This is a genomic window from Klebsiella sp. P1CD1 (assembly GCF_003790505.1).
GTDB classification, from domain to species: domain Bacteria; phylum Pseudomonadota; class Gammaproteobacteria; order Enterobacterales; family Enterobacteriaceae; genus Klebsiella; species Klebsiella variicola.
In genome coordinates this window covers 2,111,095-2,167,319 of record NZ_CP033631.1, presented here as the reverse complement: position 1 = coordinate 2,167,319, position 56,225 = coordinate 2,111,095, and the positions used below count along the sequence as shown (strand labels likewise).

Here is a 56,225-nt window from a genome sequence, read left to right as displayed (position 1 = left end):
TCGGCACGGCCGACGCCAATGATGCGGGTGTCGGCGTGGATCTGGCCCGCTTTTTCAAGCTGATACAGGGAAGGCAACAATTTACGTCGCGCCAGGTCGCCCTTCGCGCCGAAAATGACCAGGTCGCATGCCTGGGCCGTTTGCGTTACCGCCATGTCATTCTCCTCAGTTGATAGTCTGGTGCTTCTGCCAGGCTATATTTGTAATTTTCTTACACTGCACTGTACTGTGTTTACGTATTTCCCGAAAGCCTTCCCCTTCGTTTGCGGCGGTAAAACCGCACAGGGTGAAAACATTCGGCGATGATTTGGGCATCTGGCTGATATTGTTCGTTGTTTGTACCTGTTTCAGGTCAGTAAAATACGACTCTGATCATGTAATGAAAAAAAACAACATTATTTCACGTCATTCCTCACCGCTTGCGCTTGCGGAGGGGTATATTCTTGCTAAAACGCCCGATGATTTCACCCATTAATGAAATCGTTTCCATTGATGAGCGCCCTGTTACTAATGAACATGCTGGAAAAAATCCAGTCCCGACTGGAACACCTTAGCAAATCTGAACGCAAAGTGGCGGAAGTGATCCTCGCCACCCCCGCGCAGGCCATTCATTCGAGCATCGCCGCCCTCGCCCTTGAGGCCGGGGTGAGCGAACCGACCGTCAATCGCTTCTGCCGCAGTCTCGAAACCCGCGGGTTTCCTGATTTTAAACTGCACCTTGCCCAGAGCCTCGCGCACGGCACGCTCTATGTTAACCGGAATGTTGATGAAGACGACAGCGTTGAGTCATACACGGGAAAAATATTCGAATCGGCCATGGCGAGTTTAGATCAGGTCCACCATTCTCTCGACATGTCGGCGGTGAATCGCGCGGTGGATCTGCTGACTCAGGCCAAAAAAATCGCCTTTTTCGGCCTCGGTTCCTCGGCGGCGGTCGCCCATGATGCGATGAACAAATTTTTCCGCTTTAACGTGCCGGTCATCTATTCCGACGACATTGTCCTGCAACGCATGAGCTGTATGAATTGCGATGACGATGATGTGGTGGTGATTATCTCGCATACCGGAAGAACCAAGAGCCTGGTGGAGCTGGCGCAGCTGGCCCGTGAAAACGATGCCATGGTGATCGCCCTCACCTCCGCCGGTACCCCCCTGGCCCGGGAAGCCACGCTCGCCATCACCCTCGATGTGCCGGAAGATACCGACATCTATATGCCGATGGTCTCCCGTCTCGCCCAGCTGACCGTCATCGACGTATTGGCGACGGGGTTTACGCTGCGTCGGGGAGCAAAATTCAGAGATAACTTGAAGAGGGTCAAGGAAGCGCTGAAGGAATCGCGTTTTGATAAAGAACCGTTCGTACCCAGTGATAATCAATAAAAGTTGATAACAAGCAGTACCCCATTACACCTTCGATAACGATCCGGCTGTGCGACGTTGCAGGCTGGCGCTACCGAATCCATGTTCACGCAACACCAAAGTTGTATCAGTCAACGGAGTATTACATGTCCAGAAGGCTTCGCAGAACCAAAATCGTTACTACCTTAGGCCCGGCAACTGACCGCGATAACAACCTGGAAAAAGTTATCGCCGCGGGCGCAAACGTAGTGCGTATGAACTTCTCTCACGGCACCCCGGAAGATCATCAGCTCCGTGCCGACAAAGTGCGTGAGATTGCGGCAAAACTGGGCCGTCACGTGGCCATCCTCGGCGACCTCCAGGGACCAAAAATTCGCGTATCGACCTTCAAAGAAGGCAAAATTTTCCTCAACGTCGGCGATAAATTCCTGCTCGACGCTAACCTTGGTAAAGGTGAAGGCGACAAAGAGAAAGTCGGGATCGACTACAAAGGCCTGCCGGCGGATGTCGTGCCGGGCGATATCCTGCTGCTCGACGATGGTCGCGTGCAGCTGAAAGTCCTCGAAGTTCAGGGAATGAAAGTGTTTACTGAAGTGACCGTCGGCGGCCCGTTGTCCAACAACAAAGGGATCAACAAGCTGGGCGGCGGCCTGTCTGCCGAAGCGCTGACCGACAAAGACAAGGCCGATATCGTCACCGCCGCCAAAATCGGCGTCGACTACCTGGCGGTCTCTTTCCCGCGCTGCGGCGAAGACCTGAACTACGCCCGTCGCCTGGCGCGCGATGCCGGCTGCGATGCGAAAATCGTCGCCAAAGTTGAGCGTGCGGAAGCGGTCTGCGATCAGGATGCGATGGACGACGTGATCCTCGCCTCCGATGTGGTCATGGTTGCGCGCGGCGACCTCGGCGTCGAAATCGGCGATCCAGAGCTGGTGGGTATCCAGAAAGCGCTGATTCGTCGTGCCCGTCAGCTGAACCGTTCCGTCATTACCGCCACCCAGATGATGGAGTCGATGATCACCAACCCGATGCCGACTCGTGCTGAAGTCATGGACGTGGCCAACGCCGTGCTGGATGGTACCGATGCGGTGATGCTCTCTGCGGAAACCGCTGCCGGTCAGTACCCGTCGGAAACCGTGGCCGCGATGGCGCGCGTGTGTCTGGGCGCCGAAAAAATCCCCAGCCTCAACGTCTCCAAACACCGTCTGGACGTCCAGTTTGACAACGTAGAAGAAGCGATTGCTATGTCGGCGATGTATGCCGCCAACCACCTGAAAGGCATCACGGCCATCATCACCATGACCGAATCGGGCCGCACCGCGCTGATGACCTCGCGCATCAGCTCCGGTCTGCCGATTTTCGCCCTTTCCCGCCACGAGCGCACCCTGAACCTGACCGCACTCTACCGAGGGGTGACCCCGGTGTTCTTCGACAGCCAGAATGACGGGGTAGCCGCTGCGCACGATGCCGTCAATCTGCTGCGGGACAAAGGCTACCTGGTCTCTGGTGACCTTGTGGTCGTTACCCAGGGTGACGTGATGAGCACCATCGGCAGCACCAACACCACCCGTATCCTCACCGTCGAGTAAGCCTCGGTGTCGACCTGCCAGCGATGCGGCTGGCAGGTTTTTTTTGCCCATTATCTGGCAGATTACACCACCCAGCTCAACAACAGCGTCGCGGCGATCACCGTCGACGCCCCGCCGATCCGCGTCGCAATCTGGGCAAACGGCATCAACCCCATCCTGTTTGACGCCGAGAGGATGGCCACATCTCCGGTTCCTCCAAGGCCGCTATGGCAGCTGGTCACGATAGCGGCTTCCACCGGATACATATTCAGGCGAGTAGCGATAAAGAAACCGCTCAGCGCCATGGCAATAACGATGGAGCCGCAAACCACGACGTAGCCAATGGAGAAGACCGAGACCACGCTCTCCAGCGGCACATACAGCATGCCCAGGCCGATCATCAGCGGCCACACCAGCGCGGCGGAGACAAACTTGTAGCAGCTATGCGCCCCCAGCTCCATCGCCGCCGGGATAACGTTGGTATATTTGCAGAAGACGGCCGCCAGAATCATCAGCACCGGCCCGGGAATATGCACTACCTTCTCCAGCAGACCACCGACGATGAAAAATGCACAAATCATCAGCAACCCGGCGCCCATCAGCTGAAAATCGGTGGGTTGGGTACTCTGATGTTGCGCAAAGACGCTATTATCGTCATGGCTGCGGATCAGCATCCCATTGCCGGAGAGCGCCGGACGACGTGCGCCCATGCGCGCCAGAAAACCAGCGCATATAATGGCGAAAATATTCCCAACCACCGCGGCCGGCGCCAGCTGGGCAACATAGACATCAGGTGTTTGCCCGAGAATGGCCGAATAAGCCAGCGACAAAGGCAGGATCCCTTCGCCGATGCCGCCGCCGATAATCGGCACGATGATAAAAAAGAAGGTGTGGTAAATACTGTAGCCAAATAAGCTGCCCACCAGCAGGCCGGTTAATATTGCCGCCCCGGTCCCGGCCACCAGCGGGACAAACATACGCACCATCCCCTGGATCAGAATAGTGCGGTTCATTCCCAGAATACTCCCGACAACCAGACAGGCGATGACGAAATAGAGGAGATTGGCCTCTTTCATCAGCAAGTGCACAGTATCGAGCGTATGAGCTTCAAACACGCCAAAGTAGACCAATACTGAGGGCATCATCAGACACAATATGGCCGGCCCGCCAATGTCTTTTAGTACTGGCACCATGCGGCCAATCTTAGCCAGCGCGAATCCCAGGGTCATAATGACCGCCAGTCCGCCAATCATATTTTTCGGCAGCAGGCCCGCGCTCGCAGAGAGCGCGACGATCGCAGCGATACCAATAAAGAGCGTTAACGGTACGGCACCAACGTCGATATTGGATAAAAGTCGTGTCGATTGGCCGTTCGGTTGCGTTTTATCTATCGGGTGGTTGAGTGAATTATTTTCCATATTTTTACCTGAATGATAAGGAGGTAGCGTAGGGTAGTAACGCAATATTAAAATTTGCGTAGCAACATAAATGAAATAGCACTAAACACCGGCTCACCAAAATACACTCAAAACGGTAGCACAGGCGTTTAAAACAAAAAATGACAAACGGATTTCTTCTGTTGGCTTTGTGACTAAACTATAAAATTGATTTTAAGTAATTTAATTTATCGTCATAAAGCTAAAGTTTTCATCAATGGTGAAATTTAAATGCCTTAGATACAACCCCATGATTTAACCCTGTTTTCTTTATTTGTAAGTAAAGTATCCGAGACGAAATTATTTAAAGGCAGGCGACTGTGATGACTATCACCTTTTAAATATTACGGGATCGCTAGATTGGCGACACAACAACCCGATAAAATATGTCAGGACATCTTATGCCTTCACTACTCTTACAATCTCTTTTCCCATTGGTATTTATCATGCTGCTGGGATGGCTTAGCGGTAAACTAGGCTATACCCGGCGCGAGGATGCCTCCGTTCTGGCCACGGTGGTGATCCGCTTTGCGCTTCCGTTCCATCTTTTTATCGGCGCGTTAAATACCCATCCCGATAAAATTAAAAACTTCACCTTTATGGCGGTGTTAGTCATTGGCCTGATGGGGTCCTATTTTCTCACGCTGCTGATCTCACGCTATGTTTTCCGTCATGATATTAAAACCAGCGCGATTCAGTCGCTGGTTTGCGCCTTCCCCGATATGGCCTACTTTGGCGCGCCCGTGCTGGCGGTACTGATAGGTCCGGAGGGTTTTCTCGGCGTGCTTATCGGAAACCTGGTGACCAGCGTATTGATGATCCCCCTGACTATTATCCTGATTCGCATGGGAGACAAGCACCGGAGCGCGGATGAACCCCAGCTTCACGCCGGGCAGCTGATCCTGCAAAACCTACTGAAGGCCGTGAGAAACCCCATCGTCTGGATCCCAATTTCCGGCGTATTGCTCAGCCTGGCGGGAGTCCAGCTGCCACCTATGCTCAGTATGCCTATTGAAATGGTGGGTAAAATCGCCGGCGGTCTGTCACTGTTCGCCCTGGGACTGCTGTTTTACGGCGAACGCCCGACGGTCAATATTCAAACCTGTACCAATATCAGTATCAAAAATCTGATCCAACCGGCAATGATGGCCCTGGCCGGACTGGCCTTTGGGCTCAGTCATACCTTAATGCAACAGGTTATTATCATCGGCGCGACGCCTTCCGCCATCGCGGCAGGGATGTTTGCGCTGCGCAGCGATACCTATATTGAGCCGGCCTCATCCTCTATTTTGCTGGGTACCGCCATCGGCGTCGTCACCGAAGGCATCATGATTTATCTCATTTCGTAATCACGGAAATAAAACACCAAGACATCAGGCAATGTTTTAATTTGATATTCAGGAGTCATCCAATGTTAGCCACAGAAACCTTATACACTCCCTATAACGGTGCCGTCCTGCTGGAAAATCCGTTATTAAATAAAGGCCTTGCTTTTACCGAAAGTGAACGCACGGCATTTAATCTTCAGGGACTGTTACCCCATAATGTTGAAACCATTGAAGAACAAACCGAGCGCGCATGGGGCCAGTTTTGCCAGTTCAAAAAGAGTATTTCGCGCCATATCTATCTCAGGAATATTCAGGATACTAACGAGACATTATTCTATAACCTGCTGCGTAGTCATATGAAAGAAACGCTGCCGGTGATCTATACCCCGACGGTGGGTGAAGCGTGTGAACATTTCTCAGAAATATATCGCCGGGGACGCGGTTTGTTTATTTCCTGGCCCAACCGTCACCAGATTGACGAAATGCTGCAGGGATTTTCCCGCAATGATATCAAAGTCATTGTCGTGACCGATGGCGAGCGCATTCTGGGGCTGGGCGACCAGGGGATTGGTGGCATGGGGATCCCCATTGGCAAACTCTCGTTATATACCGCCTGCGGGGGCATTCACCCGGCATCCACGCTGCCTATCATGCTAGATGTCGGCACCAACAACCCGCAGCATCTGGAGGATCCGCTGTATATGGGCTGGCGCCATCCGCGCATCAGCGACGAGCAGTACCTGGAGTTTATGGACATGTTTGTCCATGCCATTCAGCAACGTTGGCCGAATGTATTACTTCAGTTTGAAGACTTTGCCCAAAAGAATGCCACGCGACTGCTCAACCGCTATCGTCACCAGCTGTGCTGTTTTAACGATGATATCCAGGGCACCGCCGCCGTGACCTCAGGGACGCTGATCGCCGCCGCGGCCGCGGCCGGGACGCCGATCCGCGACCTGCGGGTAGTTTTCCTTGGCGGCGGTTCGGCCGGATGCGGCATTGCGGAAAAAATCATTGCGCTGATGGTGGATGATGGGCTTTCGCAGGAGGAAGCACGCCGCCGTATCTTTACGGTTGACCGCTTTGGCCTGCTGACGGATGAGATGCCCAATCTGCTCGATTTTCAGCGCGACCTCGTCACGCCGCGAGCCAGTATTGCCCACTGGGATACCGAGTCCGCCCAACTGTCGCTGATGGATGTCGTACGCAACGTCCACCCTACCGTACTGATTGGCGTGTCTGGCCAGCCGGGGTTATTTAGCGAAGAGATAGTGAAGGAGATGCATCGGCACTGCCCGCGTCCGATTATTATGCCGCTCTCTAACCCCACCTCCCGGGCCGAAGCCCAGCCGAAGGATTTGCTGGAGTGGACCCGGGGAAGCGCGCTGATCGCCACCGGCAGCCCGTTCGAACCCGTCTTCTACGACGGCAAAACCTACGATATCGCTCAGTGCAACAACGCCTATATTTTTCCCGGTCTGGGGCTGGGGATCCTCGCCAGTAAAGCGCAGCGCGTCACGGAAGCGATGCTGATCACCTGCAGTAAAACCCTGGCAGCCCACTCGCCTTTGGCGAGCCGTGAAACCGGTGCTTTACTGCCGCCGGTTGAAGAGATCGAAATGATTTCCCGGGCAATTGCCGCAGAGGTCGCTCGCGCCGCGCAGCGGGACGGCGTTGCGCCGCAGATTGACGAGGCACAGCTGGCGGCGAATATCGATAAAACCTTCTGGCGAGCGCGCTACACCGCCTATAAACGATCGTCATTCTGATCGTCATTGCTCCGCTCATCTTACGGGAGGCCGGCTGGCTTCCCGCCACACCGGGGAACCACGCATGTTCAATGTGCTGATCGTCGATGATGATCCCATGGTAGCCGACCTGAACCGGCTGTTTATCAGCCGGGTAGCTGATTTTCACTGCTGCGGGGTGGCGGCGACGATCGGCGACGCCAAAGCGATGCTAAGCCATCTGGCGCAGGTCGATCTACTGCTGCTGGATGTCTATATGCAACAGGAGAATGGCCTGGACCTGCTGCCGGCGCTTCGCGCAGATGGGCGGAATATTGACGTCATCATGATGACGTCTGCCGCCGATACGCTCACGCTACAAACGGCGCTGCACTATGGCGTGGTGGATTACCTGATTAAACCGTTTCAGTTTCCGCGCTTTGAGGAGGCCCTGCAGGCATGGCGCAAAAAGCGTGAGGTGACGCAGGCGAAATCCTGTTATGCCCAAGCGGATATCGACACCCTGCTGCGCCGCGGGATCCCGCAACAGGAAAGCGCCCGCCGCCTGCCGAAAGGGCTGACGCCGCAAACCCTTCGCCTGGTGTGCCAGTGGATTGACGACCATCAGGCGCGCGATTTTTCGACCAACGAGCTGGCGGCGGCGCTGCAGATATCCAGGGTGTCATGCCGTAAATACCTGATTTGGCTGGAGCAGATAAACGTGCTCTTCACGACCAATCACTACGGTATCACTGGCCGCCCGGAGTATCGCTACCGGCTTGTCGTCGAGAACCTGATGTTACTGACGCAATATAGCCAGTGAGCCAGGAACGCCCACTGGCTCTCTTTTAGACTACTTCTTTGGGAACAGCTCTTTGCGTTTGTAGGGCTCGATTTCACCCGGCTTGCGCGTTTTCAGCAGCTTCAGGATCCAGGTGTACTGCTCGGTGTGCGGCTTAACAAACACTTCCACTTCTTCGTTCATCCGCCGGGCGATCGTCGTATCGTCTGCGTCCAGCAGGTCGTCCATCGGCGGGCGGACCAGCACCGTCAGGCGATGCGTTTGGCCATCATAGACCGGAAACAGCGGTACGACGCGGGCGCGGCATACCTTCATTAAACGGCCAATCGCGGGCAGCGTCGCCTTGTAGGTGGCAAAGAAATCCACAAATTCACTGTGCTCAGCGCCGTGATCCTGATCGGGCAGATAGTAACCCCAGTAGCCCTGGCGCACCGACTGAATAAACGGTTTGATCCCGTCGTTGCGCGCGTGCATACGCCCGCCAAAACGACGGCGCACGGTATTCCACACGTAATCAAAGACCGGGTTACCCTGGTTGTGGAACATCGCCGCCATCTTCTGCCCACCGGAGGCCATCAGCATCGCCGGGATATCCACGCCCCAGGCATGCGGAACGAGGAAAATCACTTTCTCGTTATTACGCTGCATCTCGTCGATGATCTCTTTCCCCTGCCAGTCGACGCGGGCAAGGATTTTCTGCGGATCGCGCAGGCCCAGCTCGGCCATCATCACCATCGCCTGCGGCGCCGAGGCATACATGGCGTCGATGATCGCTTCCCGTTCGTGCTCGCTTTTTTCCGGAAAACAGTAGAGCAAATTAATCTGCGCCCGGCGCCGCGAGCTTTTCGCCAAACGCCCTACGAAGCGGCCGAGTTTTCCGAGGATCGGATCGCGAAAGGAAGGCGGCGTCAGCGCGATGCCTGCGAAGGCAAAGACGCCCAGCCACGCGCCCCAGTAGCGCGGCAGTAAAAAGGATTTCTCAAACTTAGGGATAAACTCAATATTATTTTTTTTCGTTTCCATGCCCAATCCGCAGGTCGACTGCTTAATCAAGATAATGGGATAGTGTAGCGAGACGTTAGGTAACCTACAAAAGAAAAAGCCGGCGCCCTGGGGCACCGGCTTTCCACTGACCGGTGGTTAGTCAAACCGCAGCTGCGGGACGACCTCTTTGACCTGCGCCAGGTAATCGGTACGGTCGGAACCGCTCAGCCCTTCGGTACGCGGCAGCTTAGCCGTCAGCGGGTTGACCGCCTGCTGGTTGATCCACACTTCATAGTGCAGGTGCGGCCCGGTAGAACGGCCGGTATTCCCCGACAGCGCGATACGATCGCCGCGCTTCACTTTCTGCCCCGGTTTCACCAGCAGCTTACGCAGGTGCATATAGCGGGTGGTATAGGTGCGACCGTGGCGGATAGCAACATAATACCCGGCAGCGCCGCTGCGCTTGGCCACTACCACTTCGCCATCACCCACTGCCAGCACCGGCGTCCCCTGCGGCATCGCGAAATCGACGCCACGATGCGGCGCGACGCGCCCGGTGACCGGATTCAGACGACGCGGGTTAAAGTTAGAGGAAACGCGGAACTGACGCGCCGTCGGGAAGCGCATAAAGCCTTTCGCCAGCCCCGTCCCGTTACGATCGTAGAATTTGCCGTCTTCGGCACGGATAGCATAGTAATCCTTACCGTCGGAGCGCAAACGCACGCCCAGCAGCTGACTTTGCTCGCGCTTGCCGTCGAGCATTTCGCGCGACATCAATACCGAGAACTCGTCGCCTTTTTTCAGCTTACGGAAATCCATCTGCCACTGCATGGCCTTGATCACCGCGCTGATTTCGGTACTGGTCAGGCCGGCATCGCGCGCGCTGGAGACAAAGCTGGCGCCGACGGTGCCCTTCAGCACATTGTTGACCCAGTCGCCTTTCTGCAGCTCGCTGCTCATTTTAAAACCGTTGTCCACACGGGTATAAGTGCGGGTTTCGCGGCGGGACATCTCCCAGGTCAGGCTCTGCAGATCGCCGTCCGCGGTCAGGGTCCAGGAGAGCTGCTGGCCAATCTTCAGATTACGCAGCTCTTTATCGGCGGAGGAAAGCTGGGCGATATCGCCCATATCGATACCGTACTGGTTCAGGATGCTGCTGAGCGTATCGCCAGTCGACACCACATATTCATGACCGCCGGCATCGGTATCGGCCTTCTCGTCGAGTTCATCCTGAGGAATGGCTTCTTCTTCCTGCGGGGCCTGGTCGATCGGCTCGGAGGCTTCCGGCAGCAGGGAACGGATCTCGCTTTTTTCCAGTTCAATGGTTCTGACGATGGGGGCGGATTCCGGGTGGTAAATGTAGGGTCGCCAGACGGCGACCGCTAAGGTAAGAACGCTAAGCGACCCCAACATGACGCGATGAGGTCGTGGCAGATTGTTGAATGCCTGAGTGACAGCGCGGGCTATCTGTTGCACGTATTCACTTCCTCGTTAATCTCCTTTCAGGCAGCTCGAATACTGATTCGCCAGCTGGGTCAGGAATTGCGGGTAACTCGCTTTACCCAACGTAATTCCAGTACCCAGCGGATCCAGGGTTCCCATGCGCACAGACGTGCCCCGGGCAACAGCTTCGATAACCGCTGGCCTGAACTGTGGCTCAGCAAAAACGCACGTGGCCTTCTGCTCAACCAGTTGTGTTCTGATTTCGTGTAAACGCTGCGCACCAGGCTGTATTTCAGGGTTGACGGTAAAGTGCCCCAGCGAGGTCAAACCGTAGTGTTTTTCAAAGTAACCGTAGGCGTCATGAAAAACGAAATAGCCCTTCCCTTTCAGCGGTGCCAGCTCATTGCTAACCTGCTTGTCAGTCGCCGCCAGCGCGGCCTCGAACTGCTGCAGGTTGCTGTCGAGTTTGGCTCGACTCTGCGGCATAAGTTCTAATAATTTATCGTGGATTGCAACCGCCGAAAGCCGCGCTATCTCTGGGGATAACCACAGATGCATATTGTAAATACCGTGATGGTGATCGCCGTCACTTTTTTCTGCTGCGCCGTGGTCATGACCATCATGATCGTCATCGTCATCCGCCCCGGTCATCAGCAGCGGCTTCACCCCTTCCAGCTCCGCGATGGTCACCTTTTTATTCGCCGCAATGCTTTGCGTCGACCTATCCATAAAGGCTTCCATTTCCGGCCCAATCCATACCACTAAGTCTGCGTTCTGTAAGCGTTTTACATCAGAAGGCCGCAGTGAATAGTCATGCTCTGAGGCGCCGTCGGGCAATAGCACCTGAGTATCTGTCACCCCATCGGCGATGGCGGCTGCGATAAAGCCCAGCGGTTTCATGGAAGTCACTACGGCGGCGCTGGCCAGCGGAACCTGCGCGAACAAAAAAACAGCGCCAAGTCCAGCGCAAAGAAGCGTATTTTTATGTAACATAATGCGTCTAGTCATCGAAACGAGTGAATGTGATGTGATATTATAACATTCACTAGCTTGTGCAACCCTAAATTACTATGACAAACCTTGTTACGCTGGAAAATGTGTCGGTGGCCTTTGGCCAACGCCGCGTGCTGTCTGACATTTCGCTGGCACTCACGCCAGGCAAAATATTAACCCTGCTGGGCCCGAACGGCGCCGGTAAATCGACCCTTGTGCGAGTGGTTCTGGGGCTGGTAGCACCAACAGAGGGTGTCATCAAGCGGGAAGACCGCCTGCGGATTGGCTACGTGCCGCAGAAGCTGCATCTTGACGCCACGCTGCCGCTGACCGTCAGCCGCTTCCTGCGTTTGCGCCCAGGTACCCGCAAAGACGACATCCTGCCGGCACTGAAACGTGTGCAGGCCGGGCATCTGATCGACGCGCCGATGCAAAAACTCTCCGGCGGCGAAACCCAGCGCGTACTGCTGGCCCGCGCCCTGCTCAACCGCCCACAGCTGCTGGTGCTGGATGAACCGACCCAGGGTGTTGACGTCAATGGCCAGGTGGCGCTTTACGATCTTATCGACCAGCTGCGCCATGAACTGGACTGCGCAGTGCTGATGGTATCGCACGACCTGCATCTGGTGATGGCCAAAACCGACGAAGTCCTGTGCCTGAACCAGCATATCTGCTGCTCCGGCGCGCCGGAGGTGGTCTCCATGCATCCGGAGTTTATCTCCATGTTCGGCCCGCGCGGCGCGGAACAGCTGGGGATTTACCGCCACCACCATAATCACCGCCACGACCTTCAGGGGCGAATTGTACTGCGTCGGGGAAACAGCCGCTAATGATTGAACTTCTGTTACCTGGCTGGCTGGCCGGGATGATGCTGGCCTGCGCCGCCGGTCCGCTGGGCTCCTTTGTGGTCTGGCGCCGCATGTCCTATTTCGGCGACACGCTGGCGCATGCGTCGCTGCTCGGCGTCGCTTTTGGCTTATTACTTAACATCAATCCGTTTTATGCGGTGATCGCCGTGACTTTGCTGCTGGCCGGCGGGCTGGTGTGGCTGGAAAAACGCCCCCATCTGGCGATCGATACCCTGCTGGGCATCATGGCGCACAGCGCACTGTCGCTGGGGCTGGTGGTGGTCAGTCTGATGTCTAACGTCCGCGTCGATCTGATGGCGTACCTGTTCGGCGATCTGCTGGCAGTGACGCCGCAGGATTTGATTGCCATCGCCATTGGCGTAGTGATTGTGATTGGTATCCTGCTCTGGCAGTGGCGACCGCTGCTGGCGATGACCATCAGTCCGGATCTGGCGTTTGTCGATGGCGTGAAGCTGCAGCGCGTGAAGTTGCTGTTGATGCTGGTCACCGCTCTGACTATCGGCGTGGCGATGAAGTTCGTCGGCGCGCTGATCATCACTTCCCTGCTGATTATCCCGGCCGCCACCGCCCGCCGTTTTGCCCGCACGCCGGAGCAGATGGCCGCCGTGGCAGTGGGCGTGGGCATGCTGGCCGTTACCGGCGGGTTAACCTTCTCGGCCTTCTACGACACCCCGGCCGGGCCGTCGGTGGTGCTGTGCGCCGCCGTGCTGTTTATTCTCAGCATGACAAAAAAAGCCGCCAGCTGAAAATGAAAAAGCCCGGTCGCGCTGCTGACCGGGCCTCATAATGAACGACACATCCGTCGCGAACTAGGGCATTTCCGGCGGCGTGATCCCGAAATGATTCCAGGCGCGCACCGTCGCCATTCTTCCCCGTGGCGTACGCTGCAGAAAACCCTGCTGAATTAAGTAGGGCTCCAGCACATCTTCAATGGTTTCCCGCTCTTCGCCGATCGCGGCGGCGAGGTTATCCAGCCCCACCGGCCCACCAAAGAATTTATCTATCACCGCCAGCAGTAGTTTACGGTCCATATAGTCGAACCCTTCCGCATCGACATTCAGCATATCCAGCGCCTGGGCAGCAATGTCGGCAGAGATGCTGCCGTCGTGGCGCACTTCCGCGAAGTCGCGCACCCGGCGCAGCAGACGGTTGGCAATACGCGGCGTGCCGCGTGAACGACGGGCCACTTCCAGCGCGCCTTCGTCGCTCATCTCCAGCCCCATATGGCGGGCGCTGCGGCTGACGATATGCTGCAGATCGGGTATCTGATAGAACTCCAGACGCTGCACGATGCCAAAGCGGTCGCGCAGCGGCGAGGTCAATGAACCGGCCCGGGTGGTGGCGCCAATCAGGGTAAACGGCGGCAGATCGATTTTGATGGAGCGCGCCGCCGGACCTTCGCCAATCATAATATCCAGCTGATAGTCTTCCATCGCCGGGTAGAGCACCTCTTCCACCACCGGCGAGAGGCGATGGATCTCATCGATAAACAGCACGTCGTGCGGTTCGAGGTTGGTGAGCATCGCGGCGAGATCGCCCGCTTTCTCCAGCACCGGGCCGGAGGTGGTACGCAGATTCACCCCCATCTCATTGGCGACAATGTTCGCCAGGGTGGTTTTCCCCAACCCAGGCGGGCCAAAAATCAGCAGGTGATCGAGGGCGTCGCCGCGCAGTTTCGCCGCCTGGATAAAGATCTCCATCTGGGAGCGCACCTGCGGCTGGCCGACATACTCTGCCAGCAATTTTGGGCGGATGGCGCGGTCAACGGCCTCTTCTGCGCCGCTGCTGTCTGCCGATACCAGCCGGTCTGCTTCAATCATCCCTTACCTCACAACGCGGCGCGCAGCGCTTCGCGGATTAGCGTTTCACTGTTGGCGTCCGGACGGGCAATCTTGCTTACCATCCGGCTGGCCTCCTGCGGTTTATAGCCCAGCGCGACCAGCGCGGCAACCGCTTCCTGTTCGGCATCATCTGCCGTCGGGCCTGCCGGCGAGGTCAGCACCAGATCGGCCGCCGGAGTGAACAGGTCGCCGTGCAGCCCTTTGAAGCGGTCTTTCATCTCGACGATCAGGCGTTCTGCGGTTTTTTTGCCAATCCCCGGCAGCTTCACCAGCGAGGCGACTTCTTCCCGCTCAACGGCATTGACGAACTGCTGCGCCGACATGCCGGAGAGGATCGCCAGCGCCAGCTTTGGCCCCACGCCGTTGGTTTTAATCAGCTCTTTAAACAGCGTACGTTCCTGTTTGTTGTTAAAACCATACAGCAGCTGGGCATCTTCACGCACCACAAAGTGGGTAAAGACTATCGCCTCCTGACCGGCCTCCGGCAGCTCATAGAAGCAGGTCATTGGCATATGCACTTCATAGCCGACGCCCGCCGTTTCCAGCAACACCAGCGGGGGTTGTTTTTCGAGAATGATGCCTCTGAGTCTGCCTATCACGTGGGGCTCCTGCGTTATGGTCTAAGTATCTGGCGGTATCATAAAAAAAGGCTGGATAGATATCCAGCCTGATTTGCGATTATCGTAAGCGCCCTCGCGCCAGATTGAGCCGGGTCTCGCTGACCTGAGCAACATTCTGGCTGATATGGCAATGGGTGATGGCAATCGCCAGCGCATCCGCCGCATCCGCTTGCGGATTGGCAGGCAGTTTGAGCAAGGTGCGCACCATGTGCTGAACCTGGCTCTTTTCGGCGCTGCCGATCCCGACAACGGTCTGCTTGACCTGACGGGCGGCGTATTCAAACACCGGCAGCGACTGATTGGTCGCTGCAACGATCGCCACTCCGCGCGCCTGCCCAAGCTTTAACGCCGAATCGGCGTTCTTCGCCATAAAGACCTGCTCAATGGCGAAATAGTCGGGCTGAAACTGGGTGATGATCTCCGTCACCCCGGCGTAGATCAGCTTCAGCCGCGACGGCAGATCGTCCACTTTGGTGCGGATGCATCCGCTGCCAAGGTAGCTCAACTGCCGTCCGACCTGGCGGATCACGCCATAACCGGTGACGCGCGACCCCGGGTCAATGCCGAGAATAATAGCCATCACGCGCCTCCGGTTAACCGTGGATGCGACTGCATCACAGGGTGGCCGCGACCTCGTCGGAGATCTCGCCGTTATGGTACACTTCCTGCACGTCGTCGCAGTCTTCCAGCATATCGATCAGACGCAGCAGCTTCGGCGCCGTCTCGGCATCCATATCCGCTTTGGTGGACGGGATCATCGAGACTTCGGCAGCGTCGGCTTTCAGGCCAGCGGCTTCCAGCGCGTCGCGCACGGCGCCCATCTCTTCCCACGCGGTGTAGACGTCGATGGCGCCGTCGTCATAGGTCACCACGTCTTCTGCGCCAGCTTCCAGCGCCGCTTCCATAATGGTGTCTTCATCGCCTTTCTCGAAGGAGATGACGCCTTTCTTGCTGAACAGGTAGGACACGGAGCCGTCGGTACCGAGGTTACCACCGGTTTTGGTGAAAGCGTGACGCACTTCCGCAACGGTACGGTTACGGTTGTCGGACAGACATTCCACCATTACCGCGGTACCGCCAGGGCCATAGCCTTCGTAAATGATGGTTTCCATGTTCGCGTCTTCATCACCGCCGACGCCGCGCGCGATGGCGCGGTTCAGGGTGTCGCGCGTCATGTTGTTAGACAGCGCTTTATCAACGGCCGCACGCAGGCGCGGGTTGGAAGCCGGATCGCCGCCGCCCAGACGCGCCGCAGTCACCAGCTCGCGAATGATTTTCGTAAAGATTTTACCGCGTTTAGCATCCTGTGCCGCTTTGCGGTGTTTGGTGTTGGCCCATTTACTATGACCTGCCATAAAAAACTCTCCAAAAAGCGCGCCCTTTCAGGCGGCGTTAATTACAAATTCTTCAATCGCCTGCCGGTTGCTCCACGACTTGGTCAGCGCAGCGGCTTCCGTCGCGCTGACCCAGCGGTAGGCCAGATGTTCGGTGAAGGTGATCTCCCGCTCATGAGGCAGCGCAAGACAGAACCAGAATTCTGTATTGCGCTCTACACCCGGCGCATAGCGATGACGCAAATGAGAAAATATCTCGAACTCCACCGTGCGCTGACAGTCAATTAAGGTCAGTTGCTCGCAGGCAACATCAATGGCGACCTCTTCCTTTACTTCACGCGCGGCGGCCTGCAGCGCGGTCTCTCCTGCTTCCAGGCTGCCGGTCACCGACTGCCAGAACGCGGGATCGTCACGCCGCTGTAACATCAGCACCCGTTTCGTATCTTCGGCGTAAATCACCACCAGCACCGAAACGGGCAGCTTAAATGACATATTACTTGTTCTCCAGAGACGCTTTCGCCTCTTTCTCCACAACCTGAATACCCAGTTCACCGAGCGCAGCCGGATTGGCGAAGCTTGGCGCTTCGGTCATCAGACAGGCCGCGGCGGTGGTTTTCGGGAAGGCGATAACGTCGCGGATGTTATCGGTACCGGTCAGCAGCATGGTCAGACGGTCAAGACCGAACGCCAGACCCGCGTGCGGCGGCGTACCGTATTTCAGCGCATCCAGCAGGAAGCCGAATTTTTCACGCTGCTCATGTTCATTAATGCCCAGAATACCAAATACGGTCTGCTGCATGTCGCCACGGTGAATACGTACAGAACCGCCGCCGACTTCATAACCGTTAATGACCATATCATAGGCGTTCGCTACGGCCTCTTCCGGCGCAGCTTTCAGCTCGTCCGCGGTCATATCTTTTGGCGAGGTGAACGGATGGTGCATCGCCGTCAGGCCGCCTTCGCCGTCGTCTTCGAACATCGGGAAGTCGATCACCCACAGCGGCGCCCATTTGCTCTCGTCAGTCAGGCTCAGGTCTTTACCGAGCTTCAGACGCAGCGCGCCCAGCGCGTCCGCCACCACTTTCTTGTTGTCGGCGCCGAAGAAGATCATATCGCCGTCCTGCGCGCCGGTGCGTTCGAGGATCGCTTCCACGATCTCAGCGGTGAGGAATTTCGCCACCGGGCTGTTGATCCCGTCCATGCCTTTCGCACGCTCGGTCACTTTAATATAGGCCAGCCCCTTCGCGCCGTAGATCTTCACAAAGTTGCCGTATTCGTCAATCAGCTTGCGGGTCAGAGAGGCACCGCCCGGGACGCGCAGGGCCGCCACGCGCCCTTTCGGATCGTTGGCCGGGCCGGCAAAGACCGCGAATTCGACGGACTTCAGCAGGTCGGCGACGTCCACCAGCTCCATCGGGTTACGCAGATCCGGTTTATCGGAGCCATAACGACGTTCGGCTTCGGCGAAGGTCATGATCGGGAAATCACCCAGGTCGACGCCTTTAATTTCCAGCCACAGCTGACGCACCATTGCTTCCATGATCTCACGCACCTGCGGCGCGGTCATAAAGGAGGTTTCCACGTCGATCTGGGTAAATTCAGGCTGACGGTCGGCACGCAGGTCTTCATCGCGGAAACATTTAACGATCTGATAATAGCGATCGAACCCGGACATCATCAGCAGCTGTTTGAACAGCTGCGGGGACTGCGGCAGCGCGTAGAATTTGCCTTTATGCACGCGGGAAGGCACGAGGTAATCGCGAGCGCCTTCCGGGGTGGCTTTGGTCAGCATCGGAGTTTCGATGTCGAGGAAGCCATGGTCGTCCATAAAGCGGCGCACAAAGCTGGTGATTTTCGCGCGGGTTTTCAGACGCTGCGCCATTTCCGGACGACGCAGGTCGAGGTAGCGGTATTTCAGACGCGCTTCTTCGGTGTTGACGTGATTGGAGTCCAGCGGCAGCGATTCTGAGCGGTTAATGATCGTCAGATCGGAGGCCAGCACTTCGATGGCGCCGGTGGCCATGTCCGCGTTGATGTTTTTCTCTTCACGCGCGCGGACGGTGCCAGTGACCTGAATGCAGAACTCATTACGCAGTTCAGAGGCTAATTTCAACGCATCCGCACGATCCGGGTCGAAAAACACCTGAACGATGCCTTCGCGGTCGCGCATATCGATAAAAATGAGGCTACCGAGATCGCGACGGCGGTTGACCCAACCACACAGAGTCACCTGCTGCCCAACGTGGGACTGTCGAAGCTGTCCGCAATATTCTGTACGCATGAGATATCCCTTAACTTAGCCGTCGGCGGATTGTCGTCTGCCCTGCAGGCGACGAGGTCGCAGCTTTAGCTGATGTCACAACTGAATGAAAAAAGGCGGCTATTATACTGGAAATTCTGTCGTTCGATAAGTCCGACGCACGATGTACGCTGCTTTGCTGCGCGCTTAACGTCTACACTCACATAAATTAACAATATTTGTTACCCTTTTGCTGAAGCCGCGCAGGTATTGTAGCCGCCTGACAACAGAAGAAGATACGGGGATACCATGTTAGAACTCAATGCAAAAAAAACGGCGCTGGTGGTGATCGATCTGCAGGAAGGTATTCTGCCTTTTGCCGGCGGACCACATCGGGCTGACGAGGTGGTGGCGCGTGCCGCTCGCCTGGCAGACAAGTGTCGACAACAGGGTTCACCGGTCATCATGGTCCGCGTCGGCTGGTCGGCCGATTTCGCCGAAGCGCTGAAACAGCCTGTCGACGCTCAGGCCGGGGCGCATAAGCTGCCTGAAAACTGGTGGACCTACCCGGCCACGCTGGGTAAGCAGGAGAGCGATATCGAAGTGACCAAACGCCAGTGGGGCGCGTTCTATGGCACCGACCTTGAGCTTCAGCTGCGCCGCCGCGGTATCGACACCATTATTCTCTGCGGTATCTCCACCAACATCGGCGTCGAATCCACCGCCCGCAACGCCTGGGAGCTGGGTTTTAACCTGGTCATCGCTGAAGATGCCTGCAGCGCCGCCTCCGCCGAGCAGCATCAGGGCAGCATGACGCATATTTTCCCGCGCATCGGTCGGGTGCGCAGCACCGAGGAGATCCTCGCCGCGCTATGATTTATATTGGGCTTCCCCAGTGGTCGCACCCGAAATGGGTGCGCCTTGGCATCACCAGCCTTGAAGAGTACGCCCGCCACTTCAATTGCGTGGAGGGTAACACCACCCTGTATGCGCTACCGAAGCCGGAGATTGTCACCCGCTGGTATGAACAAACCCATGATGACTTCCGCTTCTGCTTTAAATTCCCGGCCACCATCTCGCACCAGGCCGCCCTGCGTCATTGCGACGATTTAAGCAGTGAATTTTTTGCCCGCCTGGCGCCGCTGGCCTCGCGCATCGGCCAGTACTGGCTGCAGCTGCCGGCGACCTTCGGTCCTCGCGATCTCCCCGCGCTATGGCATTTTCTCGACGGGCTGCCGAAGGATTTCACCTACGGCGTCGAGGTTCGTCACCCCGAATTCTTCGCCAAAGGCGAAGCGGAACAGCAGCTCAACCGCGGGCTGCACGAGCGCAACGTTAACCGCGTGATCCTCGATAGCCGCCCGGTCCACAGCGCTGCGGCCACCAGTCCGGCGATGATCGACGCGCAGAAAAAGAAACCCAAAGTGCCGGTACATGCGGTGATGACCGCCCGGCAGCCGATGGTACGCTTTATCGGCGGTGACGACATGGCCCACAACCGGGAACTGTTTCGCGTCTGGCTGCAGACCCTGCCGAAGTGGCATCAGTCTGGCACCCCGTGGCTGTTCCTGCATACCCCAGACATTGCTTACGCGCCGACGCTGGTCGATACGCTGTGGAGCGATCTGCGCACCGCCCTGCCGGCGGCAGGAAATGCGCCGTCGATTCCGCAGCAATCCTCCCTTTTCTGATATCCTGCTATCATAATCGGAGCCATCTGCCAGAGTTAAAGGGAGTTTTCGTATGGTCAGCGCGCTGTATGCCGTTTTAGGTGCATTATTGTTAGTGAAGTTCTCGTTCGACGTGGTGCGGTTACGCACCCAATACCATGTAGGCTACGGTGACGGCGGCTTTAGCGAGCTACAGGTCGCCATCCGCGTTCACGGTAATGCCGTCGAATATGTGCCGATTGGCCTCATTTTGCTGTTATTTATGGAGATGAACGGCGCCCAGACCTGGATGGTGCACGTTTGCGGCATTTTATTGATTGTCGGGCGACTGATGCACTCCTGGGGTTTTCATCACCGCGTCTACCACTGGCGCCGCTCCGGCATGAGCGCCACCTGGTGCGCCTTGTTGCTGATGGTGCTGGCCAACCTCTGGTATATGCCCTGGGAGTTGGTTTTCTCCCTCCGTTAGCGCACAATACGCCGTTTTCGTTTTTTCGGGTTTAACGTTATGTCTCACCGCGATACGCTTTTTTCCGCGCCGATTGCCAGCCTCGGCGACTGGACCTTTGATGAACGGGTTGCTGAAGTCTTCCCGGATATGATCCAGCGCTCTGTGCCCGGCTATTCCAATATCATCTCGATGATCGGCATGCTGGCCGAGCGCTTCGTTCAGCCCAACACCCAGGTTTACGATCTTGGCTGTTCGCTGGGCGCCGCCACCCTCTCTGTGCGCCGCAATATTAGTCATCCGGGCTGTCGCATTATCGCCATCGACAACTCTCCCGCGATGGTAGAGCGCTGCCGTCGCCATATTGACGCCTATAAAGCGCCGACGCCGGTCGAGGTCATTGAAGGGGATATCCGCGATGTGGCCATTGAAAACGCCTCGCTGGTGATCCTGAACTTTACCATTCAGTTCCTTGAGCCGGGCGATCGCCAGGCGATCCTCAATAAAGTCTATCAGGGGCTTAATCCGGGCGGCGCGCTGGTGCTCTCGGAGAAATTCAGCTTCGAAGACGCCCACGTCGGCGAGCTGCTGTTCAATATGCATCATGATTTTAAACGCGCGAACGGCTACAGCGAGCTGGAGATCAGCCAGAAACGCAGCATGCTGGAAAATGTGATGCTGACGGACTCCGTGGAAACCCATAAAGCCCGCCTGCGTCAGGCTGGGTTTGAACATGCCGAACTGTGGTTCCAGTGCTTTAACTTTGGCTCGCTGGTGGCAGTAAAATCCGGGGAGCAGGCATGATCGACTTCAGTAATTTCTATCAGCTGATCGCCAAAAGCCCGCTATCTCACTGGCTGGAAACCTTGCCAGCTCAGGTAGCCGCCTGGCAGCGCGAGGCCCTGCACGGCAAGTTTCGCGAATGGGAGCGCGCCGTTGAGTTTCTTCCGGAATTAACGCCGTGGCGTCTGGATCTCCTGCACAGCGTCACCGCCGAGAGCGAAACGCCGCTCAGCGAAGGTCATCAGCTGCGGGTAGAAAACCTGCTTAAAAACCTGATGCCGTGGCGCAAAGGGCCTTATTCGCTGTACGGCATTAATATCGATACCGAATGGCGTTCCGACTGGAAATGGGAGCGCGTCCTGCCGCACCTGTCCGATCTTACCGGGCGGACTATCCTCGACGTGGGCTGCGGCAGCGGCTATCACATGTGGCGAATGATCGGCGCCGGCGCGCATCTGGCGGTCGGCATCGATCCCACCCAGCTGTTCCTGTGCCAGTTTGAAGCGGTGCGTAAGCTGCTCGGCAACGACCAGCGGGCGCATCTCCTGCCGCTGGGCATCGAGCAGCTGCCGGCGCTGGAGGCCTTCGACACCGTGTTCTCGATGGGCGTGCTCTACCACCGCCGCTCGCCGCTGGACCATCTGTGGCAACTGAAAGATCAGCTGGCGCCGGGAGGCGAGCTGGTGCTGGAGACGCTGGTGGTCGAAGGGGATGAAAATACGGTGCTGGTTCCGGGCGACCGCTATGCGCAGATGCGCAACGTCTATTTTATTCCCTCGGCGGCGGCCCTGAAAATGTGGCTGGAGAAGTGCGGGTTTATCGATGTGCGCATCGTCGATGCCTGCGTCACCTCGACCGATGAGCAGCGGCGCACCGAATGGATGACCAGTGAATCGCTGGCCGATTTCCTCGACCCGCAGGATCAGCGCAAAACCGTGGAGGGGTATCCGGCTCCGCTGCGCGCGGTGATTATCGCCACCAAACCGGAAACGCAGCAGTCGCTGGCAAAAAAAGCGAGATAAAAAAAGGCCCCTGTTTAATGGGCAGGGGCCTGGTACGGGCAATCATCATATTGGGCGACATGATGTGCAGCAAAAAACCGTTTAACTTCTCCAGGCGGAGATAATCCCTTTCATCTCCGCCACCGCTTCGCCATTGACGGCGTAGCGCCTGTATTCGTCCGCATCGGGATCGGCTGACATCGAAACGCCTGGATGACGAAAGCGCATCTCCGATGGCAACCACTGGCCTGCAGAGCTATGAACCTCTTTCACCCCCGCCTGCAGCAACAGCGGCAAGTTCGCGGCGCGCACTCCCGCACCGGCCATAATGATTGGAGTATCCCCTGCGGCAATAAGTTCCGTAATTAATGAAATACCTTTCTCCGCCGAGGATTGCTGACCGGAAGTCAGGATACGTTTAACCCCCAGCTCACCCAGCGTCTTCCAGGCCTGACGCGGGTCGGCACACAGATCGAACGCGCGATGAAAGGTCACCGCCAGCGGCCCGGCCGCGGCCATTATTTTTTTCATCCGCGGGATATCGACCTGGCCATCGGCATTCAGTACGCCGGTCACCACCCCGGGAAAGCCGAGCTCCCGCACCATGCAGATATCGCTAAGCATCGCGGCGAACTCCTCTTCGGTGTAGCAGAAATCGCCGCCGCGCGGGCGAACGATCGGATGCACCGGGAGGGTAATCGCCTCGCGGACCGAGACCAGCACCCCATAAGAGGGTGTTAATCCCCCTTCCTGCGGCGCGGCGCAGAGTTCAATACGATCGGCGCCGCAGCGCTCAGCCTCCCGAGCGCACGCCATGCTGTAGCAACACACTTCCAGTACCGCCATTCCTCTCTCCCTGATCCAGACAACCTTTGCAGCATGTCATGATTTCACGCGGCAGACGCCGCGCGGCTTCACACTGTTACGTATCAGCTTGCTCGCTGGCGACGATTTGTTCAATCGACCACGGATGAAATTTCACCGTCACGCTGCCGTCGGTCACCGCCAGGGTGGGATTCGGCAGACGCTCATGCTGCCCTTTCGGCGAGCTGGTTTTGACGACGATCCCCGGCTGGCTGAGTCCATCATCGGCCAGCAGCGCCAGCGCGCGGGCATTTAAGGTTGCCGGATCGCCAGGCAGGACAATTTCAATATGCTCCCAGCCTTCATGGGGATAACGCTTTTCACCCGGCCACGGCAGCTCAATGATATGGAAGCGCCAGTGCGCCACGCAGACCGGCTCCGCCAGCTTGAACAGGCAAATGGGCCGGCCGTTAATCATATTCTCCGACAGCAGGGTTCCGCACTGTTCCAGACCGCGGCGCCAGCGTTCCGCAGTGGTATTCTGATGACAGCGCAGGGAGATATGGTCGGCGTCGAGCCCGGCGATCTCCAGTCCCAGTCGCGCAGTGAAGCGCTGAAGCGCATCGGAAAATCGCGGGAGATCCGCCGTAATATCGGCCAGTTGTTCAATTTGCTGCCAGTTTGCCATGGGTTTGCTCGTCAATGATGCTCGTCAGTAATGAAAAGGTAATTTACCGTGTTTCGGTCTGCGGACCAACCGCCGCCCTGCTGATGGGCAACTGAACGGCGATGGATTGCGCACGCCGCCGCGCCGCGCGCAATGCTGACGGACGGGGACAAATGCAGTATACTCCCGCCCTAATTTGTCCACATTATGGCGCTGCCTCCCTCGGGGGCAGGCGCATTACACGTAAGGTATTCCGGTGAATATTCAGGCTCTTCTCTCAGAAAAAGTCAGCCAGGCCCTGATCGCGGCAGGCGCGCCTGCCGATTGCGAACCTCAGGTCCGCCAGTCAGCAAAAGTTCAGTTCGGTGACTATCAGGCCAACGGCGTGATGGCTGTCGCCAAAAAACTGGGCATGGCGCCGCGACAACTTGCAGAGCAGGTACTGTCTCATCTTGACCTCAACGGCATTGCCAACAAGGTTGAAATCGCCGGGCCGGGCTTTATCAATATTTTCCTCGATCCTGCTTTTCTGGCGGACAACGTCAACCGCGCGCTGCAGTCTGAGCGCCTGGGCGTCACGAAACCGCAGGCGCAGACTATCGTCGTCGACTACTCGGCACCCAACGTAGCGAAAGAGATGCACGTTGGCCATCTGCGTTCGACCATCATTGGCGATGCTTCAGTCCGTACCCTGGAGTTCCTGGGTCATAAGGTGATCCGCGCCAACCACGTCGGCGACTGGGGCACCCAGTTCGGTATGCTGATCGCGTATCTGGAAAAACAGCAGCAGGAAAACGCCGGTGAGATGGCCCTGGCCGACCTCGAAGGTTTCTATCGCGAAGCGAAAAAGCACTACGACGAAGACGAAGCCTTCGCCGAGCGCGCACGTAGCTACGTGGTTAAACTGCAGGGCGGCGATCAGTACTTCCTGCAGATGTGGCGTAAGCTGGTCGACATCACCATGTCGCAAAACCAGATCACCTACGATCGCCTGAATGTGACGCTGACCCGCGATGACGTAATGGGTGAGAGCCTGTACAACCCGATGCTGCCGGGGATCGTCGCCGATCTGAAAGCCAAAGGGCTGGCCGTCGAGAGCGAAGGCGCCACCGTGGTGTTCCTTGATGAGTATAAAAACAAGGAAGGCGAACCGATGGGCGTCATCATCCAGAAAAAGGATGGAGGCTACCTTTACACCACCACCGATATCGCCTGCGCGAAGTATCGCTATGAAACGCTGCACGCCGACCGCGTGCTCTATTACATCGACTCTCGTCAGCACCAGCACCTGATGCAGGCGTGGACCATCGTGCGTAAAGCAGGCTACGTGCCGGACTCTGTGCCGCTGGAGCACCATATGTTCGGTATGATGCTGGGGAAAGACGGCAAGCCGTTTAAAACCCGCGCCGGCGGTACCGTGAAGCTGGCCGATCTGCTGGACGAAGCGCTGGAGCGCGCCCGTCGCCTGGTAGCGGAGAAAAACCCGGACATGTCGGCTGACGAGCTGGAAAATCTGGCGAAAGTGGTCGGTATCGGCGCGGTGAAATATGCCGATCTGTCGAAAAACCGCACCACCGATTACGTTTTTGACTGGGATAATATGCTGGCGTTCGAAGGCAACACCGCGCCGTATATGCAGTATGCCTATACCCGCGTGCTCTCCGTCTTCCGCAAAGCCGGCATCGACGAAAACGCGATGAACGACGCGCCGGTGGTCATCGCCGAAGATCGCGAAGCCCAGCTGGCCGCGCGCCTGCTGCAGTTTGAAGAGACCCTCTCCGTGGTCGCTCGCGAAGGGACGCCGCACGTGATGTGCGCCTACCTGTACGATCTGGCGGGGCTATTCTCCGGCTTCTACGAGCATTGCCCGATCCTCAGCGCGGAAAGCGAAGAGACCCGCAACAGCCGCCTGAAGCTGGCGCTGCTGACGGCGAAAACCCTCAAGCTGGGTCTCGATACCCTGGGTATCGAAACCGTAGAGCGTATGTAACAAACAACCCGGCGAAAGCCGGGTTAGTTTTATTCGGCGCCCCGTCAGCGGGGCCCCTGCTCAGAAATACTTGCGCAGATACTCCGTCAGACAAAGGATCGCCATCGCCTGGCCATAGGGCATCGAGGTAAGCGGGATCTGGCGATAAAAATCAAGGTCTGCCCCCATTCCGGTGCCAAACGAGGTCTGCAGCAGCTCCCCCTGCGGCGAAATATTCTGCACAATCCCGCGAATCGCTTTTTCAGCCACCCCGGCATAGTGCTGCCCGACGTAACGCTTGCGCACCGCTTTGAGAATGCCGTAGGCAAAGCCGGCGGTCGCGGAGGCCTCAGGATAAGAGTGCGGATCGTCCAGCAGGGTATGCCACAGGCCGCTGTCGTCCTGGCATTTTGCTAAGGCGGCAATCTGTGCGTCGAGTACCGTCATCAGATAACGCCGTACCGCGTTCCCCTCGGGGAGATCCACCAGCTCCAGAAAGTCCGGGATCACCATGGTGAGCCAGCTGTTGCCCCGCGCCCAGCGCGCCCGGGCAAAGTTGTGCCGCCCCTCATAACTCCAGCCGTGAAACCACAGCCCGGTCTCCCGGTCCATCAGGTTCTGCACATGGAGCAGGAACTGATAGGTCGCCTCCTCCACATACTGCGGGCGATTAAGCAGCTTGCCAATTTTGGCTAACGGCAGCACGGTCATCATCAGCGTGTCATCCCACATTTGCTGATGGTTCTCCTCCGCCAGGGTCATGTGCTGCATGCCGCCCTGCTCGGTGCGCGGCATCTCATGCATCGCCCACTCCGCCCAGCTCTCCAGCCACGGCAGATACGCCATCCGGCCGGTCTCTTCAAAGCGGTATGCCAGGGTCAGGAACGGGGCCATCGTATTGACGTTTTTGGTCGTTGCCCCCTCGGCGAAGCGGTCGGCAAACCAGCGGTCGATGATATCGCGCATCTCGATATCGCCGGTTTGCTGATAATACTGATAGATGCCGTACAGCCCAACGCCGTGGGTCCACTCCCAGCCGGCCCAGCCTTTGGTATCGATCACGCGCCCGTCATCGAGGCGCAGTAAAAATTGCCCGCTCTCATCCTTAATGTTCACCAGGTTTTGCGTCACGTTGCGGATCAGTGCCTGCAGTTCGCTGCGGGCGATAAAACGCTCAGGCTGACACAGTAATGGGCTATGTTTGACTGGCCAAACTTTCATGTTGTTAACCTCGGGTGTATGTCGAATTTAAAGCGCCGCCCTGGGTGAGCCCCGGGGCAGCAGGTTTATGACGATTCAGATAGCCAATATTGTTATTGCCCCACAGGCAGTCGTAAGGCATCCCCGCCAGCATCTCGACCACCGCGCGGTGTTCTGCAATGGTCTGTTCCGGCTGGGCACTGCCGAGATCGCGCATTCTGAGGGTTTCACTGCGCAGGATGCTGTGGGTGTGCAGGTTGAGCTTGAAGCGTAGCGAGACGAGGAAGCCGCAGGCTAACACCACCAGAGTGCCGACGCTGAGGATCAGCAAAATGGTATGACTCACCCCTGGCGGTTGTATTTTTTGCCCGGAGACAAACCCCGACAGCTGCATGATGATACCCACCAGCATGACCGCCCCCGCCTGCGAGGCTTTGCGGGTCAGCGTCATGATGCCGGCAAAAATTCCTTCGCGGCGCTGGCCGGTGATCGCCTCGTCGACGTCGGCAATATAGGTATAGGTATTCCACGGTACGTAGTTAATCCCGCCGCGTCCCAGTCCGGCGACAGCAGAGATGAGCAGCAGTAAGGAATAGACGTCGCTCAGTCCGGCGTAATAGAGCAGCGCATACGAGAGCGAGCTCAGGCCAAACAGGACCACCACCATGCGGTAGGACGGCGCGGGACCAAAGCGAATGCACAACGGGATCATGGCGATCACCGCAATAAACTGGAAGATGGCCATCGTCCCGAGCAGATTCGAGGCGACAGAGGCTTCCTGCATCAGGACAAAAACCACGTAATAGGTAAACACGGCATTGAAGACGTCCTGGGCGATATAGCCCCCCAGATACATGCCGAGGTGCTGGCGGAAAATTTTTATCCGCAGCGTGGAGCTTAGCTCAATCACCAGGCGATTGAGGCTCTGAGCGAGGGTTAAGTTTTGTTTTTCCGCTTCCGCCCGCAGCGCCGCCTCTGACCACGCCTCACGCGGCCGTTCCCACGTGAAGCACCAGACGAAGGTCAGCATCACCGCGCACAGGACCGAGAACACCAGACTGGCATAAAAGAATGAGCTGGCATTGTCTTTCCCGAGCCAGGTGAGGAGGATCCCCGGCAGAAAGGAGGCTAAAATCGCCGACATTTGCGCCATCGAGATGCGCGCGCCAGAAAATTTGGTTTTCTGTTTAAAGTCATCAGTCATCTCTGGCACCAGCGTTTCGTAGGGCACCAGAATCATGGTGTAAACCATATCAAACAGCAGATAGGTGACGAGGTAGTACCAGAAGCCCATCTCGCCGACCCACATCGCTGAATAGCTGAATACGCACGGAATACCGAGCAGAATAAAGAATTTTCTGCGGCCGAAGCGCTTTCCGAGCCAGGTGGTGCCGAAGTTATCGGTGAGAAAGCCCATCAGCGGGCTCACCACCGCATCCAGCACGCGGGCAGCAGCAAAAATAAGCGTGGCCTCAATTGGGGTCAGTCCGCAGAAGGTCGTGTAAAAGTAGAGTAGCCATGCGGCAGTTAGCGCTGTCGTGCCGGCGCCGAGAAAATCGCCCGCGCCGTAGGCCAGGTAGTTAGCCAGTCCAATTTTTCGTGTTTTCATCGCCGTGATCCTGTGTCTTTTATTAAAAGAACGCCGACAATCGTTCCGGATTTGCCACCGGAAGGGAGTGGGTACCTGGCTACACTAAAAGCAGTGAAACGACGTTACCTTTGTGTTTTTGCCACGGAACAACCGCCGGTGGCAAAATGACAAAGAGACGATGTCTCTACTTCACTCATTTATAAAACAGCATTTCTTTTAAATAAAAAGGCAGGTTCATTTATGTGATCTTGTGAGGAAAACACGGACTGGCGAAGAGCGTCGCAAATCACGGGAGCAACCCTTGCGCCGCTGGGGAAACAGGAGTAAAGAAAGAAGGGTTATTCCGCGTATCTCAAGGAGGCCAGATGCCTTATTCACATCTGCTGGTTGCCGTCGCGCCAACGCCGGAAAGTCAGATATTAATTAAAAAAGCGGTGTCGATTGCCCGCCCCGTTAACGCGAAAGTGAGCTTTATTACCTTCGCCACGGATCCGGAAATGTATAACCAGTTCGCCGCACCGATGATGGAAAATCTGCGTGAGCTGATGCAGGAAGAAACGCGGGAGTTTCTCAATGAGCTGGCACGTCAGGCGGACTACCCGATAGAAAAAATGACCATCGCCTGCGGCGAACTGGGTCACCATGTCAAAGACTTTTGCCTGTCGCACAAGGTTGATCTGGTGATCTGCGGCAATCACAACCACTCGCTTTTCTCGCGCGCCACCTGCTCGGCGAAAAATATCGTCGGCAGTAGCGGCGTCGATGTTCTGCTGGTTTCCCTTGAAAAGGGCTAACGCCGGTTAGCCCTTTTCCTGAACTAGGCCAGTTTAGGGAAGGTGGCTATCTTCCCCCGCAGACGGCTCTCCTCGCTGCGCGGCGAAATATGCTGCAGATCGTCGACAAAACGCGCCTGCCAGTTATGAATATCATTCTCTCTGATCACGTCCAGCATCGCGGAATGACGGGCGATACGTTCCGCCAGCGGCATGCTGAGAGCACGATCCAGCGCGGTGGCAACCTCATCGCGATCGTAAGGGTTGACGATCAGCGCGCTGGTCAGCTCCTGCGCCGCCCCGGCAAACTGCGACAGGACCAGCACCCCGGGGTTATCCGGATCCTGCGCCGCGACGTATTCTTTCGCCACCAGGTTCATGCCATCACGCAGCGGCGTCACCAGCCCGACGTCAGAGTAGCGGAAGACCTTCATCAGCAGCTTACGGTCAAAATGCTGGTTCAGGTAGTAGAGCGGGGTCCAGCCAAGCTGGCCAAACTGGCCATTGATGCGTCCGGCTGCAGTTTCCAGCTGGTGACGAATATCCTGATAGGCCTGTACATCGCCACGGGAAGTGGGCGCGATCTGAGTATAACGGATCTTGCCATGATGTTGAGGGTACTTCTCAAGCAGCGTCTCATAGGCGAGGAATCGCTCCGGCAACCCTTTCGAGTAGTCAAGCCGCTCCACGGAGAAGATATTCTTCACATTTTTCAGCTCATTCTTCAGCTGGGCCAGCTTCGGCGGCAGCGGGCCTTTGGCGTTGCGCGTAATTTCGTCCGGATCGATCCCAATCGGATAAACCTCGGTACTGAACGCCTTACCCCATGCCTGATAGCGTTTGTCCCCGAGATCGGAGAGTCGGGTCTGCATGGCAATGCTGTCAAGAAAGGCGGTTCTGTCGCTTTCGGTCTGGAAGCCCAGCAGATCGTAATCGCACAGTTGCTCCAGCAGCTCGGCATGCGGCGGTAGCGCGTTAAAAATCTCCGGCGTCGGGAATGGAATATGCAAAAAGAAGCCGATCCGGTTGTTCACTCCGCGCTTACGCAGTTCACTGGCGAAAGGCAGCAGATGGTAATCATGGATCCACAGCGTATCGTCTGGCTCGATCAGCGGCAGAAGCTTGTCCGCCAGCATCGCGTTGACCCGCAGATATCCCTCCCAGGCTTCGCGCTGGAAGCTGACCAGGTCAAGACGATAGTGGAAGGCCGGCCACAGCACGGCGTTGGAAAACTGGTTGTAATATTCATCATGGTCCCGTTCATTCAGGTTGAACGACGCCCAGGAGATATTTCCGCGGGAGACCTGCTTCAGCGGCTGCTGGTCATCGCCAATTTCGCCGCTCCAGCCAAACCACAGACCCCCCGCCGCTTTCAGTGCCCCCAGGATGCCGACGGCCAGACCGCCAGCGCTCGATTTTTTATCGTCCGGTAAGGCGATACGGTTAGAGACTACGACTAAACGACTCATGGTCATCCCTCCTTTCGGTTTGCGCGTCATACGCCAAATGTTGCAACCACGTCCTTACAGCGGCGGCATCCGCCAACCGCCAGTGCGCCTGAGTTTCCCCGGCGCCGACTTTTACCGACATTCCCTGCAGTTGATTAACCACGCTAAATCCCGCCTCATCGGTCAAATCATCGCCGACAAAAACCGGTTCGCGGCCGGCAAACGGCGCCTCCTGCATGAAGGCGCTGATCGCCTCCCCTTTGTTCACTCCGCGGGGTTTAATCTCCACCACGCATTTACCCAGCTGCAATGCCAGCAGCGGGTAGCGCTGAACGATGCGCTGAGCCAGCTCCAGTACTGCGCTCTGCTGCTGCGGAGCCTGGCGGTAGTGCAGCGCGAAGGCCATCTCTTTACTCTCCAGCTCGCAGCCGGGGAGCCCCTGCAGCGCCGAGGTCAGCTCAGTCGCGATTTCATCGCGCAGCGCCGACGGCAGAGAAACGATATAGGTTTTACCATTGATATCACGGCGTTCTGCCCCGTGCACGCCGGCCAGCGGTAGCCGCCAGGGATGGGTTAGCGCGTCAAGTTCAGCCATTGAGCGCCCTGAAATCAATGCCACCGCCCCACCCTGCTGCTGGGCCAGCGCGTTGAGCGCCTGCAACGTGTTGTCGGGTATCACCACCTGATCGGGGTGCGGTTGGATATCGGCAAGAGTACCGTCGAGGTCAAAGAAAAAAGCGTAGTTTCCGGTTAGCGCAGGCGGTACAGATATCTGGTTATCCACCCTGTTTCCTCCTTATCATGGCCAGCCGAAGCTGGTTGTTAATTATATGTTAGCCATGTAAGTATAGACAGTGTGACCAACCTCGCCATTTTTGATAGTTACCGCCAGCGAAACGGGCGCTGGCGGTAATTACTCTGTAGACTTAAAAGTTATGCCTGAAATCAGGCCGCGCGTTTGGCTTTTTGTTTGTAGCGGTCAAAAATCACCGCCGCCAGCAGGATCACACCGCGCACGACGTATTGTGAGAAAGGCGAGATGTTCAGCAGGTTCATCGCGTTCTCCACGGTCCCGAGGATCAGGATCCCGGCGACCACGTAGGAGATCTTGCCGATCCCGCCCTTCAGCGATACCCCGCCCAGCACGCAGGCTGAAATAACAATCAGCTCATAGCCAATCGAGGTCATCGGCTGGCCGCTGGTCATCCGCGACGCCAGAATGATCCCCGCGGCGGCCGATACCAGACCGGAGAGCACAAAGATAATAATCTTGGTGCGCACCACCGGGACCCCGGCCAGACGCGCCGCCTCTTCATTGCCGCCAATAGCCAGCGTATTACGGCCAAAGGTGGTTTTGTTTAGTAATAATCCGAAAACCACCAGGCAGGCGACCGTCAGCCAGATTGGCGCCGGCAGACCAAACCAGTTGGCGTAGCCGAGAGTGAAGAAGCGCTCATCTTCGATCCCCACCGCTTTCCCGTCGGAGATAATGTAGGCCAGGCCCCGGACGATTTGCATCGTCGCGAGGGTGGTGATCAGGGCGTTAATCTTCAGGCGCGCAATGACAAAGCCGTTGACCAGACCACTGACCGCGCCCAGCAGCAGGCCGGCGGCAATCCCCAGCCACAGGCTTTCGCTCAGGTTAATCACCACTGCGGTAGTGACCCCGGCACAGGCGATAACCGACGCCACCGACAGGTCAAAATCGCCGGAGGCCAGGCAGAAGAGCATGCCGCAGGCCACCATTCCGGACATCGAGATCGCCAGCCCCAGCCCCTTCATATTGACGAATGAGGCAAAGTTGGGCACAAAAATAACGCAGCCGATAAACAGCACAGCAAACACCACCAGCATGCCAAACTGATCCCAAATGCGGGCAAAGCTAAAGGCAGAGCGGGTAGCGCCGGACGTAGTCACAGATGACATCATTTACTCCTTACTCAGGCGACAGCCTGACTCACTTTTGGCATCGCAAGGCTTAACGCCTGCTGTTCATTGGCTTCGTCATGCAGCAGTTCGCCGGCGATTTGCCCTTCGCGCATCACCACGATGCGGTCAGCGACGCCCAGCACTTCCGGCAGGTCGCTGGAGGCAAACACCACGGCAACACCTGAGGCGGCGAGGCCATATATCACGTTGTAAATTTCATGTTTGGCGCCGACGTCGATGCCGCGGGTGGGCTCATCGAGCAGGATCACCTTCATCTCTTCCGACAGCCAGCGGCCAAGGATCGCTTTCTGCTGGTTGCCGCCCGACAGGTTCATGATCAGCTGTTCCGGGCCAGGCGTTTTAATGTTCAGCGACTGGATATGCTGATCGGCATTGTCTGCCTCCCAGGCGTTGTTGATCAGGCAGCCAGCGTGAATATGCTTGCGCCGGGCGCTGATATTGATATTGTCGCGTACGGAGTGAACCGGAATAATCCCCTCCGCTTTGCGATCTTCCGGGCACAGCATCATCCCGGCCTGGATGGCCTGGGCCGGTTTACGAATGTCCACGGGCTGGCCATCGATATACACCTGACCGTCGGTGATCCGGGTGCCGCCAAATAAGCCTTTCATCAGTTCGCTGCGACCGGCGCCCACCAGCCCGAACAGGCCGACGATTTCGCCACTGCGTACCGAGAGGCTGACCGGCGTACGCACGCCCGGTGCTTTGACCTCCTCCAGACGCAGCCGCTCTTCGCCATAGGGGCGAGGTTTCCAGCCGTATATATCGCCTAGATTGCGCCCCACCATCGCCTGAACCAGGGCGTCATGACTGACACTCGGCATATCGTCAAAGGTGCAGACATAGCGGCCATCCTTAAAGACGGTGATGGCATCGCTGAGGGCAAAAATTTCTTCCATCCGGTGCGAAACATAGATGATGACTCGCCCCTCCTCCCGCAGTTCGCGGATAACGCGAAACAGATTGTCGATCTCCCGGGCGGAGAGCGAACTGGTCGGTTCATCGAAAGCGATGATCTTGGCATTGCGCGCCAGCGCTTTGGCAATCTCCACCATCTGCCACTGGCCTATAGAGAGATACTTCAGCGGCGTCTCCGGATCGATATCCAGCCCCAGATGTTCCAGCTGCAGGCGGGCCTCATAGTTGAGCAACGATCGGTTGACGATACCGCCTCTGTGCGGTAGCTGGCCAAGATAGATATTTTCAGCGACGGTCATCTCCGGGATCAGATGCAGCTCCTGGTAGATAATCGCCACGCCGGCGTTCAGCGCCTCCATGGTATTGCTGAATGCCATCTGCTGGCCGCCGATCTGCAGGTGGCCAGCGGTCGGAATATAGTTGCCGCTGAGAATTTTCAGCAGCGTCGATTTGCCTGCGCCATTTTCACCCATCAGCGCGTGGATCTGTCCGGGGTAGCAGTCAAAACTGATATCGGACAAGGCCTTTACGCCAGGGAACGTCATGGTGATGCCGCGAAATGAGAGATAAGGGGTAGACTGTTGCATAACGACTCCGCTCTTCAGCACTCAGCCCCCGCCGCGGCGGGGGCCAGTTCAACCAGGCTGTTACAGCCCTTTTTTCGCCAGCTCTTCTTTGAAGTTATCGCGGGTAATCAGCACCACATCGGTCACCGCCGTGAACTTCGGCGGCTCAACGCCCTTAGTGACCCAGTTGTAGAGCATTTCGCTGGTTTTATAGCCATGAATATCCGGGCTTGGCAGCAGGGAACCATAGAAGCCGGTCGGTTGCGCCTTCGACAGTTCGTTGACCGCATCCACACCGTTGATGCCGATGCCAATCACATCCGGTGCTTTAAAGCCCTGGCCTTCAGTGGCACGCACGCCGCCGAGCACGGTGTTGTCGTTCATCCCCACGATCAGCCAGTGTTTCACCTGCGGGTGCTGGACCAGCATGGAGTTACCGGCGTCAAACGCCCCCGGGATATCGTTAGATTTTGTCGGCACGCGGTAGATTTGCGCGTCCGGGAAGCCGGCTGCCTTCAGGGCATCGATGGAGCCGGTGGTGCGACGACGGGCGGTGTCCAGCTCATCGGCGGTGATAGCCATCACCGCGGTGTCTTTAACATCCCAGCCGCGTTTTTGCATCTCTTTATAGAGTTCCTGCCCCTGGCGGGCGCCGATTTCGCTGGCCGCCATCATCACCAGCGGTACGCTCTCCATCGGTTTGCCTTTCGCATTGACGAACTGGTCATCGACGGTAATGACCTTCATGTCATAGCCACGCGCTTTGGCGACAATCGCCGACCCGAGCTTGGGATCGGGGGTACAGATGACAAAGCCCTTCGCGCCGCTGGCTGCCAGGCTGTCGATTGCGTTGAGGGTTTTCTCACCATCCGGAACCGCAATTTTAATGACGTCAAACCCTAAATCTTTTCCTGCTTTATCAGCAAATTTCCACTCAGTCTGGAACCATGGCTCTTCCGGCTGCTTCACCAGAAAACCCAGTTTCAAATTTTCCGCCATAGCTGATTGTGACATAACCGCAGCGAGACCAATGGCCGCCAGCGCTTTAGTAAATTTGTGCATGGTAAACTCCAGCTTTAATTCGCTTTCATGTAGGGAAAAATCGGAATTAACAATTTTATCGGCATCAAAACAAGGCATTAGAAAAATCGCATTCCCCACTGCCGTTGTTAGAGTAGTAATACCCGGAAATTATTTCTCCATACGAGAGCATTATCACATCGCGGAATTACAGTAATTGCGTACATACATTTAGCAAAAAATGACATAAAAAATGACACAATTGTCATACAATTTTACCGGGCTATAGCAGGATCATCTATACCACCAGCAGACTTATCCTTGTGATGTCAGAGGATGTTTAACAGAGGGTTACAGCGCTGTTATCCCCGGCGATTGCCAGCCTCGTAAAGGGCGTTTGCCTCTGTACCTCCTCAGTGACAACAGCCCCGCATCGCCGGGCGACCGGGACCGCTTAATATCGCGAAAAAACGGATCTTTTCCGTAATTAATACCGAATTGAAAAAATATTCCGCTTCAAATAAAAGCCTGCAACAAAAAATAAAAATAATGATCATTAGCCAGAAACATTACGCTTGAAATAACTTATTCCGCTCTGTTCTACGACAAATTTCGTAGTCAAATACCTATAACTTATCACTAACGCGATGCCAGCAAGCCCCGGCCAACGGCGCATGATTTCAGTCCAGATACCCTCTAAAAATAATGGTGTAACAAAACGTAAATTACCGCGATTGAGAGTTTTCTTAATTCCGTTGAGCGAGTATTCTTAAATCGTCGGCAAATGGAAAAAATACCCGACTCATACGGAATGTGTAGAGTTTTATTATTCTGCAACAGTGCCGCGTGTCACTATTTTATCTTGTGGTTATCCGCAGGATCTGTCGACACGCATCAGTAACCCCTTCCCGGTTAATAAGGATATTTTTTTATGGCAGTTCCAGGAATGGCACAAAAGCTAAACACCCAGATGAATCTTGAGTTTCACGCCTCTAACGTTTACCTGAACTTAAGCGAGTGGTGTGCCCGGCATCGCTTCGACGGCGCCGCGACATTTTTGCGCACCCGCGCGCAAAGCAGCATTACCCTCACCATGCGCGTATTTGACTATCTGAAAAAAGCCGGCAGCTGGCCGATAGTGAATCCCGACCGCGCCTGTAATCCCGAATGCACCTCGCTGGAAGATCTGTTTACCCAAACCCTGAACGATTACCAACAGCGAAGCAGTATGCTGAGCGGTCTTGCCGAAGAAGCCAGGGCACAAAGCGACGACAACACCTGGCGATTTCTGACGCTGCTGGCGGAAGAGCAGCAACAGGATGGTCTGCTGTTGCAAAGCGTGCTTGAGGAAATCCGCAATGCCGATAAAGCTGGTCTCGGAATGGAGCAGACCGATCGGCGTCTGATGGCATTGGTCGGAGAACCACGGAAGCCGCATTAGTCAGCCATTTTCGCTCTGTCAGGGGGAGCGTGCCCACGCTGCCCCGTCTCTCGCTTTAAATCAGTTATGTCAATTTTTCCACCTCATTTATTCCCCAATAGAATAAAAAAGTTTTAACGCGATCGCATTCCCTCGTCACCGTTACCCCTTCTCAGGGATTAGTGAGCGCGGTCACTTTTTATCAAGCCACAAAGAAATATAAAAACAGTGTTTCAAAAATATAAAACACGAGGTTTATTTTTTATGGCTAGATACACGGCTTCAGCCCCTGAAGGGCTGCAGGGAAGACCGATCTTGTTACGCCATCAGTTAGCTTACGGCGGTGGTAATCTGTTGGGGAGTGGCGCGCTGGCGATAAGCGGCGCCTGGCTGCTCTATTTTTATACGACTTTTTGCGGCCTGACGCTGATCGAGGCCTCATTTATCTTCTCCGTCGCCAGCATCATCGATGCTATCAGCAACCCGCTGATGGGCTATCTCACCGATAACTTTGGCAAAACGCGCTTAGGCAAGCGCTTTGGCCGCCGGCGTTTCTTTCTGCTGATCGGCATCCCCTTGATGATGTTCTACCCGCTGCTGTGGGTGGAAGGCCTGAGTTTCTGGTACTACCTCTGCACCTATGTGGTGTTTGAGATCATCTACACCTCTATCATGGTGCCTTATGAAACGCTGGCGACAGAGATGACCGATGATTTCTCGCTGCGCTCAAAACTGACCGGCTATAAAGCCATTTTCGGCAAGCTAGCCAACTTCCTTGCGGCGTTTATTCCCGGACAGTTCATTCTGCTGTATGGCAAAGATTCTGCCACCCCTTTCTTCCTCACCGGTCTGACCTACGGCGTTATCCTCATCGTCGCGATTTCCTGCCTGTGGCTTTGCAGCTGGGAACGAAAGCGCGAGGAAGAGATAGAAACCAGCGCCAGGAAAGGGCTGCTGAGCACCCTGCTGTCGCTGGCAAAAGACATGCGTTCCACCTTTTATCTGCGCGTATTCCGCAAACATCTTGGTATGTACCTGTGCGGGTTTGGCGCTGAATGGCTGTTTGCCTCCATCTTCACCTATTTCGTGATATTCGTTCTGCAGCACGACCCGGCGATGGTCGCCGGACTGAATAGCCTGAACTCGATTCTGCAACTGATCTCTACAGCGCTGTTTATCGGCTTGTGCGTGAAAAAGGGCTTCAGTAAACCCTATATTCTGGCGCTGGGGATCGTGATTTTCGCGGTCCTGCTGTATACCTCGCTGTGGTTCTTCCATCTGCCGTCAGGCCTGGCGACGGTGCTGATGTTCGGCATTACCGTACTGTTCGGCCTGGGTACCGGCGGGGTTTACTACATTCCCTGGACCGTTTACACCTTCCTGGCCGATGTCGATGAGATCTACACCGGACGCCGTCGGGAAGGGATCTATGCCGGCGCCATGACCTTCTCAGGGAAAATTCTGCGCTCAATTGTGGTGTTCTCGATGGGGGCGATCCTGAGCTTCTACGGTTTCCAGTCAAAAGCGCACAGCCAACCGGAAAGCGCGGTGACCGCTATCGCGGTGGTATTCTGCGTCGGGGTGATCGCGTTAGCGTTGGCCGCCATCGTCTTCAGCAAGCAGATGAAGCTGGATCGTAAAGCTCATCTGGTGGTGCTGCAGGAAGTCGCGCGGATCAAAGCGGGCGGAAAAATCAGCGATATCGCGCCGGATGTACGAGTTATCGTGGAGGATCTGGTCGGTCATCGCTACGAAGAGTGTTGGGGCAACAGCAAGTTGTTCAAAGATGCTGCCCCTGCGCCTGCGCAGACCGTCGTTTCCCATTAAAGAAGAAGGCCCCGCCGGTAAACGGCGAGGCCTGTTATTAATGCGTCTCTTCCTGCGGGGTAAACTTCAGCTCAATCAATGCGATCGCTTTTTGTACCGCGCGAAGGGTCACCGGATCGGCAGAGGCCGGATGGCTGGCGAAGTCGATAGCTTTCAACTGAGTGGTCATTTTTTCACGCACTTCCACGGGCGCAATGACGTCAATGACATCGAGGATCTGTTTGATAACCAGCTGGCAGGCAACCACATCGGAAACCAGCTCATCGTGTTCGGTAAGATGTTGAGACATTAATTACTCCTTTTTTCAGGAGCGTAATAGTACCCTAAATTTTCACAGATAAAAAAACCTGCCGTCGCAGGTTTTTTTATCTACCCTACTGGCTGGCGGAACTTCTCCTGCCGCTTTGCTCAGGCTCACATTCTTGATGGCAGTGACAACATGAATACCGCGATCTCTTCCAGAGACGAACGTGCTTTTTCAGCGCCTGCGCTGCTGGTGGCCGGTGCTTTTTTTATGGAGTTTCTCGACGGGACGGTGATCGCCACCGCGCTGCCCGATATGGCGAAAGATTTTGGCGTCACCGCGGTCGAGCTGAATATCGGCATCAGCGCCTATCTGATCACCCTCGCGGTACTGATCCCGGCCAGCGGTTGGATCGCCGATCGCTTCGGCGCCCGCGCTATTTTTACCCTCGCCCTGGCGATCTTTACCCTTGCCTCGGTCTTCTGCGGCCTCTCCACCGAGGTGCATACTTTTGTCGCCATGCGTATCCTGCAGGGGATCGGAGGCGCGCTGATGGTCCCTGTCGGTCGCCTGGCGGTACTGCGAACCACGCCGAAACATCTGCTGATCAAAGCCATCGCTACCCTCACCTGGCCGGCGCTGGTGGCCCCCATTATCGGCCCGCCTTTGGGCGGCTTTATCACCCGCTACGCCAGCTGGCACTGGATCTTCTTTATCAATGTCCCGCTGGGCCTCGCAGCCATCATCCTTGCGCTGCGCATTATCCCTGATATTCGCGAAACGGAACGGCGCTCCTTCGATCTCACCGGCTTTATCACCACCGCAGTCGCGATGGTCAGTCTGGTCACCGCGATGGAACGGCTCGGCGATCGCCAGCCGCAGATCTGGCCGACGCTGGCTCTCGCCGTGCTTGGCTTCGGCTGTCTGACATATGCTATACGCCACTTCCGCCGGGCGACGGCGCCCATGGTTCGTCTCGATGCCCTGCAGGTGCCAACGTTCCGGGTGACAATGTACGGCGGCTCGCTGTTCCGCTCCTCCATCAGCGCGGTCCCCTTTCTGCTGCCGCTGCTGTTTCAGGTAGGGTTCGGCATGGATCCCTTCCACTCCGGCCTGCTGGTGCTGGCGGTGTTTGTCGGCAATTTGACCATCAAACCCGCCACCACGCCGCTGATCCGCTGGCTGGGCTTTCGCCGACTGCTGTTGATCAACGGTGCACTGAACGTCTGTTCACTGCTGGCCTGTGCGCTGCTCACGCCGCAGACGCCGGTCTGGGCCATCATGTTAATCCTTTATCTCGGCGGGGTATTTCGCTCGATCCAGTTTACGGGCGTAAGCACGCTGGCCTTTGCCGATGTCCCCGCCGCGCAGATGAGTGATGCCAATACGCTGTTCAGTACCGCGTCGCAGCTGGCGGTGGGGCTGGGGATCACGCTCGGGGCGATTGGCATTCGCCTGGGCGAGCAGGTCGGCGACTGGCTGCACCTTTCCACGCTGCCGGGGATCAGCTTTCGTCTGTCGTTTGTCTTTATCGCGGTGATCTGTCTGGTAGGGATGATCGACAGCCTGCATCTGGCCAAAACGGCCGGCAGCAGCGTGTCGGAGAAGAAGAAATAATGATGGAAGGGCCAGCGGCGCTGGCCCTGATGACGGTTAACCGACGATCTGGCGAACGAAGGCTTCGATGGCTTTATCCTGACAGTTTTCGAAGAAGCACTGCTGGAAGCGTGGGCCGGATACCGCGGTTTTCACCAGCTCCGGATCGATGGCGCGCAGGGTGTCGAGATAGTTTTCTTTTACCACTGCCGCTTTAACCTGGTTGAGGATCCCGGCATTTCGCACCTGCGGCTCTTTGCGCTCCGGCGGATAGCCTTCGCCGTTGCGGCCGGTAAACGCTTTTTCAAAGATAAAGCGTACATTCAGCTCCGCGCCCCAGCCGAAACCTTTGGCAAACGGCAGCGACAGCGCATTACCATTGTTGATCTGAGCAAACAGGAACGCGTCCGCCGGATCGATACAGTAGCCGCAGACCACGCCCGGGTGAATATTCAGCGACATCAGCGCCCCCTGACCGGTACCGCAGCCGGTGACCACGAAGTCGACCGCTTTCGAATTCAGCAGGATGCTGGCCATGATCCCGAGGTGAATGTAGGTCAGATGATGATCGTGCTCATCGCTCATGCCGACGTTGAACACCGGGAATCCTTTTTCGTCAGCAACGGCGCTAAGCTCCTTAAGGATGATGGCGTTTTTGTTCGCCTGGCTGTTCTCCATCATCAGTGCAATCTTCATGGTTTACTCTCCTGAATGCTGTGCGGGCCTGCCCGCAGAATGTCATTGGCGTTGACTGCACTCTACTACCTGGAAAACAAACTTTCAAATTTTATGAAAAGTTGTTTTAAAAATTACGCAGCGCTTCACACTTTCGCCCTCTCCGCCAGTCCAGTCGCCAGGTCCCCGCCCCCAGGCATTCCCCCCTCACCTCGCGCGCTCTACCTCGCAGCCCGTTGGCCGGTCATACCATTTTCCACCACAATTAATAATAAATTAAAACCATTCTCATTTATTATTAAATTGCCAATGCGTGTTATTCCCATTAGCATTTTAAATAAAACATTTTTAAATTTACTTTTTGCAAATAATTAAATAACAAATTATAGTGGCAGCCGATAACATCTATTTTTTAATTCCAGGAGCGCGACAATGCTGAAAACGGAAATGATCGACAAACTGAATGAACAGATGAATCTTGAACTTTATTCTTCTCTTCTTTATCAGCAGATGAGCGCCTGGTGCAGTTACCACAGTTTTGAAGGGGCTGCGGCCTTCCTGCGTCGCCATGCCCAGGAAGAGATGACCCATATGCAGCGCCTGTTCGACTACCTGACCGACACCGGTAGCCTGCCGCGCATCAACGCGATCGCCTCCCCGTTTGCCGAATATGCCTCACTGGACGAGCTGTTCCGCCAGACCTATGAGCACGAGCAGCTGATCACGCAAAAAATTAATGAACTGGCGCACGCCGCCATGACCAGTCAGGATTACCCGACCTTTAATTTCCTGCAGTGGTATGTCTCTGAACAGCACGAAGAAGAGAAATTATTTAAATCGGTGATTGATAAACTGACCCTCGTTGGAAAAAGTGGCGAAGGTCTGTACTTTATCGATAAAGAACTGGCGACCCTCGACACACAGAATTAATCTTCCGCGCCGCGACACCCCCGTGTCGCGGCCATTTTAATGCCGGCAAATCTTATTTTCTGCGGTAGTAAAACCTTCTTCTCTGGCAAGAAATTTGCCTTTTTTCTCTAAAAACGCCACCAGCTCTGCGGCGCTTAGATTCTCTGCTGAACAGGTGTGAAACCGCGCCTCTTCGCCAAAGCGGCGGCGAATGGCGGCCTCCAGCGAGGCGACCGTCCAGGACTCACCCGAGGCGAGCATCATCTGTAAAACTTCATGACCATGAATAGAAGACATAACCCCTCCTGAAAACCACCAGCTTAGGCCAGCCATGCCATCGGCGCCTTGCGCCAGCGCAGGCTTTCGCCCCCTTAAATGCGTAAAGATAAAATTACAGAACTTGTAACCCTCATTTGACGAACGCTGTAATATCCCCTACTCTGCGCGGCATAATTTATTGTTATTAGCTGTAGGGATAGCGAAAAGCGTGAAAAACCGCACTCTGGGCAGTATTTTAATCGTAGCTGGCACCACTATCGGTGCAGGAATGTTGGCGATGCCCTTGGCCGCCGCCGGCGTCGGGTTTGCCGTCACGCTGGGTTTACTTTTCACCTTGTGGGCGTTGATGTGCTATACCGCCCTGTTGCTGCTGGAAGTCTACCAGCACGTGCCTGCCGACATGGGGCTTGGTTCCCTGGCTGCGCGCTATCTGGGCCGTTACGGGCAGTGGGTAACCGGGTTCTGCATGCTGTTTCTGCTGTATGCCCTCACGGCGGCTTATATCAGTGGCGCCGGTGAATTGCTCGCCTCCAGCCTCAACCAGTGGCTGGACTGGCAGCTGCCGCCGGCGGCCGGCGTACTGTTATTTACGGCGCTGGGCGGGGCGGTGGTGTGCATCGGTACCTCGCTGGTCGACTTATTCAATCGCTTCCTGTTCAGCGCCAAAATCATCTTTCTGGTGATTATGCTGGCGCTACTGATGCCGCATATTCATCAGGTCAATCTGTTGACGCTGCCGGTTGAGCAAGGCCTGGCCCTGTCGGCTATTCCGGTGATCTTTACCTCCTTTGGTTTTCACGGCAGTGTGCCGAGCATCGTCAGCTATCTTGGCGGCGATATCCGTAAACTGCGCCGGGTATTTATTATCGGCAGCTTTATTCCGCTGGTGGCTTATATTTTCTGGCAGCTGGCGACGCTGGGGAGTATCAACCCTCCCGCTTTTACCGCGCTGCTGGCCAAAAACGCCGGTCTGAACGGTCTGCTGGAGGCGATCCGCGAAGTGGTGGCGTCGCCGCACGTGGAGCTGGCCGTGCACCTGTTTGCCGACCTCGCGCTGGCGACCTCATTCCTCGGCGTCTCGCTCGGCTTGTTTGATTACCTGGCCGATGTGTTTCAACGCAAAAACAGCGTCAGCGGACGTCTGCAGAGCGGCGCGATCACCTTCCTGCCGCCGGTGGCGTTCGCCCTGTTCTATCCCCGCGGTTTTGTTATGGCCCTGGGCTACGCCGGGGTGGCGCTCGCCGTGCTGGCCCTGATGTTGCCTGCCCTGCTGGCAATGAAGAGCCGCCGACAACATCCGCAGGCTGCCTGGCGGGTGGTCGGCGGCGCGCCGGCGCTGTGGCTGGTTCTGCTGTGCGGGATCGGTATTGTGGCGATTCAGTTCAGTATCGTCGCCGGACTGCTGCCTGCGGTGGGATAAAAAAGGGGCCGGCTGGCCCCTGGTTTTATTTTGCTAAGCAGCACTGCTTATACTTTTTTCCGCTCCCGCACGGGCAGGGATCGTTGCGTCCGACCTTCGCCTCATTTCTGACCGGCTGCGGAACCACCACCGGCAGGGGATTCGCCATCCAGTACTGGTAAAGCGCCAGTGCCGCCGGCGTGATACGCTCGATGCTGTCGATAAACTCATCCGCCGTCAGATTATCCAGCGCGGTAAACTGCGCTTCGCTGCCGTGGAGCGCGATAGCGTCCAGCGCCGGCTTAAGTTCAGCGGGCAGCGTCGACCAGTCGCTCAGCGCTACGCCGCGCAGGTAGCCAAAGCACCACTCTTCGACGATCGTCAGCTCCTGACCTTCCGCTTCGCGGGTGCCAAACAGCGGTTCGAACTGATCGGGATAGGACTCCAGGCGTTCAGCGATGTCGCTCATATGCTGCAGCGTCAGATCGACAAAGCGATCGCGCTCGCGGTCGTTGGCCCAGCGCGGCACATTATCCGCCCCGCCCCAGATCGCCACCAGCCACTGAGCTGGTTCGATATCGGTCGGCGCAGAGAGGATAGCCGTCAGCAGGCCATCCAGTTCAGACACATCCAGAATAGCGCCTTCGGTGGCGTATTTCGCCAGCGTCTCGTCCAGCCATTCCAGTTCGTTTTCGTTTAAAGGTCCGGTATTCATTCACAGGCTCGCATGGTAAAAATCGGGCCTACAGTAGCCGAATTGCCGACAGAAAGCCACCAGGCGCGGCAATCCGCCTTCCCATGCCCATCAGGCCAGGCCGTGCAGCGCCGCCGCCACGTCGCGAATGGCCTCCTCCCCTAACGGCAGCAAGGGGCGGGGAAGGCAGTCAGGGTCGCACAGCCCCAGAATGGCCGCCGCGCTGGCGATTACCCGCAGGCTGCCGCCATAGCGGTCGAAGCATCGCCAGAGCGGGGCCAGCTGCGCATTCAGCGCCGCAACCCGTGCCGCGTCGCCAGAACGAATCGCCCTTACCAGCGCCCCTGAAAGCTGGGGAAAGAGCCCGCCGCAAACCGAGTACCAGACTTGGCAACCGGCCTGCAATCCCGCCGTCGCCAGGGCATCGCCGCTGGCGCCAAGCGTAACGCGGGCAGGAAGATGACGGCGTAGCGTTGCCACCCGCTCACTCGCCTGCGGCTCAGGCAAGCCGGGAATTTTAATCGAGGCGATGGCCGGCAAGGCGGCGATGCGCCCCTGCAGCTCATCCGCCAGCGTGACGTGAGTGGTGCGGGGATTGTCATACAGGCAAACCGGAACCGAGACGTGCCGACAGACCTCTTCGTAGAAGGCAAAGATCTCCTCCGCAGAAAGCGGCTGATAGGACATCATCGGCAGTAATAACGCATCCGCCCCGGCCTGCTGGGCATCCTCCACCAGGCGCAGCACCTCGCTGGTAGCGATGGCGCCGACGCCAACCATCATCGGGATCGACCCAACATGCGCTTTCGCCACCTGCACCACCCGCTTGCGCTGCTCACGATTCAGATACGCGTAGCTGCCGGTCGAGCCTAAGATGCCCAGAGAGTCGACTCCGGTATCGGTAAGACGAGAGAGAATACGGATAAACGCCTTTTCATCAAGATGCTGCTGATGCAGCGGCGTCAGCGGAAATGCGCAAAGCCCTGTGAACATGATGCCTCCGGCAGGCTGGGATAAAAGTCCGGTTGATAGTAGCAAGGAGAGATCGTTTTGTCCTGGGACAAATGAACGATCGCCGCTGAGCGTGATGTATTCATTCGCCTGCGTGCGATGCTCTCCTCCGGGATATTTTCCCTGTCAGTTCAGGCATCAGGATCCGTAGATTCTGGCGAGCGTCTTCAATAACCGCGTCCTCTGTAGCCGCCCGTATTTCCTCGATTGCCAATATCCTGTCTATTTGACATAATCCCACACGATTTGTATGCCTACCTGTTTTAGCAGCAATAAAATAAAGAAAGACTACAGCTTCAATTGGATAAAAAATGAGATATGACATTAAAGAAAATTACTTAAAAATACATCTAATAAAAACAACCTATAAAACGCTACTCGGTCGACCGGCAGATAGCGATGGTCTGAAAAACTACCTCAACGCCATTGCTAATAAGTCACTTGCAGAATCAGCAGAATTTCTTAACTCATCGCTGATGCATAGCGACGAGTTTATTGCTTTCACGAAATCCAGAATGTCATCTGATAAATTCAGTTACACACCACAAGCGTTAACAGAGAGTGCTCCTGATGATTCAATGCACGTCAAACATATTGTCTCCCTGGGCAGCCATTGTTTAACTTCATGGACATTGAAAAAATTCAACCTGAAAAAGATATCACTGCCTTTTGACTGGCTATTTTCCTGTCCGGCGATGATTATCGACTGCCTGAGGGATGATTTTACCTCATTTTTAGATAAAAATGAGTACAGCTCATTACGTCGCCAGTCGCGAGAACCCGGAGCACACCACAATAAATACAAAGAAAAATATCGTCTGAATGATATATTCACGCATCGCGACCCAAACACCCCTGCTGATTATGAGTATTACGTCCGCGCGGTTAAAAGATTCAGAAACATATTAAAAAGCAAAGAAGGGAAGCTTTTTGTGATTTGCTGTAGAGAGGAAATAGATATAGCAAAGCAACTCCCTGAATTAGTCACTGAACTTTCTCACCACACGACTAATTTCTATCTGTTGGCTTTTGCCTTGCAGAAACCCGCCTATCTTCAACTGGAGCGTATATCTTCGGGTGAAAATTATTCACTATATAGTTTGACACCTGAGTCTGAAGAAAGATTTACCGGAAAATTCTCCTCGCTTACGGATGAGATGGTAATTATATCTAAAGTCCTTTCGTTCAACCTCGAACTCTAGAGACGGTTTCACCTCCGGCCTCTGGCACGCAGAGTATCGATTTGCCTCCCCCTGCCGGTTTGGGGGAGCGAAATCATCCCAACGACATTATTCCACGAGGCGCGACGGTTTAGCCGGGTGCGGTTATCCTGGGGGAAGAGCAAGGTGGACAAGAAAACTAGTATGAAGTGATATTATGAATTGGGTGGTTTTGAAACAAAAAAACCACCCGTAGGTGGTTTCACGACACTGCTTATTGCTTTGATTATTCTGCTTTTATCCCAATGGTACCCGGAGTGGGACTTGAACCCACACAGCGCGAACGCCGAGGGATTTTAAATCCCTTGTGTCTACCGATTCCACCATCCGGGCTCGGGATAGAAAGTGGAGGCGCGTTCCGGAGTCGAACCGGACTAGACGGATTTGCAATCCGCTACATAACCGCTTTGCTAACGCGCCTTTAATACTGAAGCACCCGCTACTGCCGATGCTGTTAATCTGGAGCGGGAAACGAGACTCGAACTCGCGACCCCGACCTTGGCAAGGTCGTGCTCTACCAACTGAGCTATTCCCGCATTATCAAGTTATTTGCTAATCACTTGATTTTGTTATCGTCTGGAAGACTGTGCCGCCGTTCGATGCGTTGCATTCTACTTATCTCTCGCGGTGAGTCAACGGTATTTTTCGCAACTTTGCATCGTTTGCTGAAAATAACGGCGAAACGATCACTGATCAAGCAAATCGCCGCGCGCCGCGTTCAGATACTGCAGCATCGACCACAGCGTCAGCACCGCCGCCACGAGGAAAAGCGCGATCCCGGCCCACTCTACCCACGGATAAGGACGCCACAGCATCCATACCAGGGCGGCCATCTGTGCGGTCGTTTTAACTTTGCCAATCCACGAGACCGCCACGCTGCTGCGTTTCCCGAGCTCAGCCATCCATTCGCGCAGTGCCGAAATAATTATTTCACGCGCGATCATGGTCGCCGCCGGCAGCGTGACCCACCAGGTGTGATAGTGCTCGGCAACCAGCACCATGGCGATAGCCACCATGACTTTATCCGCCACCGGGTCCAGGAAGGCGCCAAACCGGGTGCTCTGATTCCAGCGACGAGCCAGAAAACCATCAAACCAGTCGGTCACGGCGGCGACAAAGAAAATTAACGCGCAGGCAAACGGCGCCCAGCTAAAGGGGAGATAAAACGCCAGCACAAAGAACGGGATCAGGATGACGCGAAACAGAGTAAGCAACGTAGGGATATTAAATTGCATAGTGACGGGTAACTATCTGTTGTAAGTAAAAATTAGCCCTATGTTGCTACAGAGCCCCTAATGTTTCAACGAGTAGAAGATCTTTTCTGCCAGACCGTGAGAGATGCCCGGTACTTTAGCAATTTCCTCGACGCTGGCCTGCTGCAGCCCCTGCAGCCCACCCATATACTTCAGCAGCATCTGGCGACGCTTCGGCCCCACTCCCTCGATAGTCTCAAGCGAGCTGGTGCTCTTCACTTTCGCCCGTTTTTTACGATGTCCGGAAATCGCATGATCGTGCGATTCATCGCGGATGTGCTGGATTACGTGCAGAGCGGGCGAATCCGGCGGCAGGCTAAACCCCTCGCCTTCCGGTTCAAAGAATAACGTTTCCAGGCCGGCTTTACGATCGCTGCCTTTCGCCACGCCCAGCAGCAGCGGATGATGTTTATCCCAGGGAACATCCAGTTCGGCAAACACCGCTTTCGCCTGCGCCAGCTGCCCCTTTCCGCCATCTATCAGGATCACATCCGGAATTTTATTATCATCAATCGCTTTACCATAGCGACGGCGCAGGACCTGATTCATCGCCGCGTAGTCATCGCCCGGGGTGATGCCGGTGATATTATAGCGCCGGTACTCCGCACGCAGCGGACCATTGCTGTCAAACACCACGCAGGACGCCACGGTCTGCTCGCCCATGGTGTGGCTGATGTCAAAGCACTCCATTCGCTTCACGGCCGGCAGTTCCAGCACGGTGGCCAGCGCCTGCAGGCGCTGATGAATGGTCGACTGCTGAGCCAATTTCGTGGTTAACGCCGTCGCGGCGTTGGTGCGCGCCAGCTTAAGGTAACGCGCTCTGTCGCCGCGCGGTTTAGTCTGCACATTGATTCGACGTCCCGCCAGCTCCGACAGCGACTCGGCCAGCAGCGTCTTATCACCAAGGCTGAAGTCGAGCAAAATCTCCCCCGGCAGGGTACGCATCTGGCTACCCTGCAGGTAGAACTGACCGACAAAGGTCTCCACGACCTCTCCCAGCTCAGTGCCGCCCGGCACTTTCGGGAAGTAGCTCCGGCTGCCCAGCACTTTGCCCTGGCGGATAAACAGCACATGGACGCAGGCCATTCCGGCCTCAAAGGCGACGCCGATAACGTCAAGATCGTCGCCGGTATTAGAAACAAACTGTTTCTCCGTCACCCGGCGGACCGCCTGAATCTGGTCGCGAATGCGCGCGGCCTCTTCAAACTCCAGACTTTGGCTCGCTTTCTCCATTCTGGCGATGAGCTGGGTCAGGACCTGATCGTCCTTGCCGGCAAGGAACAGCCGTACATACTCAACCTGCTGAGCATACTCTTCTTCGCTGACCAGCCCCGCCACGCACGGCCCCAGACAGCGGCCAATCTGATACTGCAGGCAGGGACGCGAGCGGTTGCGATAGACGCTATTTTCGCACTGGCGAACAGGAAAAATTTTCTGCAGCAGCGCCAGGGTCTCCCGCACGGCATAGCCGTTGGGGAAAGGACCAAAGTACTCGCCTTTCGCATGTTTGGCGCCGCGATGCATCGCCAGACGTGGATGAGTATCACCGCTGAGGAAAATAAAAGGATAAGACTTATCATCGCGCAACAGCACGTTGTAACGCGGCTGGTACAGCTTGATATAGTTGTGCTCCAGCAGCAGCGCTTCCGTCTCGGTGTGAGTGACGGTCACGTCAATCTGCGCAATCAGCGCCACCAGCGCTTCGGTTTTACGCGACGCGAGATTGCTGCGGAAATAGCTGCTGAGCCGCTTTTTCAGATCTTTGGCTTTGCCAACATAGATGACGGTCCCGCCAGCATCATACATCCGATACACACCGGGCTGGCTGGTCACCGTTTTCAGGAAAGCTTTTGCGTCAAAAACATCACTCACTGGCTTGCTAACGACTCCGCATTACACAGGCCATGGCGAATTGCCAGGTGGGTCAGCTCCACATCGCCATGAATGTTTAATTTGCTGAACATTCGGTAGCGATAGCTGTTAACCGTTTTGGGACTCAGATTGAGCTGCTCTGAGATCTCATTCACCTTCTGACCTTTGGTGATCATCAGCATAATCTGCAATTCGCGTTCAGACAAACTGGCAAACGGCGATTCCGTTTTTTCCGGTTCAATCTGACTTAGCGCCATTTGCTGAGCAATATCGGAGGCAATGTAACGTTGTCCGGACGCCACGCAGCGGATCGCATTCACCACTTCCTGCGGTGCAGCACCCTTGCTAAGATAGCCCGCCGCCCCCGCCTGCATGACCTTGGCAGGTAGAGGATTCTCGGTATGCACGGTGAGCATGATCACTTTCGTGCCCGCCACGGAGCGCGCGATTTTGCGCGTGGCTTCAAGACCACCGATCCCGGGCATGTTCATGTCCATCAGGACGACATCTGCGGAATTAGCCCGGCACCACTTCACGGCGTCCTCGCCGCAACAGGCTTCGCCAGCGACTTTAATCCCTTTTATATCTTCCAGAATGCGTCGTATCCCTGCGCGCACCAGTTCGTGGTCATCAACAAGAAGAACGTTGATCAAAGGAATAATCTCCAGAATGAGGGATAACGCTACTGATACTTTATCTCCCACATATTACCGGGTTTTATTGCTAATTTAAAAGGCAAAAAAATGCCCTCACCTCGATTTGCCGCTCATTTATGGCAATGTCTGTGCACACGTAGTGGAAAGTCATTGAGAACAGTCAGTTGCCGTCGTCTTATTTTTTAACAATCCTCATACAGAAAGTACAAAAAACACAACAGATTACGTAGTGCATAAATACACAGCAAAATATGTAACAAATATTAACGTGCTAAATAGATGGAATAAATTAATGGCGGCCTGGCGGCTATTACGTATTATCCGAAGCACTGAATCATTCACAGCTCAGATGAGAGAACAGAAATTAAGCACTCCTTTTTTTCCCGTCGCTTGTGGTATACTGCGCGGCCTTCACATTGGGTAAGGCGCATTAGCGCAGCGAGTAAACGAGGATATCGATGAGCACACCAGATTTTTCCACTGCAGAAAATAATCAAGAACTGGCGCAGGAAGTCTCCTGCCTGAAAGCGATGATAACGCTGATGCTGCAGGCGATGGGCCAGGCGGATGCGGGTCGCGTGATTATTAAAATGGAAAAGCAGATCGCGCAGATGGAAGATGAGGCTCAGGCTGCCGTATTCTCCAGCACCGTTAAGCAAATTAAACAAGCTTACCGTCAGTAATCCTGTACCGGCTGAAAGTATCCCTGACAGCCGGTGTCACGTCTGGCACGCAGAACGACAGGCGCTCTCAGATTAACCCTGTCGCCACCGCGTAACAGGCTATCTGCGTTTTGTTCGGCGCATTGAATTTCCGTTGCATATTCTTCTGGTGGAAATTCACCGTATTTTCCGAAATAGAAAGAATCATCGCCACCTCCGCCGAGGTCTTCCCTTCCGCGGTCCATTTCAGAATTTCCAGTTCACGGCGGCTGAACTTCATCTCCGGCGGCATGACCATCTCATCTTCCAGACGCAGGAGCGCCAACAAGCTTAGCTCCGTCAGCATGCGCAGGCGCATCTCCAGTTCATCATCAGGATAAGAGCCCGGTAAACGGTTATTCGCGGAGACGGAGAGAAAACCCTGCGCATGGTTGGGCAACGTCAGGCACTGGGTCACCCCTTTTTTCAGACCATGATCGCGGGCGCCGTCCCATAATGCCGCCGCATCGCGAAACAGCCCATCCTCCCATGGCAGATGGCCACGCATAAAATTCTCCGGGCGTAATACCGGATCTATCGCGAAATAATTCTCGGCCTGGTAGTGCGACATCCATGCGCGGGGATAAGTCGACTGGAAGGTGACGCGGGGGCGAGTGAAAGGCACCGGGTGGCGTACACAAAGCGTGTAGTAATCATATTCCAGCGCTTCGGTTTCTCGTTGCAGGAGATTATAAACCTCCTCACCAGCGGCCACGGACTGAAATTGATGCAGCATATCCCGCCGCCAGCTGAAAAAATCATTGTCCCTCATAGCTGTGCAAATAACTCCTGATTGATAATCATTATTATAAATACAGAAAACTAACACATAAATCTTATTTATATGTATAAAATATTGTCGGTGTCGCATTTATTAGTCTGAAGGCTTGCCTTTTTCCCGTTCTCAGCGCAGAACCTCGTGCTCACTTTCCCGTCATTTTCTACACCCTACAAGGGGGGATGGGAAGCGGTGTATACGGCCACAGGGAGAAATAGCACAAAGAGGTGACGAGGAGCGTGGCGCGCCGCAGGGAAGACAGGCTGTACGCGGCGGCCCTCCCCCGGGAAAGCCGCCACGTCAGCGCATGGTTTACTGCATCAGAAATTTTTCGAGGAACTGGCGAGTACGCGGCTGCTGCGGGGAGGCGAACAATGCTTTCGCTTCTCCCTGCTCGACAATGCGTCCTTGATCCATAAAGATGGCCCGATCGGCAACGTCGCGGGCGAAACTCATTTCATGGGTCACGATAACCATGGTGCGTTTCTCCTGCGCCAGCTGGCGGATGGTGTTGAGCACCTCCCCCACCAGCTCAGGATCGAGGGCCGAGGTTGGCTCATCAAACAGGATCACGTCCGGACGCATGGCCAGCGCGCGAGCAATAGCCACCCGTTGCTGCTGACCGCCGGAGAGGCGACGCGGATAGCTATTCTCTTTACCGCTGAGACCCACTTTCGCCAGCAGATCGCGCGCCCGCACAATCGACTCCTGCTTATCTTCACCTTTTACGATGACCGGCCCCTCAATAATGTTCTCCAGCACCGTACGGTGGGGAAACAGATTAAAGTTCTGGAAGACAAAGCCGACATGCTGGCGCAGCTGGCGAATGAGTCCTTTCTGCGGCCCCATGCTGCGACCGGCGTCGATGGTCACATCGCCAACGCGGATGGTGCCGCTCTCCGGTTGCTCCAGCAAGTTGATGCTGCGCAGCAGAGTGGTTTTACCCGAGCCGCTGGGGCCGATAATCGCCACAACTTCCCCTTTCTGTACCTCCAGGTCGATACCGTGCAGCACCGTCTGGCCATGGAATTTCTTCACCAGGCTTTTCACTTCTATCGCACTCATTTCGGATCACGCTCCTGGCGGTTCAGCTGGTTTTCAAAATAGTTCTGCAGCGAGGAGAGGACGGTCGCCATCACCCAGTAGATCAACGAGGCCGCGAGATACATGGTGAAGACCTCAAGGGTTCGCGAGGTGATAAGCTGCGCCTGACGGAACAGCTCTGGCACCTGGATCGTCGCCGCCAGCGAGGTATCTTTGACCAGGCTGATAAAACTGTTGGACAGCGGCGGCAAAGCGACCCGTGCCGCCTGGGGTAAGATGGCCCGGCGCATCGTCTGCCACGGCGTCATGCCGATACTGGCCGCCGCTTCCCATTGCCCTTTGTCGATCGAGGCGATGGCCGCGCGCAGGGTTTCCGCCGCGTAGGCCGCCGTATTGAGCGACAGGCCGATCATCGCCGCCGGAATCGGGTCAAGCTCGATGCCAAACTGCGGCAAGCCGTAGTAGATCATAAACAGCTGGGCGATAAGCGGCGTGCCGCGAAAAATGGAGATATACATGCGCGCCAGCCATTTTACCGGCCAGAGGGGCGACATGCGCATCAGCGCCAGGATAAAGCCCAGCACCAGGCCGAAAAACATCCCGCCAATGCTCAGCTGCAGCGTAAAGACGGCCCCTTTGAGCAGAAAAGGAGCGGAATCGATGACCAGTTGGATACTTTCTTGCATGCTGTCGTTTCTGTATTAAAGGTGAGGATGATAGGCAAACAGCGCCGGCGCCCCGCCGGTATGGACGAACAAAATCGGTCCTTCATCCTTAAAACGCTTCTGCGTAATGCCGTCGATAAGCCCGGCCATCGCTTTGCCGGTATAGACCGGATCGAGCAAAATACCTTCCAGTTGCGCCAGTAGCTTCACGGCGGCCATGCCTTCCTCGTTCGGCGTACCGTAGCCCGGGGCAAAGTAATCATCCCAGAGGGTGATGTCGGCTTTCGCCTGCAGCTCGAGGCTGTTGGCCACGGCCTGCTGCAGCGCCACCACTTTTGGCAGCTGGTCAGCGACGGAGCGCGATACCGTCACGCCAATCAGTTCCGCCTGCGGCATCAGCTGTTCGAGTCCCACAGCCAGCCCGGCATGCGTACCGGCGCTACCGGAAGCCACCACCACCGATGAGATCTCCACCGCGCCTTCACACTGCTGGGCGATTTCCAGCGCGCTTTCCACATAGCCTAACGCCCCGAGCGCATTGGATCCGCCGACCGGGATGACGTAGGGGCGATAGCCCTGCGCCTCGATGCGGGTCGCCAGCTCGTCGAGCTGTTCGGCAGGATTGGTCAGGGCATCGCACATCTCAACCTGGGTATTAAACAGATCCAGCAGCAGGCGGTTGCCATTGCTCAGATAGTTCTCCGCCCCGGTGCCAATGGGGTTTTCCAGTAGCGCCACGCAGTGCAGCCCCAGCTTCGCGGCGACCGCCGCCGTCTGACGCACATGGTTGGACTGGATCGCGCCGGCGGTGATTAAGGTATCTGCCCCTTCCCGCAGCGCATCGGCGGCGAGAAACTCCAGCTTGCGCAGTTTATTGCCTCCCATCGCCAGCGGCGTTGTATCATCGCGTTTGATAAAAATCTCGCGCCCAAGGTGATCGGACAAACGCGGCAGATACTCCAGCGGCGTCGGCGCGCCAATCAATTCCAGACGCGGAAAGCGGGTTAAATTTTGCAGTGACATGGCCCCTCCTGACTCAGTTATGCTTCATTATGCACACAGTTACGCGCTAAATAAAAAAAGGCGCTTCCAGGAGCGCCTTTTTTCACCACTGACCGTTATTTCGTCACGTCAGCGCCAAACCATTTCTCTGACAGCGCCTTCAGGGTGCCATCTTTCTGCATATCCGCGATCGCGGCGTCAATCGCTTTCAGCAGATCGTCGTTGCCTTTGCGCAGCGCCACGCCGGCCTCCTGACGGGAGAATGCTTCACCGGTTACCGCCAGCGTATTGTTAGTTTTCTTCACCAGATCCAGCGCGGCCAGACGGTCAACCAGAATGGCGTCAATACGGCCTACACGCAGATCCTGGTATTTAGTCGGGTCATCATCATAGGTGCGAACATCAACGCCCTGGACGTTCTGACGCAGCCACTCTTCATAGTTAGTGCCCAGCCCGACGCCGACTTTCTTGCCTTTCAGATCCGCCGCGGTTTTAATCGCGCCTTCGTTACCTTTCTTCACCAGCGCCTGCACACCGGAGATAGTGTACGGGGTTGAGAAATCGTATTTCTTCTTACGCTCATCGGAGATAGTGACCTGGTTAATCACCACGTCAATGCGTTTGGAGTCCAGCGAGGCCAGCATACCGTCCCATTTGGTCGGTTTGAGATCGGCTTTCACGCCAAGATGTTTCGCCAGCTCGTTGGCAAACTCCACTTCAAATCCGGTCAGCTTGCCGTCATCGCCCTGGAAGCTGAAAGGAGGATAGGTGCCTTCGAGGCCCACGCGCAGGGTACCGCGCTCTTTAACCTGATTGAGCAGGTTTTCCGCTGCAAAAGTTTTCACGCTAACGCCAGCCATCAAAACAACGGCCATCGCGCCCATCAGCGCCTGACGACCCAGAAGTGCTAATTTCATAGATACCCCGAAGGTTAGGATTTTCCTGTAGTGTAAGGCGCTTAACGGCCCGGCACCAACATCGTTACGCTACATCTTATGCCAATTTATTATATATGATCCCGATTAGGGTATAGCGAAAATCAGGGCTTTCCTCTCCCGTTTTGCGGGATATCTCCCATACTGCAAAGGTCAGCCTGTTGACGTCTGGAGCATGGAAGATGAAAAACCCCACTTTGTTGCAATGTTTTCACTGGTACTACCCCGCCGGCGGCGAGCTATGGCGTGAAGTCGAAGCGCTGGCCCCCAGCCTGAATGAAATCGGCATCAATATGGTCTGGTTGCCGCCCGCCTATAAAGGCGCCTCGGGCGGTTATTCCGTCGGCTATGACACCTATGATCTCTTCGACCTTGGTGAGTTTGATCAAAAGGGTTCAGTCGCCACCAAATATGGCGATAAAGCGCAGCTGCTGGCGGCGATGAAGGCTCTGAAAGAGCATGATATCGCCGTGCTGCTGGATGTGGTGGTGAACCACAAAATGGGCGCCGATGAAAAAGAAACTCTGCAGGTGCAGCGCGTCGATGAGCACGATCGCACCCAGATTGCCGAGGAGATCATTGAGTGTGAGGCATGGACTCGCTATACCTTTCCGGTGCGGGCCGGGCAGTATTCGCAATTTGTCTGGGACTACAAATGCTTTAGCGGTATCGACCACATTGAGAATCCGACGGA

Annotated in this window: 56 protein-coding genes, 3 tRNA genes and 2 pseudogenes (2 of these 61 only partly in view); 23 read left to right on the top strand and 38 right to left on the bottom strand. The window is 56.0% G+C overall.

The window, feature by feature from the left end; all coding sequences use genetic code 11:
- Together zwf and DTA24_RS10850 are read right to left on the bottom strand one after the other, a co-directional pair.
- Positions 1-155, bottom strand: partial view of a glucose-6-phosphate dehydrogenase gene (zwf, locus tag DTA24_RS10855; RefSeq protein WP_008804260.1) — the start only. 1,321 nt of this gene lie to the left of the window's left edge; only the first 155 of its 1,476 coding nucleotides appear in the window; it begins with the start codon at positions 153-155; its stop codon lies beyond the left edge, outside the window.
- A gap of 10 nt (positions 156-165) precedes the next feature.
- Entirely contained in the window at positions 166-315 is a 150-nt protein-coding gene (locus tag DTA24_RS10850; protein ID WP_004145554.1) for a hypothetical protein, read from the bottom strand.
- Between the two features lie 159 nt (positions 316-474).
- Between DTA24_RS10850 and DTA24_RS10840 the strand changes: the two genes are divergently transcribed.
- Together DTA24_RS10840 and pyk are read left to right on the top strand one after the other, a co-directional pair.
- Complete coding sequence (locus tag DTA24_RS10840) at positions 475-1,380, top strand: MurR/RpiR family transcriptional regulator (protein WP_162493240.1); 906 nt, start codon at positions 475-477, stop codon at positions 1,378-1,380.
- A gap of 125 nt (positions 1,381-1,505) precedes the next feature.
- Entirely contained in the window at positions 1,506-2,948 is a 1,443-nt protein-coding gene (pyk, locus tag DTA24_RS10835; RefSeq protein WP_002911440.1) for a pyruvate kinase, read from the top strand.
- 62 nt (positions 2,949-3,010) lie between these two features.
- Here the strand turns inward: pyk and DTA24_RS10830 are convergent, their stop codons facing one another.
- Complete coding sequence (locus DTA24_RS10830; protein ID WP_012967679.1) at positions 3,011-4,345, bottom strand: 2-hydroxycarboxylate transporter family protein; 1,335 nt, start codon at positions 4,343-4,345, stop codon at positions 3,011-3,013.
- 419 nt (positions 4,346-4,764) lie between these two features.
- Between DTA24_RS10830 and DTA24_RS10825 the strand changes: the two genes are divergently transcribed.
- The 3 genes from DTA24_RS10825 to dcuR all read left to right on the top strand — a co-directional run bounded on the left by DTA24_RS10825 (position 4,765) and on the right by dcuR (position 8,241).
- Positions 4,765-5,712 carry an AEC family transporter gene (locus DTA24_RS10825; RefSeq protein WP_012541253.1) on the top strand — a complete coding sequence of 316 codons (948 nt, stop codon included), beginning with the start codon at positions 4,765-4,767 and terminating at the stop codon, positions 5,710-5,712.
- A gap of 62 nt (positions 5,713-5,774) precedes the next feature.
- Complete coding sequence (locus DTA24_RS10820; RefSeq protein ID WP_123836821.1) at positions 5,775-7,460, top strand: NAD-dependent malic enzyme; 1,686 nt, start codon at positions 5,775-5,777, stop codon at positions 7,458-7,460.
- A 64-nt stretch (positions 7,461-7,524) separates the two neighbouring features.
- Complete coding sequence (dcuR, locus tag DTA24_RS10815; RefSeq protein WP_008804254.1) at positions 7,525-8,241, top strand: two-component system response regulator DcuR; 717 nt, start codon at positions 7,525-7,527, stop codon at positions 8,239-8,241.
- Positions 8,242-8,271: 30 nt separating this feature from the next.
- On the opposite strand, the gene lpxM is transcribed toward dcuR, so the two are convergent.
- The 3 genes from lpxM to znuA all read right to left on the bottom strand — a co-directional run bounded on the left by lpxM (position 8,272) and on the right by znuA (position 11,640).
- Positions 8,272-9,243 carry a lauroyl-Kdo(2)-lipid IV(A) myristoyltransferase gene (gene lpxM, locus DTA24_RS10810; protein ID WP_008804253.1) on the bottom strand — a complete coding sequence of 324 codons (972 nt, stop codon included), beginning with the start codon at positions 9,241-9,243 and terminating at the stop codon, positions 8,272-8,274.
- A gap of 117 nt (positions 9,244-9,360) precedes the next feature.
- On the bottom strand, positions 9,361-10,680 hold the full coding sequence (mepM, locus tag DTA24_RS10805; protein ID WP_012541251.1) for a murein DD-endopeptidase MepM: 1,320 nt from the start codon (positions 10,678-10,680) through the stop codon (positions 9,361-9,363).
- Positions 10,681-10,695: 15 nt separating this feature from the next.
- Positions 10,696-11,640, bottom strand: a complete 945-nt coding sequence (znuA, locus tag DTA24_RS10800; RefSeq protein WP_008804251.1) for a zinc ABC transporter substrate-binding protein ZnuA — start codon at positions 11,638-11,640, stop codon at positions 10,696-10,698.
- A gap of 110 nt (positions 11,641-11,750) precedes the next feature.
- On the opposite strand from znuA, the gene znuC reads away from it, so the two are divergent.
- Both znuC and znuB read left to right on the top strand, forming a co-directional pair.
- The gene (znuC, locus tag DTA24_RS10795; RefSeq protein ID WP_229531798.1) at positions 11,751-12,470 is read left to right on the top strand and encodes a zinc ABC transporter ATP-binding protein ZnuC; all 720 of its coding nucleotides are present in this window, start codon (positions 11,751-11,753) and stop codon (positions 12,468-12,470) included.
- A complete protein-coding gene (gene znuB, locus DTA24_RS10790) occupies positions 12,470-13,255 on the top strand; it encodes a zinc ABC transporter permease subunit ZnuB (protein WP_008804249.1) in 786 nt (261 codons plus the stop codon). The genes znuC and znuB overlap by 1 nt, the downstream gene beginning before the upstream one ends.
- A 63-nt stretch (positions 13,256-13,318) precedes the next feature.
- Here the strand turns inward: znuB and ruvB are convergent, their stop codons facing one another.
- From ruvB to aspS, 6 genes are all read right to left on the bottom strand, one after another.
- Positions 13,319-14,329, bottom strand: coding sequence for a Holliday junction branch migration DNA helicase RuvB (gene ruvB, locus DTA24_RS10785; protein WP_012541250.1), 1,011 nt, complete (start codon positions 14,327-14,329; stop codon positions 13,319-13,321).
- An 8-nt stretch (positions 14,330-14,337) separates the two neighbouring features.
- Positions 14,338-14,949: a Holliday junction branch migration protein RuvA gene (ruvA, locus tag DTA24_RS10780; RefSeq protein WP_002911454.1), complete on the bottom strand. Its 612-nt coding sequence runs from the start codon at positions 14,947-14,949 to the stop codon at positions 14,338-14,340.
- A 79-nt stretch (positions 14,950-15,028) separates the two neighbouring features.
- Complete coding sequence (gene ruvC / locus DTA24_RS10775) at positions 15,029-15,550, bottom strand: crossover junction endodeoxyribonuclease RuvC (protein WP_008804247.1); 522 nt, start codon at positions 15,548-15,550, stop codon at positions 15,029-15,031.
- Positions 15,551-15,584: 34 nt separating this feature from the next.
- Positions 15,585-16,325, bottom strand: coding sequence for a YebC/PmpR family DNA-binding transcriptional regulator (locus DTA24_RS10770; protein ID WP_002911459.1), 741 nt, complete (start codon positions 16,323-16,325; stop codon positions 15,585-15,587).
- A gap of 27 nt (positions 16,326-16,352) precedes the next feature.
- Complete coding sequence (nudB, locus tag DTA24_RS10765; RefSeq protein ID WP_002911477.1) at positions 16,353-16,796, bottom strand: dihydroneopterin triphosphate diphosphatase; 444 nt, start codon at positions 16,794-16,796, stop codon at positions 16,353-16,355.
- Position 16,797: 1 nt separating this feature from the next.
- Positions 16,798-18,585, bottom strand: coding sequence for an aspartate--tRNA ligase (gene aspS / locus DTA24_RS10760; RefSeq protein WP_032733283.1), 1,788 nt, complete (start codon positions 18,583-18,585; stop codon positions 16,798-16,800).
- 267 nt (positions 18,586-18,852) lie between these two features.
- Here aspS and DTA24_RS10755 point away from each other — a divergent pair, with 267 nt between their 5' ends.
- Genes DTA24_RS10755 through cmoB form a run of 5 tightly spaced genes read left to right on the top strand, consistent with a single transcriptional unit; the run spans position 18,853 to position 22,466 of the window.
- On the top strand, positions 18,853-19,419 hold the full coding sequence (locus tag DTA24_RS10755; protein WP_123836820.1) for a hydrolase: 567 nt from the start codon (positions 18,853-18,855) through the stop codon (positions 19,417-19,419).
- Complete coding sequence (locus DTA24_RS10750; protein WP_012967677.1) at positions 19,416-20,234, top strand: DUF72 domain-containing protein; 819 nt, start codon at positions 19,416-19,418, stop codon at positions 20,232-20,234. Before DTA24_RS10755 ends, DTA24_RS10750 begins: the two co-directional genes overlap by 4 nt.
- 52 nt (positions 20,235-20,286) lie before the next feature.
- On the top strand, positions 20,287-20,682 hold the full coding sequence (locus DTA24_RS10745) for an MAPEG family protein (RefSeq protein ID WP_008804243.1): 396 nt from the start codon (positions 20,287-20,289) through the stop codon (positions 20,680-20,682).
- A gap of 39 nt (positions 20,683-20,721) precedes the next feature.
- Complete coding sequence (gene cmoA, locus DTA24_RS10740) at positions 20,722-21,465, top strand: carboxy-S-adenosyl-L-methionine synthase CmoA (protein WP_008804242.1); 744 nt, start codon at positions 20,722-20,724, stop codon at positions 21,463-21,465.
- Positions 21,462-22,466 (top strand): tRNA 5-methoxyuridine(34)/uridine 5-oxyacetic acid(34) synthase CmoB, encoded by a 1,005-nt coding sequence (cmoB, locus tag DTA24_RS10735; RefSeq protein ID WP_008804241.1) that lies wholly within the window; start codon positions 21,462-21,464, stop codon positions 22,464-22,466. The genes cmoA and cmoB overlap by 4 nt, the downstream gene beginning before the upstream one ends.
- 81 nt (positions 22,467-22,547) lie before the next feature.
- On the opposite strand, the gene cutC is transcribed toward cmoB, so the two are convergent.
- Positions 22,548-23,291, bottom strand: coding sequence for a copper homeostasis protein CutC (cutC, locus tag DTA24_RS10730; protein ID WP_008804240.1), 744 nt, complete (start codon positions 23,289-23,291; stop codon positions 22,548-22,550).
- A gap of 76 nt (positions 23,292-23,367) precedes the next feature.
- On the bottom strand, positions 23,368-23,937 hold the full coding sequence (locus DTA24_RS10725) for a VOC family protein (protein WP_008804239.1): 570 nt from the start codon (positions 23,935-23,937) through the stop codon (positions 23,368-23,370).
- Between the two features lie 235 nt (positions 23,938-24,172).
- Between DTA24_RS10725 and argS the strand changes: the two genes are divergently transcribed.
- Complete coding sequence (gene argS / locus DTA24_RS10720) at positions 24,173-25,906, top strand: arginine--tRNA ligase (protein WP_012541245.1); 1,734 nt, start codon at positions 24,173-24,175, stop codon at positions 25,904-25,906.
- A 60-nt stretch (positions 25,907-25,966) separates the two neighbouring features.
- Here argS and DTA24_RS10715 read toward each other — a convergent pair whose 3' ends face one another.
- Both DTA24_RS10715 and DTA24_RS10710 read right to left on the bottom strand, forming a co-directional pair.
- Positions 25,967-27,106, bottom strand: a complete 1,140-nt coding sequence (locus tag DTA24_RS10715) for a glycoside hydrolase family 105 protein (protein ID WP_023322900.1) — start codon at positions 27,104-27,106, stop codon at positions 25,967-25,969.
- Positions 27,107-27,110: 4 nt separating this feature from the next.
- Positions 27,111-28,694 (bottom strand): MFS transporter, encoded by a 1,584-nt coding sequence (locus DTA24_RS10710; RefSeq protein WP_008804236.1) that lies wholly within the window; start codon positions 28,692-28,694, stop codon positions 27,111-27,113.
- Between the two features lie 347 nt (positions 28,695-29,041).
- On the opposite strand from DTA24_RS10710, the gene uspC reads away from it, so the two are divergent.
- Positions 29,042-29,470, top strand: coding sequence for a universal stress protein UspC (uspC, locus tag DTA24_RS10705; RefSeq protein ID WP_012541242.1), 429 nt, complete (start codon positions 29,042-29,044; stop codon positions 29,468-29,470).
- Between the two features lie 23 nt (positions 29,471-29,493).
- Here uspC and otsA read toward each other — a convergent pair whose 3' ends face one another.
- The 5 genes from otsA to DTA24_RS10680 form a co-directional block, all read right to left on the bottom strand.
- The gene (gene otsA / locus DTA24_RS10700; protein WP_008804234.1) at positions 29,494-30,918 is read right to left on the bottom strand and encodes an alpha,alpha-trehalose-phosphate synthase; all 1,425 of its coding nucleotides are present in this window, start codon (positions 30,916-30,918) and stop codon (positions 29,494-29,496) included.
- Positions 30,893-31,681 carry a trehalose-phosphatase gene (gene otsB / locus DTA24_RS10695; protein ID WP_008804233.1) on the bottom strand — a complete coding sequence of 263 codons (789 nt, stop codon included), beginning with the start codon at positions 31,679-31,681 and terminating at the stop codon, positions 30,893-30,895. The genes otsA and otsB overlap by 26 nt, the downstream gene beginning before the upstream one ends.
- Before the next feature lie 161 nt (positions 31,682-31,842).
- Positions 31,843-32,823, bottom strand: a complete 981-nt coding sequence (araH, locus tag DTA24_RS10690) for an L-arabinose ABC transporter permease AraH (protein ID WP_004203438.1) — start codon at positions 32,821-32,823, stop codon at positions 31,843-31,845.
- A gap of 14 nt (positions 32,824-32,837) precedes the next feature.
- Entirely contained in the window at positions 32,838-34,352 is a 1,515-nt protein-coding gene (araG, locus tag DTA24_RS10685) for an L-arabinose ABC transporter ATP-binding protein AraG (protein ID WP_032730730.1), read from the bottom strand.
- A 60-nt stretch (positions 34,353-34,412) separates the two neighbouring features.
- Positions 34,413-35,393, bottom strand: a complete 981-nt coding sequence (locus tag DTA24_RS10680) for an arabinose ABC transporter substrate-binding protein (protein WP_002911518.1) — start codon at positions 35,391-35,393, stop codon at positions 34,413-34,415.
- Between the two features lie 889 nt (positions 35,394-36,282).
- Here DTA24_RS10680 and DTA24_RS10675 point away from each other — a divergent pair.
- A complete protein-coding gene (locus DTA24_RS10675; protein WP_012541238.1) occupies positions 36,283-36,792 on the top strand; it encodes a non-heme ferritin-like protein in 510 nt (169 codons plus the stop codon).
- A 64-nt stretch (positions 36,793-36,856) separates the two neighbouring features.
- Here the strand turns inward: DTA24_RS10675 and DTA24_RS29090 are convergent.
- A pseudogene (locus DTA24_RS29090) lies at positions 36,857-37,021 on the bottom strand (succinate dehydrogenase).
- A 65-nt stretch (positions 37,022-37,086) separates the two neighbouring features.
- Between DTA24_RS29090 and DTA24_RS10670 the strand changes: the two are divergent.
- Positions 37,087-38,598, top strand: coding sequence for an MFS transporter (locus DTA24_RS10670; protein ID WP_012541237.1), 1,512 nt, complete (start codon positions 37,087-37,089; stop codon positions 38,596-38,598).
- 37 nt (positions 38,599-38,635) lie between these two features.
- Here DTA24_RS10670 and DTA24_RS10665 read toward each other — a convergent pair whose 3' ends face one another.
- Complete coding sequence (locus DTA24_RS10665; protein WP_002911524.1) at positions 38,636-38,887, bottom strand: DUF2766 family protein; 252 nt, start codon at positions 38,885-38,887, stop codon at positions 38,636-38,638.
- Between the two features lie 150 nt (positions 38,888-39,037).
- Between DTA24_RS10665 and DTA24_RS10660 the strand changes: the two genes are divergently transcribed.
- Positions 39,038-40,459 carry an MFS transporter gene (locus DTA24_RS10660; protein ID WP_012541236.1) on the top strand — a complete coding sequence of 474 codons (1,422 nt, stop codon included), beginning with the start codon at positions 39,038-39,040 and terminating at the stop codon, positions 40,457-40,459.
- Between the two features lie 36 nt (positions 40,460-40,495).
- On the opposite strand, the gene DTA24_RS10655 is transcribed toward DTA24_RS10660, so the two are convergent.
- The gene (locus DTA24_RS10655) at positions 40,496-41,134 is read right to left on the bottom strand and encodes an RpiB/LacA/LacB family sugar-phosphate isomerase (protein ID WP_012967669.1); all 639 of its coding nucleotides are present in this window, start codon (positions 41,132-41,134) and stop codon (positions 40,496-40,498) included.
- A 243-nt stretch (positions 41,135-41,377) separates the two neighbouring features.
- Here DTA24_RS10655 and DTA24_RS28810 point away from each other — a divergent pair.
- Positions 41,378-41,488 (top strand): annotated as a pseudogene (locus DTA24_RS28810) (hypothetical protein); the annotation flags it as partial.
- A gap of 57 nt (positions 41,489-41,545) precedes the next feature.
- Positions 41,546-42,043 carry a non-heme ferritin gene (ftnA, locus tag DTA24_RS10645; RefSeq protein ID WP_012541235.1) on the top strand — a complete coding sequence of 166 codons (498 nt, stop codon included), beginning with the start codon at positions 41,546-41,548 and terminating at the stop codon, positions 42,041-42,043.
- Positions 42,044-42,079: 36 nt separating this feature from the next.
- Here the strand turns inward: ftnA and DTA24_RS10640 are convergent, their stop codons facing one another.
- On the bottom strand, positions 42,080-42,319 hold the full coding sequence (locus tag DTA24_RS10640; RefSeq protein WP_032733288.1) for a YecH family metal-binding protein: 240 nt from the start codon (positions 42,317-42,319) through the stop codon (positions 42,080-42,082).
- A 190-nt stretch (positions 42,320-42,509) separates the two neighbouring features.
- On the opposite strand from DTA24_RS10640, the gene tyrP reads away from it, so the two are divergent.
- Positions 42,510-43,721 carry a tyrosine transporter TyrP gene (gene tyrP / locus DTA24_RS10635; RefSeq protein WP_012541234.1) on the top strand — a complete coding sequence of 404 codons (1,212 nt, stop codon included), beginning with the start codon at positions 42,510-42,512 and terminating at the stop codon, positions 43,719-43,721.
- 25 nt (positions 43,722-43,746) lie between these two features.
- Here the strand turns inward: tyrP and DTA24_RS10630 are convergent, their stop codons facing one another.
- Positions 43,747-44,415 (bottom strand): YecA family protein, encoded by a 669-nt coding sequence (locus DTA24_RS10630; RefSeq protein ID WP_008804222.1) that lies wholly within the window; start codon positions 44,413-44,415, stop codon positions 43,747-43,749.
- Positions 44,416-44,505: 90 nt separating this feature from the next.
- Entirely contained in the window at positions 44,506-45,387 is an 882-nt protein-coding gene (locus tag DTA24_RS10625) for a dihydrodipicolinate synthase family protein (protein ID WP_023297887.1), read from the bottom strand.
- A gap of 329 nt (positions 45,388-45,716) precedes the next feature.
- On the opposite strand from DTA24_RS10625, the gene DTA24_RS10620 reads away from it, so the two are divergent.
- Positions 45,717-46,607: a DUF1796 family putative cysteine peptidase gene (locus DTA24_RS10620; RefSeq protein WP_022066263.1), complete on the top strand. Its 891-nt coding sequence runs from the start codon at positions 45,717-45,719 to the stop codon at positions 46,605-46,607.
- Between the two features lie 264 nt (positions 46,608-46,871).
- Here the strand turns inward: DTA24_RS10620 and DTA24_RS10615 are convergent.
- The 6 genes from DTA24_RS10615 to uvrY form a co-directional block, all read right to left on the bottom strand.
- Positions 46,872-46,958: transfer RNA gene (locus tag DTA24_RS10615), tRNA-Leu, on the bottom strand.
- Between the two features lie 13 nt (positions 46,959-46,971).
- A tRNA-Cys gene (locus DTA24_RS10610) sits at positions 46,972-47,045 on the bottom strand.
- 40 nt (positions 47,046-47,085) lie between these two features.
- Positions 47,086-47,161 (bottom strand) — tRNA-Gly (locus DTA24_RS10605).
- 150 nt (positions 47,162-47,311) lie between these two features.
- Complete coding sequence (gene pgsA, locus DTA24_RS10600; RefSeq protein ID WP_008804219.1) at positions 47,312-47,860, bottom strand: CDP-diacylglycerol--glycerol-3-phosphate 3-phosphatidyltransferase; 549 nt, start codon at positions 47,858-47,860, stop codon at positions 47,312-47,314.
- A gap of 57 nt (positions 47,861-47,917) precedes the next feature.
- Positions 47,918-49,750: an excinuclease ABC subunit UvrC gene (gene uvrC / locus DTA24_RS10595; protein WP_016161402.1), complete on the bottom strand. Its 1,833-nt coding sequence runs from the start codon at positions 49,748-49,750 to the stop codon at positions 47,918-47,920.
- On the bottom strand, positions 49,747-50,403 hold the full coding sequence (gene uvrY, locus DTA24_RS10590; RefSeq protein ID WP_002911539.1) for a UvrY/SirA/GacA family response regulator transcription factor: 657 nt from the start codon (positions 50,401-50,403) through the stop codon (positions 49,747-49,749). The genes uvrC and uvrY overlap by 4 nt, the downstream gene beginning before the upstream one ends.
- A 461-nt stretch (positions 50,404-50,864) precedes the next feature.
- Here uvrY and DTA24_RS10585 point away from each other — a divergent pair, with 461 nt between their 5' ends.
- Complete coding sequence (locus DTA24_RS10585) at positions 50,865-51,089, top strand: DUF2594 family protein (RefSeq protein ID WP_004122104.1); 225 nt, start codon at positions 50,865-50,867, stop codon at positions 51,087-51,089.
- Positions 51,090-51,156: 67 nt separating this feature from the next.
- Here DTA24_RS10585 and sdiA read toward each other — a convergent pair whose 3' ends face one another.
- From sdiA to tcyJ, 5 genes are all read right to left on the bottom strand, one after another.
- Complete coding sequence (sdiA, locus tag DTA24_RS10580) at positions 51,157-51,879, bottom strand: transcriptional regulator SdiA (protein ID WP_008804217.1); 723 nt, start codon at positions 51,877-51,879, stop codon at positions 51,157-51,159.
- 318 nt (positions 51,880-52,197) lie between these two features.
- Positions 52,198-52,950 carry an L-cystine ABC transporter ATP-binding protein TcyN gene (tcyN, locus tag DTA24_RS10575; RefSeq protein WP_022065150.1) on the bottom strand — a complete coding sequence of 251 codons (753 nt, stop codon included), beginning with the start codon at positions 52,948-52,950 and terminating at the stop codon, positions 52,198-52,200.
- Entirely contained in the window at positions 52,947-53,615 is a 669-nt protein-coding gene (gene tcyL, locus DTA24_RS10570) for a cystine ABC transporter permease (protein ID WP_008804215.1), read from the bottom strand. The genes tcyN and tcyL overlap by 4 nt, the downstream gene beginning before the upstream one ends.
- Before the next feature lie 15 nt (positions 53,616-53,630).
- A complete protein-coding gene (gene dcyD, locus DTA24_RS10565) occupies positions 53,631-54,617 on the bottom strand; it encodes a D-cysteine desulfhydrase (protein ID WP_012541230.1) in 987 nt (328 codons plus the stop codon).
- Positions 54,618-54,712: 95 nt separating this feature from the next.
- Positions 54,713-55,513 (bottom strand): cystine ABC transporter substrate-binding protein, encoded by an 801-nt coding sequence (gene tcyJ / locus DTA24_RS10560; protein WP_008804213.1) that lies wholly within the window; start codon positions 55,511-55,513, stop codon positions 54,713-54,715.
- Between the two features lie 200 nt (positions 55,514-55,713).
- On the opposite strand from tcyJ, the gene amyA reads away from it, so the two are divergent.
- Positions 55,714-56,225, top strand: partial view of an alpha-amylase gene (gene amyA / locus DTA24_RS10555; RefSeq protein ID WP_008804212.1) — the beginning only. 976 nt of this gene lie beyond the right edge of the window; the window shows 512 of its 1,488 coding nt (coding positions 1-512); it begins with the start codon at positions 55,714-55,716; the stop codon falls past the right edge of the window.

Excerpts from the sequence above, each read along its gene's own strand:
- DTA24_RS10620 (WP_022066263.1), top strand. The coding sequence starts at position 45,717 with ATGAGATATGACATTAAAGAAAATTACTTAAAAATACATCTAATAAAA.
- DTA24_RS10640 (WP_032733288.1), bottom strand. The coding sequence starts at position 42,319 with ATGTCTTCTATTCATGGTCATGAAGTTTTACAGATGATGCTCGCCTCG.
- DTA24_RS10660 (WP_012541236.1), top strand. The coding sequence starts at position 39,038 with ATGAATACCGCGATCTCTTCCAGAGACGAACGTGCTTTTTCAGCGCCT.
- cmoB (WP_008804241.1), top strand. The coding sequence starts at position 21,462 with ATGATCGACTTCAGTAATTTCTATCAGCTGATCGCCAAAAGCCCGCTA.
- uspC (WP_012541242.1), top strand. The coding sequence starts at position 29,042 with ATGCCTTATTCACATCTGCTGGTTGCCGTCGCGCCAACGCCGGAAAGT.
- nudB (WP_002911477.1), bottom strand. The coding sequence starts at position 16,796 with ATGTCATTTAAGCTGCCCGTTTCGGTGCTGGTGGTGATTTACGCCGAA.
- DTA24_RS10850 (WP_004145554.1), bottom strand. The coding sequence starts at position 315 with ATGCCCAAATCATCGCCGAATGTTTTCACCCTGTGCGGTTTTACCGCC.
- tcyL (WP_008804215.1), bottom strand. The coding sequence starts at position 53,615 with ATGCAAGAAAGTATCCAACTGGTCATCGATTCCGCTCCTTTTCTGCTC.
- DTA24_RS10830 (WP_012967679.1), bottom strand. The coding sequence starts at position 4,345 with ATGGAAAATAATTCACTCAACCACCCGATAGATAAAACGCAACCGAAC.
- cmoA (WP_008804242.1), top strand. The coding sequence starts at position 20,722 with ATGTCTCACCGCGATACGCTTTTTTCCGCGCCGATTGCCAGCCTCGGC.
- cutC (WP_008804240.1), bottom strand. The coding sequence starts at position 23,291 with ATGGCGGTACTGGAAGTGTGTTGCTACAGCATGGCGTGCGCTCGGGAG.
- ruvC (WP_008804247.1), bottom strand. The coding sequence starts at position 15,550 with ATGGCTATTATTCTCGGCATTGACCCGGGGTCGCGCGTCACCGGTTAT.
- pgsA (WP_008804219.1), bottom strand. The coding sequence starts at position 47,860 with ATGCAATTTAATATCCCTACGTTGCTTACTCTGTTTCGCGTCATCCTG.
- DTA24_RS10630 (WP_008804222.1), bottom strand. The coding sequence starts at position 44,415 with ATGAATACCGGACCTTTAAACGAAAACGAACTGGAATGGCTGGACGAG.
- tcyJ (WP_008804213.1), bottom strand. The coding sequence starts at position 55,513 with ATGAAATTAGCACTTCTGGGTCGTCAGGCGCTGATGGGCGCGATGGCC.
- aspS (WP_032733283.1), bottom strand. The coding sequence starts at position 18,585 with ATGCGTACAGAATATTGCGGACAGCTTCGACAGTCCCACGTTGGGCAG.
- DTA24_RS10710 (WP_008804236.1), bottom strand. The coding sequence starts at position 28,694 with ATGAAAACACGAAAAATTGGACTGGCTAACTACCTGGCCTACGGCGCG.
- lpxM (WP_008804253.1), bottom strand. The coding sequence starts at position 9,243 with ATGGAAACGAAAAAAAATAATATTGAGTTTATCCCTAAGTTTGAGAAA.
- otsA (WP_008804234.1), bottom strand. The coding sequence starts at position 30,918 with ATGAGTCGTTTAGTCGTAGTCTCTAACCGTATCGCCTTACCGGACGAT.
- araG (WP_032730730.1), bottom strand. The coding sequence starts at position 34,352 with ATGCAACAGTCTACCCCTTATCTCTCATTTCGCGGCATCACCATGACG.
- sdiA (WP_008804217.1), bottom strand. The coding sequence starts at position 51,879 with ATGAGGGACAATGATTTTTTCAGCTGGCGGCGGGATATGCTGCATCAA.
- DTA24_RS10750 (WP_012967677.1), top strand. The coding sequence starts at position 19,416 with ATGATTTATATTGGGCTTCCCCAGTGGTCGCACCCGAAATGGGTGCGC.
- znuB (WP_008804249.1), top strand. The coding sequence starts at position 12,470 with ATGATTGAACTTCTGTTACCTGGCTGGCTGGCCGGGATGATGCTGGCC.
- DTA24_RS10655 (WP_012967669.1), bottom strand. The coding sequence starts at position 41,134 with ATGAAGATTGCACTGATGATGGAGAACAGCCAGGCGAACAAAAACGCC.
- DTA24_RS10840 (WP_162493240.1), top strand. The coding sequence starts at position 475 with ATGAAATCGTTTCCATTGATGAGCGCCCTGTTACTAATGAACATGCTG.
- ftnA (WP_012541235.1), top strand. The coding sequence starts at position 41,546 with ATGCTGAAAACGGAAATGATCGACAAACTGAATGAACAGATGAATCTT.
- DTA24_RS10715 (WP_023322900.1), bottom strand. The coding sequence starts at position 27,106 with ATGAAAGTTTGGCCAGTCAAACATAGCCCATTACTGTGTCAGCCTGAG.
- dcuR (WP_008804254.1), top strand. The coding sequence starts at position 7,525 with ATGTTCAATGTGCTGATCGTCGATGATGATCCCATGGTAGCCGACCTG.
- DTA24_RS10820 (WP_123836821.1), top strand. The coding sequence starts at position 5,775 with ATGTTAGCCACAGAAACCTTATACACTCCCTATAACGGTGCCGTCCTG.
- tcyN (WP_022065150.1), bottom strand. The coding sequence starts at position 52,950 with ATGAGTGCGATAGAAGTGAAAAGCCTGGTGAAGAAATTCCATGGCCAG.
- ruvB (WP_012541250.1), bottom strand. The coding sequence starts at position 14,329 with ATGATTGAAGCAGACCGGCTGGTATCGGCAGACAGCAGCGGCGCAGAA.
- DTA24_RS10625 (WP_023297887.1), bottom strand. The coding sequence starts at position 45,387 with ATGTTCACAGGGCTTTGCGCATTTCCGCTGACGCCGCTGCATCAGCAG.
- DTA24_RS10585 (WP_004122104.1), top strand. The coding sequence starts at position 50,865 with ATGAGCACACCAGATTTTTCCACTGCAGAAAATAATCAAGAACTGGCG.
- DTA24_RS10665 (WP_002911524.1), bottom strand. The coding sequence starts at position 38,887 with ATGTCTCAACATCTTACCGAACACGATGAGCTGGTTTCCGATGTGGTT.
- dcyD (WP_012541230.1), bottom strand. The coding sequence starts at position 54,617 with ATGTCACTGCAAAATTTAACCCGCTTTCCGCGTCTGGAATTGATTGGC.
- DTA24_RS10825 (WP_012541253.1), top strand. The coding sequence starts at position 4,765 with ATGCCTTCACTACTCTTACAATCTCTTTTCCCATTGGTATTTATCATG.
- DTA24_RS10675 (WP_012541238.1), top strand. The coding sequence starts at position 36,283 with ATGGCAGTTCCAGGAATGGCACAAAAGCTAAACACCCAGATGAATCTT.
- DTA24_RS10745 (WP_008804243.1), top strand. The coding sequence starts at position 20,287 with ATGGTCAGCGCGCTGTATGCCGTTTTAGGTGCATTATTGTTAGTGAAG.
- DTA24_RS10680 (WP_002911518.1), bottom strand. The coding sequence starts at position 35,393 with ATGCACAAATTTACTAAAGCGCTGGCGGCCATTGGTCTCGCTGCGGTT.
- pyk (WP_002911440.1), top strand. The coding sequence starts at position 1,506 with ATGTCCAGAAGGCTTCGCAGAACCAAAATCGTTACTACCTTAGGCCCG.
- znuA (WP_008804251.1), bottom strand. The coding sequence starts at position 11,640 with ATGTTACATAAAAATACGCTTCTTTGCGCTGGACTTGGCGCTGTTTTT.
- DTA24_RS10725 (WP_008804239.1), bottom strand. The coding sequence starts at position 23,937 with ATGGCAAACTGGCAGCAAATTGAACAACTGGCCGATATTACGGCGGAT.
- DTA24_RS10755 (WP_123836820.1), top strand. The coding sequence starts at position 18,853 with ATGTTAGAACTCAATGCAAAAAAAACGGCGCTGGTGGTGATCGATCTG.
- DTA24_RS10770 (WP_002911459.1), bottom strand. The coding sequence starts at position 16,325 with ATGGCAGGTCATAGTAAATGGGCCAACACCAAACACCGCAAAGCGGCA.
- araH (WP_004203438.1), bottom strand. The coding sequence starts at position 32,823 with ATGTCATCTGTGACTACGTCCGGCGCTACCCGCTCTGCCTTTAGCTTT.